Genomic DNA, 55,854 nt, shown 5'->3' on the forward strand with positions numbered 1-55,854 from the left:
CCGAAGGAGCGGTCCAAGGGCGCAGTTATACGTCGCTGACGCGACGTACTGCTTCCCGCCCATGCTGGGCGGGCCGATCCCGACGAACAGCATGTTCGTTCAACCTAGGATAGCGCCGTCCGTGGCCATCACCCACTTCACCGTCCAGATCGTCAGCCGCGGCACCGGCGGCAGCGCGGTGCTGTCGGCGGCCTACCGGCATTGCGCGCGGATGGACTACGAGGCCGAGGCGCGCGTCGTCGACTATTCCAACAAGCGCAACCTGGCGCATGAGGATTTTGTGCTGCCGCCGGACGCGCCGGCCTGGGTTCGCGCCATGATCGCCGACCGATCGGTGTCGGGCGCATCTGAGACCTTCTGGAACTATGTCGAGGCCTTCGAGACACGCTCCGATGCGCAGTTCGCCCGCGAGGCGATCATCGCGCTGCCGGTGGAGCTCACGCGCGAGCAGAACATCGCGCTGATGCGCGCCTTCGTGACGCAGGAGATTCTCCCGCGCGGGCAGGTCGCGGACTGGGTCTATCACAATGAGCCCGGCAATCCTCACGTCCACCTGATGACGACGCTGCGTCCGCTGATCGAGAGCGGCTTCGGTGGAAAGAAGGTCGCTGTCACGGGCGAAGACGGCAAGCCGCTGCGCACCCAGGCGGGCAAGATTCGCTACGCGCTCTGGGCTGGCGATACGCCGGACTTCCTGGCGCAGCGAGCGCGATGGATCGATCTGCAGAACCAGCACCTCGCGCTCGCCGGTCTCGACGTCCGCGTCGAGGGCCGCTCCTACGCCGAGCGTGGCATCGCCATCGTGCCGACCACCCATATCGGCGTCGCGACCAAGGCCATCGACCGTCGCAAGGCGAAGCGGCAGGGCGGCACGCAACGGCTCGATCGTCTCGCGGTCTTCGAAGAAAACCGCGCCGAGAACGCCCGCCGTATTCAGCGCCGACCCGAAATCGTGCTCGAACTCGTCAGCCGCGAGAAAAGCGTCTTCGACGAACGCGACATCGCCAAGGTGCTGCATCGCTATGTCGACGATTCCGGCACCTTCCAGAATCTCCTGACCCGCATCCTGCAATTGCCGGAGGTAATCCGGCTGCAAGCCGAGAGCATCGACTTCGCCACGGGCGGACGAGCGCCGGCGCGCTACACGGTGCGCGAGCTGATCCGGTGTGAGGCTGAGATGGCGCGTCGCGCGATCCATCTCTCGGGGAGCACGACCTTTCCGGTCAAAGCGTCCGTCATTGCGGGCGTGTCCGCGCGTCACGCCAACCTCTCCGCCGAGCAACGCACGGCCATCGAGCATCTGTCGTCCGGAGAAAGGATCGCGGCGGTCGTCGGCCGCGCCGGCGCCGGCAAAACCACGATGATGCGGGCGGCCCGAGAAATGTGGGAAGAGGCCGGATACCGCGTTGTCGGCGGGGCACTGGCGGGCAAGGCGGCCGAGGGGTTGGAGAAGGAAGCAGGCATCGCCGCCCGCACGCTCGCCTCCTGGGAATTGGGCTGGAAGAACGGCCGCGATGATCTCGACGACAAGACCGTGTTCGTCCTGGACGAGGCCGGCATGGTGGCCTCTCGGCAGATGGCGCTGGTTGTCGAAACCGCGTCGAAAGCGGGCGCGAAGATCGTCCTGGTCGGCGATCCCGAGCAGCTCCAGCCGATCGAGGCCGGGGCGGCGTTTCGCTCCATCGTCGAGCGCATCGGCTATGCCGAACTCGAGACGATCTATCGCCAGCGCGAACAATGGATGCGTGACGCCTCGCTCGATCTCGCGCGCGGCCGCACGGCGCAGGCGCTTTCCGCCTATCGCCAGCATGGACGTGTGCTCGGCTCCGAATTGAAGGCGCAGGCGATCGACAGTCTGATCGCCGACTGGAACCGCGATTACGATCCGTCGAAGTCGACCTTGATCCTCGCACATCTGCGCCGCGACGTCCGCGCGCTCAACGATATGGCGCGGGCCAAACTCGTCGAACGCGGTCTCGTCGAAGAGGGACACGTCTTCGGAACGGAAGACGGCGAGCGGCGCTTTGCCGTCGGCGACCAGATCGTCTTCTTGAAGAATGAAGGATCGCTCGGCGTGAAGAACGGCATGATCGGCAAGGTCGTTGACGCCGCGCCTGGCCGCCTGGTCGCGGAGATCGGCGACGGCCAAGGCAGCGTCGAGAACCGCCGCCGTGTTGCGGTCGAGCAGCGCTTCTACCGCAATGTCGACCATGGCTATGCGACGACCGTTCATAAGGCGCAGGGTGCGACCGTCGACCGGGTCAAGGTGCTGGCGACGCTCTCGCTCGACAAGCACCTCACTTACGTGGCGCTGACCCGCCATCGCGAGGAGGTGACGCTCTATTACGGCCGGCGCTCGTTCCAGTTCGCGGGTGGCCTGATCCCAATCCTGTCGCAGCGCCGCGCGAAGGAAACCACGCTCGACTACGAGCGCGGCGCCCTTTATCGCGATGCGCTGCGCTTCGCCGCCAACCGCGGTCTGCACATCGTCAGGGTGGCGCGGACGCTCATCAACGACCGCCGGCGCTGGACGCTTCGCCAGAAGCAGCGGTTGGTGGATGCGGGCCGCCGGTTGCGCGCGCTCGGCGAGAGGCTCGGCCTGGTCGATAGCCACAAACCCGTCATCAGCACCGCGCGGAAGGAGGCGAAGCCCATGGTCGCCGGCGTCACGACATTTCTCAAATCGTTCACCGACACGATCGAGGACAGGATCCTCGCCGACCCTGCCATTAAGAAGCAATGGAAGGAGGTGTCGACACGCTTCCGCCTCGTCTTCGCCGATCCCGAGCGCGCCTTCCGGGCGGTGAACTTCGACGCCATGTTGAAGGACTCCGCCGCCGCGGTGTCGACGATCCAGCAGCTCGCCGCGAACCCGGAATCCTTCGGGGCTTTGCGTGGTAAGACCGGCCTGCTGGCGGGCAAGGCCGACAAGCAGGAGCGGCAGCGTGCCGAGGCCAATGTGCCGGCGCTGAAGAGCGACATCGAGCGCTATCTGCGGCTTCGCGCCGAGGCGGAGCACAAGCATGAAGCCGAGGAGCGTGCGATCCGGCACAGCGTCGCCATCGACATCCCGGCTTTGTCGCGTGATGCGCATCGCGTGCTCGAACGCGTGCGCGACGCGATCGACCGCAACGACCTGCCGAGCGCGCTCGAGTTCGCGCTCGCCGACAGGATGGTGAAAGCCGAGATCGACGGCTTCAACAAGGCGATCGCCGAGCGCTTCGGCGATCGCACCTTCCTGCCGAATGCGGCCAGGGAGGCGAAGGGTCAGGCCTTCGAGAAGGCGGCCGCCGGCATGGACCCGGCGCGCCGCGAGCAGCTGAAGGAAGCCTGGCCTGCGATGCGCACAGCACAGCGGCTCGCGGCAGGGGAGCGCACGGCGCAGGCGCTGAAGCAGGTGGAGTCGCAACGCATGATGCAGCGGCAGGGACAGACCTTGAAATGAGACGCCAGCGCTCTCTTCTGGTCGTAATTGCGACCGGCGCCGGCGCCGTGCTTTGCCTTGCCCTCACTGGCTGGTGCGCCGACCTGCGCATCAACATGACGCCGAGCTATCCGCGCGGCCTGTGGCGGATAGAGGCGCTCGATCGGCCGGCCGACGTCGGCGACCGCATCTTCATCTGTCCGCCCGACACGGCTGTGTTCGAACGCGCGTTCAAGCGCGGATATATCAGACGCGGGCTGTGCGCCGGCGGCTTGAGCCCGCTCATCAAGACCGTTGCCGCAATCGGCGGACAGCAGATCGATGTCGCGGCGCGCGTGTCGATCGACGGCCGCGTGCTCGGTCATTCCAACGTCAGGCGCATGGATGCCGCCGGCAGGCCACTCTTGCCGTTCGCGGGCGGCGTCATTCCCGCCGGCGCACTTTTTCTCCACTCCGATTTTGCAGGCTCCTATGACTCCCGCTACTTCGGCCCGATCCCGGCATCGGGCATCCTTGGCCTCGCCCGGCCCGTTCTCACCTTCGACAGGTAGTCTCTTCCGCGCCACGGCGATGGTGGCCGCCGCGATTGCCGTCGGTGCTGTGGGCTGGAGCGGCCATGTGCTCGCTTTGCCGCTCGCCTGCGCCTTCCCGACGTTGTGGGCCTTCGCGCCCTCGCGCTCGGCCTCGGCGGCGGTGAGCGCGGGCTATTTCCTGGCGGCCTCGCGCGGCCTGCCGCAGGGCGTCGTCAATTTCTACGGCAGCGACTTCTCCGTCGGCATCGCTCTCTGGATCGGCGCTGCCGCCGCCTTCGTCCTGGTCCACACCGTGCTCTGGCAGAGGCAGCCGGGATGGCGAGGGGCGGTTTCGTTCGGGATCGCTACGGTCCTGATGAGCCTGCCGCCGTTCGGCATCGTGGGATGGGCTGAGCCGATCGCGGCGGCCGGTGTGCTGTTTCCCGGTTGGGGATGGTGGGGACTGGCGGCAACCGCCGCCGTCCTCCCCACCATGACGACCGGCAAGTGGCCGATCGCGGCGATCGTGGCGACGGGCTTCTGGGCCTGGTCCGCTGCACACTGGATCGCGCCGTCTCCGCCGCAAGGCTGGACTGGTCTCGACACGCGGCTCGGGAGCGCGCTCGGCCGCCCGCCCGACCTCGAACAAACCCGTGCGCTCTTTGAGCGCGTAAGCGAGGCAAGAGGCGCCGGCGCTCGCGTTGTCGTGCTGCCGGAGAGCGCGGCGGGGTTGTGGACGCCGACCACCAGCGCCTTCTGGATCGATAGCCTCCGCGGCGCGGACGTCACGGTGATCGCCGGCGCCGCGATCGTCGAACCGGATGGCTACGACAACGTCATGGTGGAGGCCGGCGACGGTCGCGCGCGCGTTCTCTACGGCGAGCGCATGCCGGTCCCGGTCTCGATGTGGCAACCCTGGCTGGCTTGGACCGGGCAGGGCGGCGGCGCCCGGGCCAGCTTCTTCGGCAACCCTGTCGTCGAGGTGGCTGGCCGGCGGGTCGCGCCGCTGATCTGCTACGAGGAGCTGCTCGTCTGGCCCGTCCTGCAGTCAATGTGGTACGCGCCCGACGTGGTCGTTGCGATCGGCAACGACTGGTGGACCGCCGGCAGCAGCATCCTCGCCATTCAAAGAGCCAGCTGTGAGGCCTGGGCGCGCCTGTTCGCCCTGCCGCTTGTGCTCGCGTTCAACACCTGAAGGGGATCGTCATGGTCGACGCCGCCGGCATCCATCACTGCGCCGATCCGGTATTGAAGCCCGCGATCGTCGAGAAATTCATCCGTGCGGTCGGATCGCCCGATCCGCTCACCGTCACCATCCGCGCCGGCAACCGCGTCGTTCTCGTGTCGCCGCCGAAAACGCCGGATCAGGCGATGGCGCTCGTTCGGCGCTATGTCGGCCACGCCATGGTCCGCGTCGGCGTGACGCAATATCCGGCTGGGCTCGGCGTCAGCGACGTCTCGGAGCTCAAGCCCGATCTCGTCGACGCCTGCGCCAATATCAGGATGGGCACCACGCTGTTCGGCAAGGTCTATCGCATCGTCGTCAAATGGTATGGCACGCCAGCCGACCAGGCGTTCGGCGATGCGATCGAGGCCTGGAAGACCGGATACTTCGACGGCAAATATGTGTTCGACGAGCCCGATCCCGGCAGTCTCCCGCCACGGAAGGGCGCGCCGGGTGACAGCGACCAGCCTGTCAAAACGGACGATGCGCCGAAACCTGCGACCAGCGCCGACAGCGGCGCGCAGCCAGCCAAGGAGCCGGACGACCCGAACAAGGCCGGCATCCGCATCGATCTGACCGGCATCGGCGTCGGCAAGCCGAAATAGGTCGCCTGAAAGCCGTTGGTTGCGCGAAGTCGTTCTGTGCGAGCAGGTCGTGGAGACAATGGAAGTCTGACCAGATCGAGAATTTCATATCTCGATCGAGAATTCTTGTTGCCGCCCGCGTTTTTTGCCGAATTGGGTGATGCGCTCGTCGTAAGTCACCAACGGGCAGCGAAGGTCGATCGCCGTGGCGATCAAAAGCCGGTCCGCAGGATCACGGTGTTCAAAATGATGAAGCTGGTAGCTGCGGGCGGCGGCGCGATGCGCCAGTGGCACGCCCTCGAGGCCTGGCCGATCAAGAAAACGATCGATCCACGCATCCACGGGAATATCAAGTTCGATCCGCCCCGTATCGACAAGCAGGGCGATTTCCCAGACCGTGACGGAGCTGAGCCAAACTCAGTGTTCGTTGTCTTGAGCGGTGTTGAAGCGGTTACTGTGCTATATATCTTTCTTCAGGCGATTCCGAACGGTCGTTCTCGGAAGAGACCGCCACGCTGCATGATTGCCCAGACGATACGGGCGAGTTTGTTGGCGACTGCGACGGTGACCACGCGCGCCGGCCGCCGGGTGAGCAACGCATTGACCCACCCGGCCAGGTCGGGCTTGTTGCGCTCGTAGCGAACAACGGCCGTGGCGCCGAGCACGAGGAGCCGCCGCAGGTACGGTTCGCCCTTCTTGGAAATGCGGTCCAATGCCATTTTTCCACCGCTGCCTGTAAAACGGCGCCGGGGTCACGTCGCTGGAAGGATGAGCAGTAACGTCCTGAAGAAAATTGAGAAAGCTTCCTCGGAGTGGGGTCGCGATAGGCGCCGGTGTTGACCCCACCCCGGTGCGGATTATGTCAACTGCGACATGGAATTGTGGCCGATAGTTCACGGGGCCAAGTTCGGCACCGATTAGCAATCAGCGCCGATTACCGACATGATCTATGCGGCCACGCCGAGGAAGCAACCGCCGAACCAGCACGTAGACTGCCTGCTGCGGGTGTTTCCGGTGGGGTGGCGGGAGCAACGGGCGACATCTTTCGGCTGAGGCCGATCGTTCGCGCGAGCAGAATCCAACACGCTTGGTTCACGAAGCCTCAAGCACCGTCCGGAGCATTGACCGGCATTCCGCCAAACGCTCGAGCGCTAGCTCGGTACCCCAGTGGGCCTGTATTTCCTGCAGATCACGGATCGCTACGTCGACGGCAGTGCGCAGGTCAATTGCGCGATCTGCGTCAGCTTCGGCTCGCCGGTCGCACAGCCAGATGATTTCAGCACTCAACGCAGCACCCTCCGAATCAGCGGCAGGATGCCAGCGGCGCGCCTAATCAACCGTTAGCAGAAACACTCACGGGTCCATCCTCGGGCACAATCGCCGGCTGGTAACGTCACCATCCAGTGGGTAACTGTCTGCCCCCAGCCAAGCTTCGGATTTTAGATTTTGCCAATTCCCCGAATCAGCATGTTGGATTAAAAGCGGGCCATGCTGTGGCGCCGCGGCGTCATCCGCGCATCGTCGAACGTGGAGGTCACATGGTTTCCGCCGCCGTCGTTCTTCGGGAAGACAACGCCATTGAGAGGCCGGCCGCCCTGTTGAGCCGCGCCGAGGTGCTTACCCGTTACCGCCATTTACGGGAAATCAGCCGCCAGCATCATTCCGCGGTACTGGATTTTTTATCCAAGGATACGATCATATCCCAGGCTCGGCGCTTAGGTCTGGCTCAGGGCAAGACGCTGCTCCTCGACAGCATGGACGATCTTAATTTCGTTTTCGACCTTGCGATCCACACGGCAAAGGACCGCTCCCGGGCGATTGATCGCTATGCCAGAGCGGTACGTCTGGCGCCAGGGTTTGACGAAACACTCATGCTCGAGGCCATGCGACGCGCGCGCTTCGCGATCATCAGTATTGTACGCCGGCACCCTGTTGCGGGCCTGATTGTCAAAGACTTGTTTCGCGGCGTGGAGGTTTGGCTGGTCGATGAGGGCCTTGAGAGTTCGCTCCCGGCCGGGGCAGCGCTGGCCACTCGGCTCTTTACGCCCGAGGGCTTCGCCATGACGGCCGGCGTCCTGGTTCCGCTCGACATAGAACTGATAGAAGATGCGATTGCCGACACGCCGCAGTTGCTCCGCAATCGGCGTGAGGAGTTGATCGATGATCGCCGTTTCGCGGAAGCGATCTACCGAGTTGCCCTTGCGAGCGGGTTGATGGAGCAGGTCGCTTACCAGGACACAATTGCAGAAGCTGGGTGACGTTGGAGCACCGTAGCGATTGCCAACCGCGCATTCCGCTGGCGTGAAATGCCGGAGAACGGCACCCACGCAACCATCGCGGAGATCGCCAAGACCTATGTGGGTCGTGTCCTACGGATGACTCTCCGGACAGTCGAGGCAATTCTGAATGGGCGTCACCCGGCGGGGCTGCTGCTGAACGATCCCGGCTGTCCATCGGCCACTTTCGCCCGAGTGCGTTGGACTCCACGGGAGGAGCGGCAAGTCTGAGCGGGGAAGGGGTCAGTCGGCTGCCGCGTAGCGGCGCAGGCGGCGAACTTTCGGGTGACGATCCTCAGAGCGCTGGTGAGCGACCCCGATGGCTCTGCGCGTTTGGCGGCGGACTTGCTGTTGCCGGTCAGAGACAGGTGGAGAAATCCTGCTGTGGGACCGGTGGGCGGGCACCCGGGACAAGCTATGGTGGTGAAATTAGTTTGTCGCGGGGCCTGCCGTGAGCTTTCAGATTACGATTTTAAAGGTCTTGGCGGGCCATCCGGATGGGCGCGCCTCGGTTGCTGAACTGACGCGCTATGTCAGCATCCTGATGTCGAGCGGATCGGATTGGACCGACGCTGGTTGGCCGCACGCGCACCAAAGCATCGAAATCTTTGCAGATTCATTTGTGCTGCGGGACGAGCGCGGTTGGTGCATCACGGATTCGGGCAGGCAGTTCTTGGCTTCGCTGGAAGCGCCGACTCCCGCCTGGTCGGAAAAGCAGGACCAACCGCCCGGAGCCCGCGTGACGTTCGTTACCGCACCGAGCCAAGTCCAGCCGACGCTTCGACTGATTGTAGACAACACGGGCGCGCAGCCCGGTCTCGATCCGGATGAAACACGGCGGTCTGCGTGGTCTGCGCTGCGCCCAAGGAGCACGATGGGCGGCGAAGGCCGCTCGTGAGCTTGCCGCCCATCCAGAGTAGACTCAGCCGAACGCGCTGGAGCCAACGTCGCCGTTGTCTGGCCCCCCGCGTCTACGGCCTTTCCAGTCGCTCCATCGTCTGCGCCGCTGCCGGCGTTTGAACGCGTAGGTCACCGTGTCCGCGGACTGCCCAGCATCAAGCGACTGCAGCGCATCGATGATGTCGTCATAACTGACGACGCTCCCTGTTGCGGCAGCGCGCAGCGCGGGATTGGACTCGATCGAACATGCGTCTGAAGCCCATGACGCGAGCACGGACCGCTTTTCGGCAACTGTCATGTCGGTATCCCGCACAACGTCCAGCGGGTGGCGGAAGGCCCTCGACGGGTGAAGTAGGGCTTCAATGTCGAACGGTGTCTTCCTGGCTTGAAAGCTCTGCTCCATAATTGTTCTCCCTCAGCACTCGGGCGGTTTCGAAGAGGCTGCGCCAACCGCCCGTCACCATTAATCAACCGGACGACCGCCGATTGAACGCCCGGACGTTGGAAAGTGTCAGTCATTGCGATTGATCGCGATGCGGCGGACATTCTTCGCTTCGACCGATTTCGGCACCGTGACGGTCAGCACGCCATTCTTGAAGGCGGCCGAGGCCTTGTCCTCCTCGATATCCTGCAGTTGTATGCGCCGTTCGAACCGGCCGTAGTACCGCTCGCTGAAACGCCGTGCCTTGTCTTCCGATTCCGATTTTTTCTCGCCGGAGATCGAAAGAACGCCATTTGCGATTTCTAGGCTGACGTCCTTCTCATCGAGCCCGGGCAGTTCGGCTGTGATGCGCACCTCCTTGTCCGTCTCATCGATGTCGATCTGAGGCCAGCCGAGCCCGCTCAGTCGTGGGGGCGATCCGAACGGCGCAAGATCGAACCCGCGGAATACATCGTCGAAGATGCGGTTCATCTCGCGATGCAACGTAAAAAACGGATTCACGTCGGCACCACGATGGATGGTGACTTCGCGTCCGCCGTTATTCCAGGGAATGAGATCTTTGATACCCATAGCGTTATTCTCCTCGATTCAAGCGACTTCCGCCGCGAACCGCTGCGGAAATCTGTTCTTTGCCGATGCGAGCGTTGCTTCGCGGTCAGGCCGCCTTGTCGTCGATCTGCCGGACGTTCGGAGCGGACGAGCCGTCGATCGAAATTCGGCGCGGCTTCATGGCCTCGGGGACCTCGCGCACCAGTTCGATCTGGAGCAAGCCGTTGTCGAACGCGGCTCCCTTGACCTGGACATAATCCGCCAGATTGAACTGCCGCTTGAATGGCCGCGACGAGATGCCCTGGTACAGGAACTCGCGCTGGTACTTTTCCGACTTCCGGCCCTCGACCGTCAGCACGCTTTGTTCTGCGGTAATTGCGATTTCATCGGCCGAGAAGCCCGCCACCGCGAGCGAGATCTGGTAGCGGTCTTCGCCTAGGCGCTCGACGTTGCATGGTGGATAGTTGTCCTCCGCGCCGGCCTGTTGCGCTGCGTCCACGAGGTCGAACAGGCGGTCAAAACCGATGGTCGACCGCCAAAGGGGGGCAAAATCGTAGGTTGTTCTCATAGCCAAATCCTCCGTTGAGCAAGATGGGTACGAGTAGGCACCGGACACCTCCGGAACCCGTCTTCGCCGAGCCCCAGAAGGCGCCCGGACCGCTTATCGCGGCATGTCAAAAACTAGAAAAAGCGATCCCGGTTTCAAGGGGTTTGCTGATTTTTTTCGCGGTAACGCGGGAAGGGCCTCGTACCAAGCTGCGGCACGTCGAACGCGTAGACGAAGCCGTCCGACTCGTAGGTCAAATGCACGTCGCCCTTAAAAGACATTTTCAGTGCGCTGGCCGGGGCCGAGGATGCGCCGGACCGGATCCTTATCGACCATCGGCGTCGGCAAGCCGAAATAGGTCGCCTGAAAGCCGTTGGTTGCACGAAATCGTTCTGTGCGAGCAGGTCGTGGAGACAATGGAAGTCTGACCAGATCGAGAATTTCATATCTCGATCGAGAATTCTTGTTGCCGCCCGCGTTTTTTGCCGAATTGGGTGATGCGCTCATCGTAAGTCACCAACGGGCAGCGAAGGTCGATCGCCGTGGCGATCAGAAGCCGGTCCGCGGGATCACGGTGTTCAAGATGATGAAGCTGGTAGCTGCGAGCGGCGGCGCGATGCGCCAATGGTACGCCCTCGAGGCCCGGCCGATCAAGAAAACGGTCGATCCACGCATCCACGGGAATGTCGAGTTCGATCCGTCCCGTATCGACAAGCAGGGCGATTTCCCAGGCCGTGACGGAGCTGAGGAAAATTGTTCCGCCATTCCGCCAGCAATTGTCGATCAAAGCGCGGGTCGAATGATGCAAACGGTCGTTGCCGCTGTCGAGCCATAAGGCGATGTGCGTGTCGAGCAGGAGAGCCTCAGTCACCGCTCGACCTCCCTGCCAGTCTCCGCGTCGGGCACTACGTCCAGAATTGGTGCGGTCAGGTCCACGCCTTCGGCAATCCGCACGGACTTCTTGTGAGCCCCAAACAACGTTCCCGCGCGTGCGCCTTGCTCCAGCAAGCGCCGCATCGCCAGTGCGACCGCCTCGGTCTTGTTGCCGCCTGTCATTTTCTCTGCAGCCTCCTCGACAAGCGCGACGACGTCTGGACGATTGATGGTGATTACGGTCGCCATGATTTGCTCCAGTCAGCATGTCATTACATGTATAATGATAACGTGCAAAATGCAATGATGTCGTCCGGCGAGATTATGTCGCCTTCGCCTTGAGCCTGCCGAGCGGTGCGATGCACGATATGCGCGGCCTGGTTCGACGCCGCCTGCCCGACCGGCTTCAGGCCGGAACGGCCGCCGGCGCCGAACCGTCTCGGAGTGGCGGATCGATTTTGGGCCGGGCATCGGATCTATCTCGCCTTTGACGGGACGAAACTGATCATCTTGCTCGGTGGTGGAACGAAGTCCCGGCAGCAGGCTGATTTCGCTCAGGTGATCGAACGCCGGGCCGACTACAAGCGCAGCAAGAAAGCGGCAAAGAAGTAAAGCGATGTCCCTGCCGCGCAGCTTTAAGGAGACGGTGAAGGCGCGCGCCGCGCGCGATCCAGCGTTCCGGGCGGCTCTCCTCGGCGAGGCGGTCGAGACTTTCGCGGCCGGCGAGGCCGACACCGGCAAGGCGCTGATCCGCGATTACATTAACGCCACCCTCGGCTTCGATACACTCGGTGCGGCCGTCTCGATCGACCCGAAGAATCTGATGCGCATGTTCGGGCCGCGCGGCAACCCGCGTCTCGGAAATCTGTCGGCCGTGCTGCGCGAACTTAATCGGCGCGAGGCGGTCCATTTGAAAGTCGAGCCGGAACGTTTGGCGGGCTGGCGGCCGAAACCCGATGATCTTGGCACGCCAAACGTTCTCAATACCGCGGGGGACTCGGGTCGATTGCCAGGCCCGCTGCACGCGGCGATGTAAGCTCGGTCGTTATCTTCCAGCGATACTCTCAGCGAGCTTGAACCTCATCCCGCACACTTCATCTCGGCAGATCACTACTAGCCGCTCAGCCTGTACCAATTTCGGCGAGACAGCGCGCCACGTCGCGTCGTCCAACGGCTGAGAATATTTCGAGATGCTTCTCGACGACCTTCTCATGCGTCACGCCTAGCGGCGGAACCCTCTTCGATCTATAACGAGTGGCAGGGCAGTACGCGCTGCCCGGAGGTGTGGAAACCTCTGTCTAGCGGTTGGTGCCGGCCGTAACGGCACCAGGATCCTCTGACCTAACGGCCGGTCTCTAGCCGCGCGGGTGTCAATCTTCTTCTTGTTTCCTACATCGTCTCTGATTTTGTTGGGCTTTCGGTTTGCACGCGAAGCTCTGAAGGCAATAGGCCGTCGTTGCCGGATTGCTCCGACATTTCAAGTTTCAGCGCTGTTGTCCTGCTCGCAAGATCATCAGTCTCTCCGTAGTCACGCTGCCTTCTTCCGATCGCGGCGGCTACATTATGATGTTCAATAAGAACAAACAGGTGGGACCAATAGGGGCCACGGCTTCAGCGTTGATCGAGAAGATCCCGGTCAACCAGCCACCCGACCGAACGTCGCTCACCCATCTGCCGTCTTGCTGCAAGACCCCCGGCTTCAGAACTCACCGGGGTTTTCGTTCAGACGGCCGCCGTGGCGACCCGTCCGGATTTCGAGGCAACAACAATCAGCTCCTGTTTGAGCTTGATGCGTTCCTGAGGGCTCAGATTCTTTGGCCGGAAACGATCGTTGTTCAGCCACATCTTGTGCATGATCATCGCCAGCTTCCGTGCGACGGCGATGCGGGCTTTGGAGAAGCCAATACGTTTCGCCAGACGCACGCCCCAAGCTTTCAGGCTGTTCCATTGTTGTGTGCCTGAGAGCAAGACTGTTGCTGCTATCACGAGAACACGGCGGGTTGCCGGATCGCCGCGGCGGGAGATACCGCCCATGAAGTTCGTCTCCCCTGACTGGAACTGGCGCGGCGTCAGCCCAAAGTAAGCGGCTACGTCCGACGACTTCTGGAAGCGCTGCGGATTATCGACAGCGGCATAGAACGATAAAGCGGTGATCGGCCCTATGCCGGGAATATCCATAAATCGCCGCACCATTTCGATACTATTGGCGATCGCATGAATCTTTTCTGTCAATGGCGCAATCTTCTCCACCGCCTCCATGTAGAGATTGAGCGATGGCAACACATACGGCCTGACATGAACGCCGTTTCGCTCGGCCTCCGCCAGACCCTCAAGGGTCCGCTTGTAGAAGGTTTCCGCCGTCACGTTACCGCGCTCGACGATGACACCGAACGGTTTGAGGACGCCGGCGATATGATTTTCGAGGCCGACCTTCTGGCTGACCAGGTGATCACGCATTGCCAGCAGCACCCTGGTTTCCTGCGAGGCTTGCGAGCGAATGCTGACTACCCTGAGGAAATCCTCACCTCCCATTCGGACGAGCTGTGCTAGACCGCGGGCATCGTTTTTATCGGTCTTGTTGCGATAAGTGGCCAGAAACCGATGAGCCTGGAACGTCTCCATGCAGACGACATCGAAGCCAAATTTCACGAGGCCGCTGTAAAGCCAGCTGCTCATGTTGCCGGCCTCCAGGCCGATCTTCAGCGTCTTATCCTCGGCAACGCGGTTGACCAGCCATCCGCGAATGTCTTCTGGTCGAGAATTACATTTGCCCTCGCAGAATTTCTTGCCATCGGCGTCGATGATGCAGACGGATGTCGTCCTCTGCGAAACATCGAGCCCAACAAAATAATCGTATGACCTATGCATGTTCTCTCTTCCGTTTGATGAACCTACGTGAGAGATGATAAAGCCTTCTCGGCCGGGTGAAGCGGTCAGCGCGGCTACACCATAGGGGCCTGTGACGTATGTCCAGGTGCCTCGGTGCTAAAGGTCGCAGGACTGTCTAGACACAGTTTCCAACCCCCGGCTTGGGATCAAGGGATTGACATCAGCGGGGGCGCACCGCGGACCAAGCCTAGGTGAGAATTGTGGTGTCCAGCAATGATGATGAACCGCCCCGCACCGGGCCCAATAGCGATTTCGAGGATATCTTCGGCGGATTAACTCAACCTGAACTTGAGCGCCTTGCCATCGACGCCATTCGCGAATACCGCGCCAGCGTCGCGCTCGCGGAAACGACTCGATTGGAGCTGGTTGCGGCAGGGGCTGACGCAGGCTGTTGCCCTGAGCGCCGGGCGGAGCACCAACGAATCCACCAGCACGCAGAAGCCGAACATCGGGCGCGTCAGCTTGTCTTGAACAACTTGGTCGATCGGCTCGGCTACGTTCCGAAGGTTTCGGCCGCATAATCTACCAAGTAACGCTTTTTAGACCTCCCGATCCGTCAACTGGAGTCCCGCTCGGGCGCGCCGAAGTCAGTCTGAGTGCTGCTGATGGCGCGCACGCTAAACTAGATCAGCTTCTTCTCCATGGCGATACGGACTGCCTGCTGAAGGTTGCTGGCGCCGAGCTTGTCTCGTGCATTGTCGAGGTAGAACTGGACTGTTCGTGGCTTGATGCCCAGCAGGTCAGCGATCACGTTCATGGACTTGCCATGTGACGACCAACTGAGCGAGGTCGCCTCCTGCGCCGACAGGCTCACCTCTCCTACTTTCAGTGACGACGCGGACGCCAGACTGAGGTGAATATGAATGTATGCAAGTGCCAGCGCCGCCTGCATCGGATCCCAAGGTGGGAGCTCGACCTGCCGTCGATCTGACGCAAGCGTAATCATCGCGGTGCGGCCATAGCTTGTTCGGATCGGAACGGAGACGCCGGAGCGGATGCCGAAGTCGGTTGCCTCCGAATAGAATTGCTTGATCTCGCGCGAGCCCCTCCACACGGTGGGATCCTCCGCCGACCAGGCAAACATCTTCATGGTGCGCTTGGCGGTCGTAACGACGGGATCGATGACTGTATAACGTTTCTCGAGATAGATATTCTGCCACTCCACGGGATAATCTGTGAAACCAACTCCATCACCGGCATGGACATGAATGTAGGCGTAGCGATCGAAGCCGGACGCGACAGTAAAATTCTTGATCGCATTGTGTATAGAACGCTCGTCCTGTGCCACATCGACGGCGTCAATCAACCCTTGTAGCTGCCCACCCAATGTAAGTGCCTCCCAGTTTTTATCCTTCGATTGCCTTTCGATCGCGATAGCGCTAGTCGGATGAGATATCGATGTCTTCTAGGCCGATGGCCCGCTGCGTATGCTCGAAGTAATTTCACCGCGTTTCATCTGTCTGCAGCTATTCCAGCCATTCTAATCGGGGTTTGGGCCGCCTCTTCAAGCCGAACCTCAACTTCCGTCATATACTGCCGCAGCTATCGACACAAGCGGCGTTGTCAGTTCAATGCTGAAGCCCCTGGCCGGATCGAAGCCCCTCGCGCCGCGGAATTTCGCGCGCGTACTGCACCGGCGTCCTCGCCCTTCGCGGCGGGCGATAATTGCGAGAACGAGAAGCAATCGTCATTCAGCCAACTGGATCGTTTATTTCGCGCACAAAGCGGCATCTCACAGAGAGTCTATCGTAATCATAGCGCGGACTTCATCCACGGTAAGCGCCTAGAAACACCATGTCCTGGTCGACGAGCACGTTGAATACGTAGCCCGGCCGAATCTCCAGCGTCGGCTGGACGTTGAGATTCTTGCTGATGGTCTGTTCGGCGACGCGGCCGAAGGTCTCGGCAAAGCTGTTTCGCGCCGCGTCCGTTGGCGTTTGCCGATAGCCATAGGGAGAGCTCGCCGGCACCGACATATCGATGCCCGCGCCGATCGCAGCGATCAGGATCGCTGAGCCGAACACCTTGAAATAGTGGTTGTCGACCTGATCGTTGAAACCGCCATAGCCTTCAGAATCCGTGCCCGCCATGCCGCCGATCTGCAACGTCGCGCCGTTCGGGAAGATGATGTCCGTCCAGATGACCAGCACACGGCTTTGGCCGAACGATATCTTGGAATCGTAGCGCCCCAACAATTTCGTGCCTTGCGGGATCAACAGGTCATGCCCCGTGGCGCTGTCGTAGACGTTCTGGCTGACCTGGGCGGTGATGCGACCGGGAAGATCGGAGTTGATGCCGGTGATCAACGTCGCCGGAATGACCGAGCCGCGTTTGAGTTCATAGGCCGAGGTCGGCGCGACCACCTTGTTGGGAAGGTAGCCGAGCTTCTTCAGGTCGGCGTTGAAGAAGTCCTCCTTCGCCCCCTGCCCGTTCGGATCGATGTTCTGCGTGCCGAAACCCGCGCGCAGCGCCGCCGCGTAGAGATCGTTCGCGCCGCCGGCAAAGCCCGGTGTCGACGTTGCCTTCGACGGTGCTCCGCCGCTCGTCGGCGCGGTCGACGTCTGAAGCTTGCCGAGATTGAGGGCAAGTGGAGAATCATAGGCGGCATCGTTGGCCTGGACGCGCGCCATGCGCTCGCGCTGCCGTTCGCGCAGATATTGCTCATGCGCCTCCCGCTCGAGGCGCGCCCGCCAGACTGCCTCCCGCTCGAGCGTTGATGCCGACGCTTCGGCTTGTTGTCGGCCGGCGAGCGGATTGCTCGGGGGTTTCGGCGCTTCGGACTGCGGCGCCGGCTGAAAGGCTTGCGCCTCCGACTGGTCGCCGATAATGCCGTTGGAGATTCCCTTCTTCAGCTGATCGGCGAAGGTGGTGGCTGGACTGGACGAAGCCGTGTCGATCCCGGCCGCTCGATGGACATAAAGCCCGCGCGAGGTGAGGCCGTAGAAGATCACGGCGAAGAACACGATCACCAGCACGATGGCGACGATGATCGGCAGCTGGTTGAGGCGTCGGATGCCTCTCGCCTCCTCGCCCTCCGGTGTGCCGCCGAGCTTCAGGGATTGCGCCATGAGCCGTCCCCTATCCACGCCGCATGACGGAGAGCGGACTGGCCGGCGACGCGCCGGCGGTTGTTGCGGCATAGGTGCGTCCGAGCTCGACGTGTGCGGTCGATAGCCGCGCCAGGATTTGGCCGTTGTAGGACGCGATGACATAGGCGAGCGGAATAGTCTTTTCGCCGCCGGTCTTCTGATCGGTCGCGACCGCGTAACCCCAACTCTTCAGCGACGTCTCGAGCGCCTGGCCGAACGGCGAGCCGTCGCGCTTCAGGATGATCGTCCCCGATCCGGGTCCGACCTGCTCCGCGAACTTCGTAACCAGATCGCCGGCGATCGCGGAGGCGGCGGGGCCAGACAGATCGGGCGGTGCCGAGCTTGCCACCAGGCCGCCGGTTCCGAATGACGCGCAGCCCGCGAGCGACAGGGCGACGATGCAAAGAAGGATGGCTCGGCGGGTCAAAGAGTCCACGCGCATGGTCAGCCTCCCCTCCGGATCGTCACCTTCTCCTGATGCCAAAAGCTCACGCCGGAGACCAGAATGGCGGTGTCGATCTGATAATCGACCACCATCATGTCACCCTTCAGCCGATAGTTGACGATCCGGTCCTTGCCGCCCGATTCGACGAAAAGCACCGGCGCATCCTGTCCGGCGAGCGACGACGGAAACTGGATGTAGGTCTTGAGGCCGTCGCTGTAGACGCGGGTCGGCCGCCAGGAGGCGCTGCCACTGACGCTATAGGCGAAGTTCAGCTGCTCGGCCGGGACGCCGGCGCCGGGGATCGTCTCAGTGCCAAGACGCGCGTTAATGTTGGCCAACTTGCTGCTGACGTCCTCGGGATATTCGAAGCCGACGCGCGCCATGTATTGTATTGCGTTCGACTTGAGCTGGATGTGGTAGGTCCGTCGCGAGGTGGTCACCACCATCGAGGTGACGAGCCCGGGCTCCGACGGCTTGACGATCAGGTGGATAGCTTGGCCGCCGACCGCGCCCGACGTCGCCGGCTCGACCTTCCAGCGCACCGTGTCGCCGACCAGCACATCGCGCACGACCTCACCCGCCTGGAGTTCGATATCGCAGACCTCAAGTGGCGAGCAGACCACGGAAGGCTGCACCTCTCCGAAGAGGAAAATCACCTTGCCGTCGGCTCCGCGCGTCACGAGCCCGGTCGATCCGCGCCACTGGCTCGAGATGTGGGTGCCTTTCCGCTCCTTGGCATTCATCACCTGCGCGTGGGCGCTGACATCGGCGAGCAGCAAGCCGAAGGCAGCGGCAGCGATGAAAAGCCCTGTCTTGAGTCTGATGGTGTATGGGTGCATCAGTGTCCCCGCCCCTTTCATAGTTGCGCCGTCCAGTCGAAATCACGCAGGTAGAGGCCGATCGGATTGAGCCGGATGGTTTGCTCGTCCTGGGGTGGAGTCAGCGTCACAGTGGCGATGCCGCGAAAGCGGTGCTCGCCGGTTTGCTTTCCTTTCCGGTCGCGCTCGAATTCGGTCCAGTCGATCTGATAAGTCTGGCTGGACAGAGCCACGATGTTGTTGACCTCGATGGCGACCGTTGTCGTCCTCGCCTTCTCGAACGGCGAGTTGCTGCGAAACCAGTCATTGATCTTCTGCGTGGCCGGATCCGAGGTTCGCAACAACGCGTAGGTCCGATCGATATATTGCTTCTGCACCACCGCATCGGGCGTCACCGAGCGGAAGTTCGAGACGAAGCTTCCGAGTGTCGCGCGCACCACGCGTGGATCGGCATATTCGATCTGCTGCGGGAAGCCCGCGTTCACCGCCGTGCCGAGCTTGTCAACCTCGACGATGTAGGGGACGAGCTTGACCTGCGTGCTCTCGAACAACGCGTAGGCGAAGCCGATCACCGCCATCAGCATGGCGACGATGCCGACGACGCGCCATGTGGCGGCCGCCTTGACATAGGAGCCGTAGCGCTCGTTCCATTCCTGGCGCGCGGCGAGATAGGGATTGTCGGGCGGATTACGCGCGGCCATGCGAGAGAGGGTCTCCGTTCGTCATCGGTCGTTTCGTTTCGCTCAGGCCTTTCGGGTTGCGCTCTTTTGCGCGCGCTGCCGGTCGAGCTTGGCGTTGGCGAGGCCGAGCGTGGTCGAGCCAAAGGATGCGCCGACCGCGCGGTCACGTGCCGCGGAGGCGAGCGCACCGCCGGCCGTTCCGATACCCTCTGTCATGCCCTTGAGGGCGGCCGCGCCGAAGGACGCGCCATCGGCACGCGCGGCGCTGTATCCGGCGGCACCCGCTCGCGCGCCTCCCATGGCAAGCGCGGCGCTGCCGGCCGCGAAGCTCGCGGACTGTGTCCCGTGGCGCACCACCTCCATGCCGCTGCCGACGGAGACGCCCTGGACGACGCCTTGCATGATGTTAGGCACGTAGATCGAGATGATGAAGACGACGACCGAGATGCCGGCGATCGCAAGCGTGGTGACGAAGGCGTCCTTGCCAGCGCCGGTCTGGTCGGCGAGACTCAGCAAGCTGTCGGACCCGATCTTGGCGATCATCACCAGCGCCATCAGCTTCATACCGATGGAGAAGGCGTAGACGAGGTAGCGGATGGCGAAGTCCTTGGTGAAGGACGAGCCGCCGAGGCCGAGCATGATCATGCCGGCAAGGAGGCCGACATACATCTCGACCATCACCGCGACGAAGATCGCCGCGACGAGCGAGAACGAGATCACCACGATCACCATGGCGAACACGGATGCGATCGCAAGCGCGTTATCCTGGAACAGGCCAAACTGCGCGTTCTGCGACATCGAGGACGCGACCTTGAGACCGGCATTGAAGACATCCGCCGGAGACGCCGAGCCGCCGCCGGCGCCGATCTGATAGAGGCTGTCGACGACGGCCTTGGCGAAAGTCGGTCCCTGGTCGAGAACGAAGGCGAAGAAGCCGATGAACATGATCCGCCGCACCAGTTCGGCGAACCACGCGTCGATCGAGGCAGCCTGAATGGCGAGCCAGATGGCGGCGAGACCGACCTCAATGCCGGCGAGCATCCAGAACAGCGACTTCGCCGCCTGCATGACGGTCGACTGCCAGCCCTTGGTGGCCGTCGCGACTGAGTTCTCCACGGTTGTCAGAACGCTGCCGTCCTGTTGCGCCAACGCAGGATGCGCAATGATGACGATGCCGATCGCAATGATCAGGACGAGCCCCGGTTTGATCCCCCGCACCCCTGCCCCTCCCTACCAACGCGGTTTCATTTTTTGGCCGCCGGTCGTCTTGTAGTCCTTCGGAGCTTTGAAGAAGTCGTGGGCGCGCGACGTGGCGTCCGATGTCGGCGCAGGCGCCCGCGGCGCAAGCAACCACCAGGCGCCCGCGGCGCCGGCGCCGATCGCGATGATGACGATGATGATCGTCGACGGTTTCACCAGCGCGGTTCCATGGTCTGGCCGCCGGAGGTCACCGGTGCGGTCGCGTTGAAGAACTGCTCGCGGCGCGCCTGCGACAGGTCCTTGCCTGCCTGCGAGGACTGGAACCAGGTCGCCATCATCGTGGTCTGCTGCGCGATCAGTCCCCGCAACTTCTGCATCTGCGCGACTTCCTGGGCGGCGATCTCATGGCCAACCTGCAGGGCCTTCATCTGGCCGTCGGCGCTCTCCGAGGCGGTCTTGAGTTGCGCCATCGTGGCGTTCTCGGTCGAAAATTGCTGCGAGGTGAGACCCGCGGCCTGGAGCGTGCCGGCGATCGTGTCGCGGTTCGTGGACGACCAGGTCTGATAGGTCGACGCGAAGTTCGCGCCGTTCGGCAGGCTGGTCTTGAACTGCGCGTAGCTTTGGAAGCGCTGCTTGAGCACGTCGTCGATATTGCCCATCGAAAACGCGATGCCCTGCCCCTGGTTGACGACGCTTTGCAGCTGTTTGAGATCACCCTCGGCCTGGCCCCAGACATGCGAGGGCAACTGCGCGGTGTTCTGCAGCATGTTCTGGTAGATCTTCAGCTGGTTCTGAATCTGCTGGGCAAGCTGCGAGATCTGCTGAATCTGGTTGTTGATCTGCGTCGTCGACTGCCCGACGAGGCTGACCAACTCGCCGTTGTTGAGAATCTGCGTGAACTCGGTGGCGCCGCCGGCCGCAGCGCCGGCGAAGGCCGGACCTGACGTCGGCAATCCGATGATGAAGGCGACAATGAGCGCCCTATGAATCGGCGAGAAGCGTCTCGGCATGGCCGATCCCCCTTTCCTTGAGCCAGTAAACGGGCCAATCGGTGCTGTCCTTCTTCAGCGCCAAAATGCGCTTCAAGTCGTCCTTGCCGGATGCGCCGACGAAGGACAGCGCGACTGGGCCGAGCGCCATGTTGAAGAGACGGCGGCCCTCGGGCGAAGCCACGTAGTATTCGCGCTTGGGCACTGCGGTCGCGACAATCTCGATCTGTCTATCGTTGAAGCCGATGCGCTCGTAGAACTTGCGCGTCCCGGGCTCCCGGGCGGCGCCGTTCGGCAGGCAAATTTTTGTCGGGCAACTTTCTTTCAGCACGTCGATGATGCCGGAGCGCTCGGCGTCGGAGATCGACTGCGTCGCGAGCAGCACGGCGCAATTGGCTTTGCGCAGCACCTTCAGCCATTCCCGAATCTTGTCGCGGAAGACCGGATGGCCGAGCATCAGCCAGGCCTCATCGAGAATGATCAGGCTCGGCGCGCCCGTCAGCCGCTTTTCGATGCGGCGGAATAGGTATGTGAGAACCGGGACGAGGTTGCGCTCGCCCATGTTCATCAACTGCTCGATCTCGAAGGTCTGGAATGATCCGAGCTCCAGCCCGTCCGATTCCGCATCGAGCAATTGGCCCATGGGGCCGTCGACCGTGTAATGATGCAGCGCATCCTTGATCTCGCGCATCTGCACGCCCGAGACAAAATCCGACAGCGATCGCCCGCGCGCCTCGGCCATCAGCCCGATCTGTCGCGAGATGGCATTGCGGTGATCGGGCGTGATCGTCACGCCCTGCACGGCGACGAGCGTCTCGATCCATTCTGAGGCCCAGGCGCGATCGGTGTCCGTCGACAAATCGGAGAGGGGACAAAAGGCGAGTGCGGCTGAGCCGTCCGCATCGTCGCCGCCAATCTCGTAATGGTCGCCGCCGGCGGCGAGCGTCAGCGGCATCATCGAGCGGCCCTTGTCGAAAGCGAAGATCTGCGCGCCGGCGTAACGGCGAAACTGCGCCGCGATCAGCGCCAGCAAGGTTGACTTACCGGAGCCGGTCGGGCCGAACACCAGCGTATGCCCGACATCGTCGACATGAAGGTTCATCCGGAAGGGTGTCGAGCCGGACGCGACCTGCATCAAGGGCGGCGAGTTTGGCGGATAAAATGGGCACGGCGCGGTCGGACTGCCCGACCACACCGCGTTGAGGGGGATGAGGTCCGCGAGGTTGCGCGTGTTGATGAGTGGCTCGCGGATATTGGCGTACCAATTACCCGGCAGGCTGCCGAGGAAGGCTTCGGTCGCGTTCAGCGTCTCGATGCGCGCGCCAAAACCTTCCGCCTGGATCAGGCGGCGCACGGCTTCCGTCTTCTCCTGCAGGCGCGTGCTGTTGTCGTCGAACAGCACGATGACCGGCGTGTAATAGCCATAGGCGACGAGCTGCGAGGAGGCTTCGGCGATGGCATCCTCCGTCTCCGCCACCATCGCGGCCGCATCCTGGTCGATCGATCGGCTTTGGGTCTGGAACAGTTGGTCAATGAAGGGCCGTACCTTCTGCTGCCACTTCTTGCGGGTGCGCTCGAGCTTCTGGCGGGCATCCTGATCGTCGAGGAACATGAAACGCGACGACCAGCGATAGGTGAGCGGCATCAGATCGAGCGAGTTGAGAATCCCCGGCCAGCTCTCGGCCGGAAAGCCGTCGATCGCCACCACGCCGAGAAAGCGGTTCTCGACCATGGGCGACAGGCCGTGCTGAAGTTCGGCGGTCGCGAGCCAGTCGAGATACATCGGGATATCCGGCAAGCGGACCGGATGGTTCTCGCCGGTGATACAGAAGCGGATGAACTGAAAGAGCTCGTCATAGCGCGCGACGCGCGTGCCATCCCGCTCGTCGACCTCGCGCGTTTCCATGCGCTGGATCGACAGAACGCTGGCGAGATATTGCTCGATCTCACGGATCGCGTTCTGAAAGGTCTCGATCGCCGTGTCGGCATAGGAGGCCGAGCGGCTTTCGACATCGGAGTAGATGTAGCGCGCGAGACCAGCGCGCCGCCGCTCCGGCGGCCGCCAGGTCAGGATGATCGCGTGCCGACTCTCGAAATGTCCCCTCTCCGCCTCAAAACGGGCGCGGCGTTCGTCGTCGATCGCGCGCGTTACTGGATCTGGGAAATGGCAATCCTGCCGTGCCGGATAATCCGTGGTCGGCACGCGCACCGCCTCGACCTGGATCATCCAGCCGGATCCGAGACGCGAAAGAATAGTGTTGATCTGGCGCGAGACCTCGTTGCGCTCGGCGTCGGTCGAGCTCTCCGAGTCCGGCCCCGCGAAATACCAGCCGGCCATCAGCGAGCCGTCCTTCAACAGGACGATGCCGTTGGCGACCAGACCCGCGTGAGGCACGAGATCGGCGAAGGACGGCGAGGGGTGTCGGAAGGAGCGCAGCGCGACCATCGGCGGATCTCAGTAACGCCGCCAGGGCGTCGACGTCGCCCGGTAGTTCGGCCGGTAGGAGATGTGCCGGGCATAGACGCGCCGCATCATCGGGTCGGCTTTGGCCATCATCCGCAGCGCCGCCACGACGACGATCCAGATCGCGGCGCCGAGGATCGCCGCATACCAGGTGAGCACGACGAAGATCAGGATCACGGCGGCGAGGCCCGTGAGCAGGACGAGCTCGCGATCCGCGCCGAACAGCAGGTTCGGCCGCGACAGCGCGCGATGAATGCGGTTGCGTCGGAGTTCGGCCCCGGCCTCAGCCATGACCGAAGTCCCCTGCCCTGTCCGCGATCGGCGCGACGTTACCGATCGAGGCGCCGCTCGCGCCGAACAGCGCGACAATCTGCGTCGCGCCGAGCAGGATGCCGGCGACGAGCACGACATACATCAGCCGTCGTGCGAAATCGTTGAGCTCGCCGCCGAAGATCAGCATGCCGCCGGCGACCGCCACGGCCGCGAGCGCGATAAACCCGGCTACGGGGCCGGTGATCGATTGCTGGATCTGTTGGAGCGGGCTTTCCCAAGGGAGATTGCCGCCGCCAGTGGTCGAGGCGAAAGCAGGCTCGATGAGCAAGAGCGCGAACACCATGCCGGCGACGCCGATGATCATCATGCGGTCACGCGACATGGCGCTGCTCCTTCCGGGCGCAGGATTCGGTCTGGTACTGGCCTGCCGAGTAGCTCTCGACATGCAGCACGTCGCGGACTTGGCGGCCGCGATCCGTGCGTTCGATCGAGACGATCAGATCGACCGCCTCGCCGATGACCTCGCGCATGGCCTGTTGGCTGGCTTCGGCCGTCAGCTGCTCGAGACGACGCAGCGCGGAATGGGCGCTGTTGGCGTGGATGGTCGTGATGCCGCCGGGATGGCCGGTGTTCCAGGCCTTGAGCAGCGTCAGCGCGGCGCCATCGCGCACTTCTCCGACGATGATGCGATCCGGCCGAAGCCGCATCGTGCTCTTGAGCAGACGCGCCATGTCGACCGTGTCGCTTGTGTGAAGCGAGACGGCGTTCTCGGCCGCGCACTGGATCTCGGCCGTATCTTCGAGGATGACGAGACGCTGTTCCGGCGCATGCGCAACGATCGCGGCGATCACGGCATTGGCGAGCGTGGTCTTGCCCGAGCCGGTGCCCCCGGACACCACGATGTTCAGGCGCGAGACAATGGCATTGCGGACAACCGCGACCTGGTCGGCGGTCATGACGCCTTGCGTCACGTAATCATCGAGATCAAACAGGCGCGACGCCCGCTTGCGGATTGTAAAGGCGGGCCCACCAACGACGGGCGGCAGCAGGCCCTCGAAGCGATGGCCGCCGATCGGCAGTTCCCCGGAAATGATCGGGCGCTCGTCGTCCGCCTCCGATCGCAGCGCGTGCGCGACGCTGCCGATGATGATCTCGGCGGTCGCAGCCGCCATCGTGCCGGCCGACGCCATCCCCTGCCCGAGCCGTTCGATGAACAGCCGGCCGTCCGGATTGAGCATCACTTCGACGACGCTCGTGTCGTCGAGCGCGGCGCAGATCTGGTCGCCCAATGCGTCGTGGAGCTTGCGGACAAGCCGCGGATGGGAACGAAGTTCGGCCATGACCAGGGCGCCGGCGGTCATGCTGCGGCGCGCTTAAGGCGGCGCAGGTCGGAGCAATAGCCCGGCGGATAGACCTGTTCGAAGCTCGTCCGATCGGCTGGCAGGATGCCGGCGACGCTCATAGTCTCGCCGATCAGTTCGACGCCGCCGAGGCGCGTCATCGGCCAGCCCGCCCGCTGCAGGATGCGCTCGAAAAGCACATCCGTTGCCGTGACGATCTCGTCGTAGCCGTTGGACATCGACCACTCGATGACGCCTGCGAACATCGTCAATATCGCCTCGTGCAGGCACCGGCCTCCCCTCCCCTCGCGTTGGCTGTCGACGCAAAAACGTGAGCTCTCGATCCTGGTGGGCTTAGCCCGTAGCCGACCGCTCGCGAGTAACTGCGGAAAGGTCTGCGACAGCATGTTCGGGTCGATGGTCGGAAGCAGGCGCGCGCAGCCGGCGACATCGCCATGATCCGTCAGGGCCAGGATGTAGGTCGGACCGAGGGCGTCGTATTCGTCCCGCTCGTGTCCCTGTTCGATTCTCACCTGCCAGCCGAGCCAGCCGGGGAACACCCGAGCACGCAACTGATGCATCCCGTCGAGCAGAGAACGCATTCCACTGTCTTCGTTCGCATCGATTGCTATGGCCCGCATCCGCTGATTCCTCCGTCGTGTTCAGGTGAGCGGAGGCAAATCAGCATGAAGCGGCGGGACGGACCCTCTGTAGAATTAACGGGGTCTCGGCGAGCTCGGAGTCGCGGGTGAGTCGCGAGTGCGGGACCGAACGAGGCTCATTTGCCGTCGAAATCGGCCGTCAAACGCTGCCTCTCGGATGTAGGATTAACGGGGTGCTGAACTGCCATCGTGACGTTGTTGTCGCGCGCAATAACCCCGCGAAATGATTGCGCGATTCTGAACGAATCATCGCGTTCCACTGCGCGGCTGAGAACCGTCGTTAAGTATCTGTTAACCTTAAAGGACTGGACGAACGCCGAGAATCGTGACCTAGTTTTGGCGGGCAAAGGGCGATAAATCGCCTATTGGCCGACAATGAAGGAATGAATCGGCAATGCCTGCGCAGGCCCTAAACAGTGACCCCACCGAGGACCCCGCGGACAAGATCATCCGGCACGCGGGAATGCTTTCCGAACATTTGCAGGCACGTCGCCAGCAGATGTATCCCCCGGACGCTCAGAAGAGCCTTCGGCATTTCATGACCCATGAGGTCTCGAAGCTGACGTCGATCCCGGAATCAACACTGAAGTTGATGTCGAATGAAGGGAAAGGTCCCCTCCCTGCGCGGCTCGAAAATAATCATCGAGCCTATACGCTTGCCCAAATCAACGAACTTCGGCAGCTCTTTGCCGCCCAACGTCCGGCAGATGCCCTCAGGTTTTTGCCCCACCGTCGAGCCGACGAGCATCTGCAGGTTCTCGCGGTTGCTAACTTCAAGGGCGGCAGCGCCAAGACAACAACGAGTGCGCATCTTGCTCACTTCCTAGCCCTCCATGGCTATCGCGTCTTAGCGATCGACCTCGATCCGCAAGCGTCGTTGTCGGCGATGTTCGGTGCGCAGCCCGAAATCGATGTCCGGCAGAACGAGACTATCTACGCCGCCCTGCGCTATGACGATGAACGCCGACCCATCGTTGACATCATCCGGCCGACCTACTTCACGGGCATCGACCTCATTCCCGGAAATATCGAGGTGATGGAGTACGAGCATGAGACGCCTCGTTACCTGTCGAGGCGGCAGCCGGGCTCGGAGAGCATCTTTTTCGAGCGGTTGCGTCTCGCATTGGCGGACGTTGAAGACGCTTACGACGTCGTCATCTTGGACACGCCGCCGTCACTCGGCTTCTTGACATTGGGCGCCATCTACGCGGCGACTGGGCTTCTCGTGACGGTCCATCCCGCAATGCTCGATGTCATGTCGATGAGCCAGTTCTTGCTGATGATGGGTGATCTCATATCCGTTATCCGCGATGCCGGCGCGACCATGAAGCAGGACTTTCTTCGATATGTCGTCACCCGCCATGATCCGTTTGACCAATCGCAGGTCCGGGTCGTGACGATGCTGCGGCATCTGTTCGCTGAAGATGTGCTGACTGCGACTGCGATCGCGAGCACCGCGATTGAGACGGCAGGGTTGGCTAAGCGAACCCTCTACGAGTTGGAGCCAGGCAACATTTCGGCAGCAACCGCGAAGCGGGCGAGAGAATCAATCGACGCGGTCAACGAGCAGATCCTGGCATTGGTTACCCACGCTTGGGGGCGAACATGACGAGTAAAAGTCGTTCGGGACGATCGATACTTGCCAACTTTGGATCGTTCTCGGAGTCTGAGACGACCTCGGACCCCTCCCCTTCAAGTCCCGCCCGTGTGGATGCGCCGGCGCAACCGCCGGCCCGAGTCGGAGCTGGGGTTATTGGAGCAACGCAGCGATCATTAGCGGAACTGCGCGAAGAGCGGGACAAGCTTCAGGCGCTCGTTGACGCTGCCGGCGGTTCAGAGCTTGATCCGGGCTCTATCGATCCCTCCCCTTTCCCGGACCGGCTGCCTGATGACAGTCAGGTCGATTTCGAAGCACTCAAAAAACTTATTGCCGAAGAAGGTCAGAAGGTGCCGATCCAGGTCCGGCGGCATCCGAAGGTCAGCCGTCGATACCAGGTCGTTTACGGGCATCGCCGCTGGCGAGCGGCCTTGGATCTCGGCATCAAGGTCAAAGCCACGGTTGTCGCGCTGTCGGACAGCGAGCTCGTCGTCGCACAAGGTATCGAGAACGCGGCGCGTCAAGATCTGAGCTGGATCGAGCGCGCGCTTTTCGCGTGGCGAATGGATCAGGCCGGCATCAAAGCCCGCGATATCCGCGTCGCTCTTTCGATCGATGATCCAGAGCTAGCCCGCCTTCGGGCAGTGTGCCGAGCCGTCCCGGTCGATGTGATCGAGGCGATCGGCCGGGCGCCGAAGGCGGGTCGGCCCCGTTGGGTCGCGATGGCGGCTTCCATCGGAGAGGACCCGGCTGCGCTGGATCGGGTGCGAAAAACCTTGTCAGGTGACAAGGTTTCCATCCTGACCTCCGACGATCGATTCAAGCTCGCCCTTGCCGCTGTAAAGGCACCATCGGCGCGCTCGCGAAGCGAGATCGAACTTCGGGGCCCAGCGGGCAGGGTCCTCGGGAAGGCTACCTTCGCAAAAGGGGACATCAAGCTCACGGTCGCCGAGGAGCACGCATCCGGATTTGGCGCCTTCCTGGAGGAAGAGCTGCCGGGGTTGGTGGAAAGATTTTTTGCCCGAGAGGGCACTGAGTGATTTTCGGCGTGCGGTCCGACCTTGTCACCTGACAAGGTTTGGCTGGACGGCGGGAAGGGCAGAGGCCTCGGCCGAAGCCGGACGATAGTGCGACAAACACAGAGGTAGCATGCGGTAAAAAGAAAGGCCCCGAAACAGTGTCCCGGAAGCCTCTCTCGTAATGTCTGGCGACATCGAGAATCTCACTTCCGCGAATCACAGTCAAGAGCCTCTTTGAGGCGTTGGACACCATTTTGGTGAGCGCTTTCGCTTTGCCTAAAAGCTGAGGGCACGACCATGACGGAACACCTAGCAACGACGCCCTTTGGGCGGCGACCGATGACGCTTGGCATGATTTCAAGCCAGCTGGCCGCGAAGAAAGAGAAGTCGGAGACGGTCATTGTTCACAAGTGGCACGTCTTTCAGCACATCAAGGAGGCGCGCCAGGTGCTCGGCGCGACCGATCGCGCCCTGGCAATCCTGCATGCGCTTTTGTCATTCCATCCGGAGACGGCTCTACAGGGCGATAGCGAGTTGATCGTCTGGCCGTCCAACGAGCAACTGATGGCACGGGCCAACGGGATGCCGCCCACGACGCTGCGCCGGCATCTGGCCATCCTTGTCGATTGCGGTTTGATCATCCGCAGGGACAGCCCGAACGGGAAGCGCTTTGCCCGCAAAGGGCGGGGCGGAGAGATCGAGCAGGCCTACGGCTTCGACCTGGCGCCGATCGTGGCAAGGGCTGAGGAATACAAATCCCTGGCCGAGGCGGTACAGGCCGAGAAGAAGGCTTTCCGGGTCGCCAAGGAGCGGCTCACCATCCTGCGCAGGGACATCGTGAAGATGGTCGAGGCGGGGATTGATGAGGGCGTGCCAGCGGACTGGAGGCGGTTTCAGCAGACTTACCAGGACATAGCGGTGCGGATTCCCCGGACCGCCCCCCGCCAAATCCTGGAAAGTATCGGCGGCGAGATGGAAAAGCTCTGGCGTGATATCCGAGAGCTGTTGGAATCGTTTACGAAAACACAGAATATGGACGCCAATGAGTCCCATTCCGGGCGCCACATACAGAATTCAAATCCAGACTCTCATTCTGAATCTGAAGAGGGTCCGCCAAAAAAGATTGAAGCGGGCGGCAAGGTCGCGGCTACCGACAACCTGCGGAGCTTGCCGAAGCGTGAGTTGCCGTTGGGAATTGTACTGGACGCCTGCCCGGAGATGCGCTGGCTGATGAAAGACGGCGAAATCCGCCACTGGAGGGATTTTCTGGCCGCGGCGGAGCTCGCCCGGCCGATGTTGGGGATCAGCCCGAGCGCGTGGTGCGAGGCGAGGGAAGTTCTGGGCGAACAACAGGCTGCGATCACGCTTGCTGCGATCTATCAGAAATCCGACCAGATCAGCAGCGCCGGCGGCTATTTGCGCAGTTTGACCGAGCGCGCCAAGGACGGCAAATTCTCGGTCTGGCCGATGGTCATGGCGTTGTTGCGCGCAAAACTCGACGCCTCGAAGCCGCCGGCGACCCAGAGTGGGCGGGATTCCGCCGAGCCGCAAAAAACGGCCCAGGGCGGCGGTTTGCAGCCGAGCGACCAATTGCGGACCCCTCTGTCTAGGTGGCAAAAGTGATCCGAGCTGGCGAGCCAGCAGGTGCCATCTTGCTGGCAGATCACTTATGGCTATATGCTTAAGGCCAAGGAGGCAAAGGATATGGCTGAACCGCAACTTTCTGTTCGAAGTGCGAAGGCTCGCGATCTTGCCCATCGTCTGGCGCGTCGGGAGAACCGCTCGATCGCTGACGTGGTCGAGCGCGCGTTGGAGGCCTACGAGGAGCGGGCGGCCGGACGGGAGCCGCCGACGGCGTTCTACGCCCGTCTGAAGGCGAGCGCCGATGCCGACATTGATCTCGAAGCAGTCATCCGCGAGGGGCGGCACCCACACACGGGGCCAGAGCTTTGATCTTTCTCGACACTAACGTCATCTCCGAGACCCTGAGAAAAGCCCCCGATGACGGCGTGCTTGCCTGGCTGGTTCGCCATGATGCCGAGCTTGCGCTTCCCACGGTCACGATCGCCGAGATCGCATTCGGTATTCAGAAGATCAGACCCGATCAGCGCGCTGAGCGCCTGGAACGGGGGCTGTTGGATTGGCGGCGACGCTTCGCCGATCGAATCTTTGGCCTGACCGAAGAGGCCGCGCTGGCCTATGGCGAGATCATGGGGGAGGCGACACGCCGCGGCCAGCCGATCTCCGCGCCCGACGGAATGATCGCGGCCATCGCCCGCGTCAACGGCGGTCGCTTGGCCACGCGGAATCGGAGTGATTTTGCTTCGACAGGGCTCGAGCTGATGTCGCCGTGGGACTTCTGACGGGTCAAAGTCCGGCCGCTTTGGTCAAATTGACCCGAAACCGGTCGCGGCGGCGCTGATAGCGGCGGGTCATTTCGGCGCTGGCGTGGCCGAGCTGCTTTTGGACATAGCGCTCGTCGACCTCGGCCGAGGAGGCGAGGCCGGCGCGCAGCGAATGGCCGGCGAATTTCTCCTCGCGTTCGCCTTCGGGGAGATCGCCCCGGACACCGGCCGCCAACGCCGCGCATTTCACCAGACGAGCGACCTGCCGATCGGTCAGGCGATCTGGCCCGACGTCCTTGCCCTGGCCGATGACGCGGCGGAACAGCGGCCCATGGCCGATCTTGGCCAGTTTCAGCCAGGTCTGCAGCGCGATAACGGGGCAGGTGGCGTCGGAGGAGCCACGGCCGATTTCGACCTCGCGCCAGCCGGTTTTGCCGCGCAGGGTGACGATCATGCCCTTGTCGAGGATCTCGACCCAGCCACGGCCGTCCTCGGTGTCGTCGCGATCAACATCGAGGCCGACGATTTCCGAGCGGCGCAGGGCTCCTGCGAAGCCGATCAGCAGCATGGCGCGGTCGCGTAATCCCCGCAGGGTGCCGCGATCGAGCGTTTCCAGCATGGCGATGACGTCTTCCGGGAGAACCGCTTCCTTCTGCCGGGGCGGGGCGGCGTGGGTGTTGCGGATGCCGGCGAGCACGGTCGCGATGTGCCGATCCGCGCGATCGAGCGGCGTGCCGCGCTGGGCATAGGTCCAGGTCAGGGCCGAGAGCCGGCGTTCGATCGTCGCGACCGAATTCGGCTGGTGATCGGCGGTCGCCGTGCCCGAGGCGCAGGCGGTAATGTAGAGCCCGACCGTCTGGGCCGAGGGCGGCAAGACCTCGAGGCCCTGGCGCCGGCACCAGGCCGAAAAATGCTTCCAGTCGGAGGCGTAGGCGCGGCGGGTGTTGGCCGAGCTCGCGGCCTCGACATAGCCGCGGGCGCGATCGGCGAGCTGCTCGAGGTGGGCGGGTAGAGGAGGGGAGGGAGCGTCGCCCGGCTCTCGCACGGCCTGCGAAGGGACGAGAAGGCTGTCGCTGCCGGGAGAGAGATTGTTCATCGTCAGGCCGCCTTGATGTCGGTCTGCGAAAAGTCGTTGCCCTTGTACAGCAGGGGTTCACCGCTGAGGGCGGCCAGGGCATAGGAAAAGCAGTCGCCGAAATTCAATCCGGCCGGGTGGCGGCCTTTGCCGTAGCGACGCCAGGCGCGCCGGGCCTGGTCGGCGTGCTCCGCAGTCACGGGAACGATCTCGACGTCCGCCTTATGCAGCCAGAGATCGAGTTCTGTCCCTCCCGCCTCGCCCAAACGGGCCTCGATGACCATGGCCGCTTCGAGGACGGTTGCCGCCGAGATCAGGCGGACCGGATCGTCGGCGATGCGCTCACGAAAGCGCGCAGCGTCCGGCTCATTGAAGAAGATCGCGACAATCGGGGACGTATCGATCACCATCAGTTTGGAACGCCATTTTCGTCGTAGCCGATGATGTCGTCGGGGCTGCGGGGATCGAGAATCGGAAGCGCATTCAGTCGACGCTGCATCGCCTCCATATCCTCCAGAAGGGCGGCCTTGCGCGCCTGCGATTCCGTTCGCTTCAGCCGCTCCTCGATCGCGCGGCGGGTTGCGACGGTGATGGTCTCCCCGGTGCGCTGGGCCAGTGCGCGCGCGAGCTTTTCGGTCTCGGGATCCTTGATGCTTAGCGCCATTGCAGGGTTCCTTGGTTCCTACTCTTCAATATTCTACCTATATAAGGCGTCTCGACCCAAGCGCCCAGCACATTTTTGACGGCGGGCGAGGTTCCTTCGCCGGCGCTCAGGCGGCGCGGAGCCGTCCTGGGCATCGAATTCGGGGCTGTGCGGGGCGTCAGGGCTTGTCGTTCGCGTTTCATTGGCGGACAGCAAGTCATTGATCTGGCACGAATCGTGTTTTAGGTTCATGAGCGGATTCTAGCCGAATCAACGGATTTTTCGTAGTATTTGAGCGGACAAACTTCGCAGCGAGGTCGCTGTGGTTCATGGGCCTGACAAGAACTCGGTCGATGAGAGTACCTGGAGCGAGGCGGTTTCGAGGGAGGCCGTGATCCGACGACTGGTGTCGCTTGACCGTCCCGGCCGGTCGGATTTCCTCCGCGCTTGCCATGAACTCGGCGTCAAACGAACCCGCCTCTATGAGCTGATCGGGGCCTATCGCGAGCATCCCGTCGCGAGTTCACTGTTGCCGCGCCCGGCAGGCACGCGACAAGGCAGTCGCCGATTGCCGGACGAGACCGAAGCGGTGATCGCCGAGGCGTTGCAGGACTTCTACAAGACACGCCAGAAGCCGAGCATCAATCGGCTGCACAAGGAAATCCGCCGGCTCTGCCGTGTGCGCGGCCTGCGGGCGCCATCCTGGCATGCTGTCAGAGCGCGGATCGCTGCGCTTGATCCTGCCGAACTCGCCATGGCGCGGGAGGGTCCGAAGGCCGCGCGGGACCGTTTCCGGCCCGTTCCGGGGCAATACGAAGCGGGGCATGCCTTTGCGGTTGTTCAGATCGATCATACGCTGGTCGACGTGATCGTCGTTGATCGCCAGCACCGACGGCCGCTGCAAAGACCGTGGTTGACGCTCGCCATCGATGTTGCGAGCCGCATGGTCGCGGGCTTCTATCTGACGCTCGAGGCGCCGTCGGCGGTTTCGGTTGCGCTCGCAATCCAGCACCTCGTGCAGCCGAAAGAGCCATGGCTTGCCGGACTGGGGATCGATGCGGATTGGCCGACCTGCGGATTCCCCGAGGCGATCCATGTCGATAACGCCAGGGAATTTCGGTCGCGCGCCCTGCGACGTGGCGCGGAGGAATATGGCGTCGAACTGATCCACCGGCCGGTCGCGACGCCCCATTACGGAGGCCATATCGAACGGCTGATCGGCACGATGATGGGCGCGGTCCATCTTCTGCCGGGCACAACCTTCAGCGATATTGACGAGCGCGGCGATTATGATTCAGCCGCCAATGCGATGATGACGCTGGATGAACTTGAACAGTGGATGGCGCTTGAGATCACGCGTTACCATGCTGATCGGCATGGAGCCTTGGGAATCCCGCCGCTGGCGGCCTGGCATGAAGCCTTGGCCCGCCGTGTCAGGCCCGTGTGTCAGCCCCATGATCTCGCCGGTTTCATGATCGATTTCCTGCCTTCCGTTGACCGGCAGGTCCGACGCGACGGCATTCACCTGTTCGGCCTGCGTTACTGGGATGACATCCTGAGCATCTGGGCCGGCCGGCTCGATCGGCCTTTGCGTGTGGCTTACGACCCACGCGATCTTTCCAAGATCTACGTCAGGGCTCCGGATGGCACGCGCTGGCCGATCCGCTTTGCCGATTTGCGGCGACCGCCGATTACGCTGGGCGAGCATCGCCGCGCCCGGACCGCCCTGCGGGAGCGCGGTCTGGCGCTTGTCGACGAGCAATTGATCTTCGAGACCATCGAAGCCCAGCGCATGCTGGTCGATGAGGCCACCCGGCGCACCAAAGCGGCGCGTCAGCTGGCCGAAAAGCGCGACCGCGCGCTCGGCGCCGCCACGGCGCACAGCTCCTCGGCGCCGGCCGAGCCGAGGCAAGCCGAGGACGATCGACCGATCGACTGGAGCAAGGTGCCCATCTTTCCCGTCGAGGAATGGTCGTGAGAGGGGAGGGGGCCTACGAGCACCTCGACGCTCGCTACCGCCGCTATGCCGCACTCCCGGACGAAGAGCGCATCGCCTGGATCAAAGCGGACCGCTGGGTTGGCTTCGACCAGGCCGCCGCAGTGCTGGCCCGCCTGGAGGCATTGCTGGTCTATCCGCCGCGTGACCGCATGCCGTGCCTGCTGATCTACGGCGACACCGGCATGGGCAAGACCAAGATCATTCGCAAGTTCGAGCGCACCCACCCGGCGACCTTGTGTCAGTCGACCGGCGTCACCAACCGGCCGGTTGTCGTGGCGCAGGTACCCTCGGAGCCGGTCGAGCGGGATCTCTACCGCGAATTGCTGGCCAGCCTGCAGGCTCCCGCGCTCGTGGGCGGGGCGCTTGCCCGGGAAAAGGACATCTGCCGCTCGCTGTTGCGCACGGTCGGCGCCAAGCTGATCGTGCTCGATGAGGTCAACGGCATGCTGGCGGGGACCTATCGGCAGCAGCGGATTTTTCTGAATGCATTGCGGTTTCTCGCAAACGATTTGAGAGTGCCGCTGGTCTGCGCCGGCACGGATCTGGCGCGTCAGGCCTTGCTCACCGACGCCCAGCTCGCCGAGCGCTTCGAGGCGTTTCATCTCAAGCCCTGGAAGAACGACCACGCCTATGCGCGGCTCCTGAAGAGCCTGGCCGGCATTCTGCCGCTGCGAGCACCGTCCGATCTCGACAGCGACGCGGTTCGGGAACGGATCCATATGCTCACCAGTGGCGTCACGGCCCGGATTTTTCGGTTGATCGAGACGGCGGCCGAAGAGGCCGTCCGCTCGGGACGGGAACGGCTCGACCTCATGAGCTTCGGCGATGACCTCGTCTTGCCGCTGGTGTCGATGACGCAATCGGCACGCCGGCGGGCGCCGCAGGCGGCGGCACGGTGAAGCCGACAAGCCGTTTGCCGGTTGCGCCACGACCCTATCGCGACGAATTGCTGTCATCGTGGCTGGCGCGGGTGGCATGCCGCTATGGCCTCACAGCGCAGGAATTAGCCGGCTATTTCCCCGCAGGGCAAAGTCCGGCGCCGCCTCGGCCGATCGATGACAGCACGCCGGCGGCAGATCAGACACGGGAGTGGGCTGCGGCCTGCGGTGTCGATCCCGAGCGCCTGCGGCGTCTGTCCCTGAGCCGGCGCTATCCGCGACGCCCGCGATCCTGGTACGCAACCCGGGGGCCAGAATGGGCGCTGTCGATCGGGTCACCGCCGGTCTGTGCCGCCTGCTTTGACGACGATCATGCTGCCGGCCGCGACGCCTATCTGCGAGCCCATTGGGAGCTCGCTGAGCTTTGCGTTTGTCCTCGACATGGCCGGCAGCTTCATGATCGCTGCGGGCGGTGCCACCGGCCTCTTTCCCTGGGCTTCCGCATGCGCGGGGGATGCGCGCGGCCCGTCTGCAACCATTGCGAAGGGGTTTTCACCAATCGGGGAGGGGAGGGGGCCCAGCCTCACGATCCAGCCCTTGCCGGTTCGGTGCTCGCCGTGCAGGCGTGGATAACGGCAGGTATCGACCGCGCCGATTCCGAGCGGGAGCGGTTCGAAAGGGCGCTCGCGACGCTCTGGGCGCCGCTCGACCATCCGGCTGCCGCACGGCCCGTGCTGGCCCTGTGGTTCAATGAAGCCGGCTGGCGCTGTCCCTACGACGTCCGGCACGCCGTCGGCGTCAATGCTCCGCTGGGGCGATTGCCTGTGCGCTGGCGCTTCCTGACGCTGCTCGCTCTCAATGATACCTTTGGCGGTGATCTGCGTGGGGACGGAGGAATGCCGCCTCCGGCTGCCCATCTGATGCGGCGGGCCGCGCCACGTCGGGAACGCCTCTCAAGGCCAAGCCGAGACGGCCGCATGTCCAGCCACAAAAGCGCTCCTCAGCCGAATACGAGCGCCTGGCGCGTCAAATTCTGGCTGATCCGCGCTGGATTGCAGCCAAAAGCTGCCCCAGCGACAGCGGGAGCGCGTTCGGGCACTATGCTCGGGGAATCGCACAACGATGCGCGAGATTTCGTCCGGGCGGCGATTTGCGTGGATTGCGGCACTCTGCTCGACAAGAGAGGCCATTCCCGGCTGACGTCCGGGAATGGGCCGCAAACCCGGTCCGCTCAATGACCGCAAATTCCGACGCCTCCAGGCGCCGATTGGGGGCTGTCCGGCGGTGAAATGCGAGCGACACATCTCATTTTGTCTATAAAGAGCAAAACGACCGATAAGGCAACATTATCGGTCGTTGGTATGCCCCGACAGGCGCGGCGGTTTGTCCGAATTCTATGGCGAAAAGCGCCGCGCCATATTACCGTTCCGGATGCCCTCGCGCGCCCGAATCACGTTCGAACCGCCGCCGAGCTTCGCCCCGGCACCAAGCTGGCTGCGCCGCCGCGCGCCGCCGGAGATGGTCACAGAAGCCTTATTCTATGCGGGCGCGGCGCTGGCGGCGCTGCATCCGATCGCCCGCGACGACCACCGGCTCGGCCGCCTGTGGCGGCAGCGCCTCGCCCTGGCCAGCGCGACCGCGCTGGCGCGGCAAAGTGGGCGCACCGAGGACGAAGCGGCGCTGCGCGACGCCTGGTATCTGCGCCGCGACAGCGACGATCCGGGTCCGGCGGGCCGCATCCTCAACGCCTGGCGCCAGCTCGGCGAATGCGACAGCGGCGATGTCGAGGCCTGGATCGTCGCGCTCGCGACTTCACTCGGCCATCCGCTCAACGCGCTGCCGGACCAGGTCGTCGAACTCGCCGGCCGCCACGCCAAGCGCGAGCACACCATGCCGGTGCTCGCCGCTGCGGAGATTGCTGCGGCCAGTCGGCGTGTTCTGCCCAACGAAGACCTGGTGCCACTGTGGCTCGCCGACGCGGTCCTCGCGCACCAACTGCGCTGGCCGGCGCCGGTGCCGCTGCTCGCGGCCCAGCTGTCGCGCGGCGCGCTGCGCAAGGCGCCGCAGCATCTCGACGGCGAGACCGTGTTCATGACCGCGCTCTGCACCGCCTACACCACGGCCGCGGTGGCGGCGATCGACCGCTACAACGAGCTCGCCCGCCGGGCGGCGCGCCTGCTCGCGGTCGCGCCGACGCTGCGCAGCAGGGACGCCGACCATACCGTGTCGGTGCTGCTGATCGAGGATGCGCAGCCGGCCGCGCAGGGCAAGTCGGCCAGCGACCGCTCGAGCCGGCGTCTGTTCGAGCGGCTGGTGGCGCTCGGCGCGGTGCGCGAGCTGACCGGCCGGCCCGCCTTCCGGCTCTACGGGCTCTGACATGTTGGGAGATTGATGTGGGCCGGCGCGCGCGACAAACAGACAATCTCGATACCGAACTGACCGACCTGCCGCCAAAACTGCGCTGGCGCGAATGGATGGGCCGGGTCGAGGCGGTGATCTTCGCCGCGCCCGAGCCGGTGCCGCGCGAGGTTCTGGCCCGCGTCGTCGGCCGCGCCTGCAATCTCGACCTCATCGTCGACGACATCCGCGACGAGCTGCGCGGCCGCCCCTATGAACTCGTGTCTGTCGCCGGCGGCTGGCAGCACCGCACCCGGAAAGGGTTCGCCGAAGCAATCCGCGCCGCGACCGGGTTGGGCGACCAGGTCCGCCCGCTCTCGCAAGCCGAGAGCCTGATCCTGCTATGCATCGCCTACTACCAGCCGATCACCCGCGGCGAACTCGGCCGGTTTTTCGGCCAGGAGGTCAGCCGCGACCTGATCGGCTATCTGCGCCGCCTTGGCTTCATCGCGTCGGGGCCGCGGGCGCCGCAGCCCGGCGCGCCCTACACCTACGTCACCACCAACGGCTTCCTGTCGCACTTCGGCTTCGCCACGCTGCGCGACCTGCCGGATATGGAGATGCTCGAGGATGCCGGCCTGCTCAGCAAGGACAAGCTATTGGCGGGGGACTTTCCTGCCGGTTTTGGCGCCGGCACGACCGCTGGCGATGGTGACGACGAGGGTCCGGAGCGTGACGAGCTGCTTTCAGACTGACGATCGGTCGGACGGGGCTTGGACGACGCTCTGGACCGAGGTCATGTCGCACGCTTTAGAGTGTCGGCGCGCCGCACCGCGGCGGATGCGTGCCTAAGCGCTGTGAGATCGAAGCTGTCGGTTTTAACATCGGCTGGATACGTTTTGCGGCAACCCTCGCGCGGCATCGCAAGCCCGCGACACAATAATTCGCACACGGATTCGAGAGTGCCGGCAATGCCAGCGGCGCGAACGGATCCAATCGCGCCAGAACGCGATGGTCGCGCCGTCGTCATGGCGCAGCGGAGTCAAGCCGCGGTCGTGGCGATCGATGCAGCCATCCGGGCCGCCACCGATAATTGCGTCAGTGCGTGAGCAACCCCAGGAGAGATGGCATGCCGCAGATAGATCAGCCGCCGCGTCAACGAACTTCTGGCGGCAAACCTGCGGGCCGCCTCGACGCGACAGAGATCGTCGATCACCTGAGCCTTGCACCGGGTCGCGGCGAGACCTCTGACCCGCGCGGCGATCCGCAAATCATGGCCGCAGTGCCTGCAAACATGCTGCGCGATCAAATCGCGCTGGGCGAAGGCCGCGATGCCCTGCCGACAACCGACTGGCCGATGTCTTCGCCGCCGTTGACGCGGCGATCGCCAAGGCCGACCGCACGCTGGCCGGCGAGATCGCCGGTCAAGCGAGGCATCCGCCCGAGCGCGACCCGCTGGTCTACGACCTCGACTGGGACGAGGAGGAACACCTCGAGGAGTGGCGCGCCATAGTCGTCCGAACCCATCATCACCGAAATGCGCACCCGGACGCTGCCGCGGCGACGGCCCCCCGCCTCACCGTGCAGCTCGAGGCGATCGCCGCCGCGGCCGAAGCCGGCCTGAAGGATCACGATCGCTGGCAGACAGCCCGAACGTTGCTCGCGCGCAAGCTCGACGGCCGCCGCTCGACCTCCCGGTTGCCGGCGCTGCTCGATTACGTGCTGACCCGCCTGATCGTCTCCGCCGGCATGATCGCCGGGAATTTCAGGTTACGCCCCGCGCGGCCCAGGCCCTGGTCGGCGAGCTGGGGGCTGCGCGAAGCCACAGGCCGGGGACGGTATCGGGCCTGGGGGATTCTCGAGCGGAGGCGCCAGATACGAAGACGGTCCGTGCGGTCGGCCTGCGGAGATCCCTAAAAATACCCTGAGCTTTACATCGTCTTTACATCGCGCTATATTATGCTCAGGAGGCACCATGGCCCAGGCACGCAAGAAGGACACCAAATCCCGTTCGCTGATCAACCTGCGGGTCTCCCCGGAGGATCGGCGATTGATCGACCGCGCCGCCACGGCGACCGGCAAGAACAGGTCGGAATTCATGCTCAATGCCGCGCGGTTTGCGGCCGAGGAGGCGCTGCTCGACAAGGTGTTATTTCGGGTCGACGCCAAAACCTATGATGGACTGATTGCCTACCTCGACGAGCCGCCGTCCGCGGATGCAAACCTTCGCAAGCTGATGCAGACCACGCCGCCGTGGCGGGGCTGACGAAGGCCGCGCCGCTCAGCCTTCCGGAGGTATTGCGGGAGGATCACGCAACCGAAAGCTTCGACAGCGGCGAGCCGACACTCGATACTTGGCTTGTTCGACGCGCCAGGGCAAACCAGATCAGCGGAGCCTCGCGCACTTACGTCGTCTGCCGGGAACGAAAGGTCGTCGGATATTACGCGCTCGCCAGCGGCGGGATCGATCTGGACGCGGCGCCAGGCCGGCTCCGGCGTAACATGCCCGATCCGCTTCCCGTCGTGGTCTTGGGCCGCCTTGCCATCGCGCGCGGCGAACAAGGTCAGGGGCTTGGCCAGGCGATGCTTCGCGACGCCTCCCTGAGAGTGTTGCAGGCGGCCGAGCGCGTTGGCGTGGCCTTGCTCGTGGTCCACGCGCTCTCTGAACGTGCAAAGCAATTCTACCTCAGTTGCGGATTCAAGGAATCGCCGCTTGATCCCATGACGCTCATGACCAGGGTCAAAGATCTTGGTGATGCGCGTGTGTGACCAATTATTTTGGTGGGACGCGCAGGGCCGCCGCGACATGGTCTCGACAGCTCCACGCCGCCACGACAAAACCGCTCGACATCTGCAGGCCGGTTGCGGAGCTCGAAGTCAAAGACAGTGTCTGCCTGCCGGCCGGGGACGAGAGTCTCTCTCAACCTGGACGGCGTCGGCGCGGGCGAAGAAGCAATGTCGTTACAATCCTAAGCCTCGAATGCACGGAATATTTCTCATACCGCACGAGACGCGCCCACTACAGTGTGGAGGCGCCCAATGATAACGCAATCGAAAGAGCTCGGCTGTATTGAAGCTGCATGCGTCTTGCGACAATCACCAACTGGGCTTACGGAGCGACTCTTCTGCTGACATTCGCGTCGGGCGCGACGATGCTGCTCGCTTCGAACGTCCAGGACGGGGAACGAGCCGCGGTTGCGCAGCGCGAGCTCCTGGACCAGGCAAGCGCCAAGATCGCGACCGAAGTCACATCGCTCAGCGACAAAGCGCGCGAATACGTCATTACGGGCGACCCCGTGCATCTCGACATCTACCAACGCGACGTAACAGCGCTGCGATCGGTCGAGGAGAGGGTCCGGAAAATCGAGGATCTCGGCGCAAGTCCTGACGAGGTCAACGCGCTGACTGACGCAATGCGCCTGGCCGATGCTCTTCAGGATGAGCAGCAGGACGCGGTCAAGATTCGCCAGCAGGGCGATGCGGACCGGGCGCGCAGCATCCTGTTCGGCATCGAGTATGATCGCCAGCTGGATCGGGTCGCCGCAGACGTGGAGCGATTTCAATATCGCCTCGATCAACGGACAGACAGCGAAGTCGCCGCAGCCGTCAACGTCTCGAAACTCTGGAAGACCTTTTCGGAGGTCGTCCTCGGCGTCACCGGCCTATTGTTTCTCTGCGTCCTTTACTTCGTCTTCAAGCGGCGTGTGTTGCGTCCTGTCGTCAAGCTGAGCGACGTGGTCAACCGTCTGGCGGCCCAAGACTATGCCGTCGAGCCTCCGGACTACGGCGAGATCGATGAGATCGGCGACATGGCGCAGGCCATTCGCGTCTTCCGCGAAAACGGCCTTGAACGCCAGCGGCTGGAAGAGGAGCGGAATGCGGATTTCGCAAAGCGCGCGCTCTTGTCCCGGATGACACAGCGCATGCAGGAATGCGAGACGATGGCTCAGCTTGAGCGGGTGATCGGGGGCTTTGTCCCGGAGATTGCGCCTGGCCTCGCAGGTCGCCTTTATCTCTTGGATGAAAGCCGCAATCTTTTGGTTGAGGCCTGCTCGTGGCTTGGAGCGGTCCGTTCGCCTCGCGAGTTTCCCCCTATTGCGTGCTGGGCGCTGCAACGAGGCGAGTTGCATCGCCCTAAGGGGTGTGCCGCCGATGTCGTCTGTGATCACCTCGGCGACGAACAGCCGATCGACTCAATTTGCCTGCCGTTGAACGCGCAGCGGACCACGGTCGGGCTTCTCTACCTTGAGCCGCGCAGTGACCTCTGCCAGCCCGACCCGAACGTGCCGGAAATCTATCTCAAGATACTCGCGGAAAACGTCGGTCTCGCAGTCGGCAATCTGCGCCTGCGAGACAGGTTGCGCGCCATGGCCATGCTCGATCCGCTGACCGGCCTTGCGAACAGGCGCCAGCTTGAGACTGTCCTCGAATCCAGATTGTTGGAGGCGAACAGGGCCAACCAGCCCATCAGCTGCATCATGCTGGACGTCGATCATTTCAAGCGTTTCAATGACGATTACGGACATGATGCCGGCGACGTCGTCCTTCGTGCGGTCGGCGATCTGCTAAAGCGATCGACGCGCGACACTGACGCTTTTCGGTATGGCGGGGAGGAGTTCCTGTTGCTCATGCCCGACATGGGGGCGGAGCACGCACTTCTGCGCGCCGAGGAGACTCGGTGCAAGATCAAAGACCTGCAGGTCGAGCACGGCGGACGCGAACTCGGGACAATCACCGCCTCTCTTGGCACGGCGACTGCGCCGGATCACTGCATGTTCAGCCAGCTTGTTCGAACGGCAGATGCCGCCCTACTGCGCGCCAAAGAGTCGGGGCGCAATTGCGTGGTCCAAGCCGAGCAAAGGGGGATCGCGCCGGAGGAAGCTGCGCAAACATCGAGGTCGGTCTCGGCCGACAGCGAGTAGGTCTCATCCGCATCGCCATCAATCAGACACCCGCGATCCAAAGCTCGGCTCCAGGAACGTTTGCCGGCAATTCTGGCACTCGGCCACCATTGAGCTGTACAGCCGCCATTCTCGACGGAGTGGTGTCTCATTTAACGGTCGTAACCCGCGCCACGGCCTTGCGGGTCAGCGTCGCGAGCTCGTGACGCCGCGTTCGGGACGTGGTCCGGCCTTCGTCGTTGTTCGATTACCTGACGGGCGCCACCGTCCAATCCGGCGCTCGGCGACCGATCTTGCGACCGCGCCATCGGAAGATGAAGGCGCATCGAAGTCGTTGGCTTGTATCAGTGTCCGAACGCTGCTCACATTGATGCACCATTTGCACAGCACGGTGGCCTCCCACGTTGAGGAGGTGATTCGCGATGAACATGCCATCGAACCCACACCGCGTAGCGTCTCGGACCCTCACCAAACTTCCAAACCCGGGGATCACGACTCTCCCGAGACTTTGGCTCGATTTGCCGGCGGAGACGCGGCAGCAGATCGCGTGGAGCTTCGCGCTCCTGCTTCTGAGGATGCGGTAAGCCGCTCCTGCCGAGCAAGCGCAAAGTCCGCGCCGTCCGGCATCACCCCGCCCTCCCTTACAAACAGCTCTTGCAATTCATGGCGTCGCTGTGCGCGGATGAGACTGACTCGGCGGTGCTTCTGCGCTTCTGCGGTTCATCGTCCTGACGGTCGCGCGGTACAATGAGGGCGCGTTTGCCGAGTGGAGCGAGATAAACGTTGAGCAAAAGCTTTGGACCATTCCCGGCGCGCGGATGAATGGCGACAGGCAAACAAGCCGCACGTGGTCCCGCTAATCGACGCGGCCTTGAAGGCGCTAGCCCGTCTTATTCGTGAGAGTGCGCCTGAGAGGCTGGCGAGCGTGGTGTAAAGCGCTGATGCGGCGTAGGATTCGGTTGCGAAGCCAACCCCATGACCTTCAATCGCGAACGCCACGCCCGCCATGACCGATGATACGATTCTGCCATTCTCGTTTCCAGCCGTTCACGCCAAGAAAGTCACAGCTGCCTTCGATGGCGGTCGCTTGACATCGAACGGGGGCGTGATGCTTCTGGCGACGGCCGAGCGACGTCTCGGTTTGGCCGACAAGTTGGCCCGGGTGTTCCCGGACCGGCGCGACCCGACGCGGGTCGTGCACAGCCTTGTCGATATGTTTCGCGCTCGCATGTTCGCGATCTGCTGCGGCTACGAGGACGCCGACGACCTCGATCATCTGCGGTCCGATCCGGCATTCAAGCTGGCCTGCGGACGGCTGCCGGACAGCGGTCGCGATCTGTGTTCCCAACCGACGCTGTCGCGCCTGGAGAATGCTCCGCGCCTGCGCGACGTGATCCGGCTGACCTACACTTTGGTCGACGCATGGATGGATAGCTACCCGCGCGAGCCGGCATCCGTCACGCTCGACATCGATGATACCTGCGATGTCGTCCACGGTCATCAGCAGCTCTCGCTGTTCAACGCTCATTATGACGAACGCTGCTTCTTGCCGATCCACGTCTACGACACGGAGAAGAGCCGGCCCGTGGCGGTCGTGCTGCGGCCGGGCAAGACGCCGGGCGGCGTCGAGGTGCGCGCCCATCTGCGCCGCCTGGTACGGCACATCCGCACGCGATGGCACAACACGCGAATTACGGTCCGTGGCGACGGGCACTATGCCCGGCCGGAGGCGATGACGTGGTGCGAGAACAACGGCATCGACTACATCTTCGGCCTGTCCGGCACCAAGCCGCTCGCCAGAAAAGTCGACGAGGTCGCTGACGACATCCGCACCCGACGCGCCATCGAGAACCTGGCTGTTCTGCGCGGCTATACCGAGACGCGCCACAAGGCCAAGTCCTGGGATCGCGAACGGCGCACCGTCGCCCGTATTGAGGCGACGATGCTCGGCCTCGACATCCGCTTCGTCGTCACCAGCCTCGATGCCGGCTCGGCCGAGTGGATCTACGACAGCCTGTATTGCGCGCGCGGCCAGGCCGAGAACCTGATCAAGCTGCATAAGACGCAGCTCGCCTCCGATCGCACCAGTTGCCGTTCGGCGCTCGCCAACCAGGTCCGTCTCGTGCTCCATACCGCCGCTTATTGGCTGATGCTGACCGTGCGCGACGCCATTCCCAAAGCCCGCGAATTGGCCACTGCCGAGTTCGCGACGCTGCGTCTTCGTCTCTTGAAAATCGCAGCCAGGGTCGTCGAGACCGCGAGCCGCATTCGCCTCGCGTTCGCCGCGGCATGTCCCGAAGCCGACCTCTTCCGCAGCTTGCCGGGCTCGCTGCTGCCACACGGTCCTTGACCGCCGGGGCGTGCGCCCCCTTCGCCCAACCCATCCCTCAAACGCGTTGCAAAGTACCGGTCGTCAGGCGGTGAAAAGCCGAAGGCAATCCTATGCGCCTCGTCCGAGGAGATGTGCAGTCACATCAATCGAACCAAAAAACCGCACTCTCACGAATAGGACGGGCTAGAGGTGGCCCGCGAGCGCGCCGGAGGCGAAGGTCTAATCTTCCCCGGCAGGTGACGCGGCAAGCCGATTAGCGACGTGTCGCTCGCGAAGGCGATTGCGCGCCACACTAAAGAGCAGGTGACGACGCATGGCTTCCGTTCGACGTTCCGCGATTGGGCTGGCGACATGACAAACTTCTCGCGCGAGGTGTGCGAGCAAGCATTGGCCCATGCTGTGGCGGACGAAACGGAAGCGGCTTATAGGCGTTCGGATGCGTTGGTGAAGCGGCGGCGGTTAATGGATGAATGGGCAACGTACTGTGCAGGTGGCTGGAGTGTTCGGCACGGCTGACATCTGAAGCCGTTAAGGCATTTCGCGCCTTGGGGCTGATGCCACGCCGCTATATATCGCCGCGTGGACCGCCGCGTCTTTTGCGGCTCTAATTTCGCGTGCGGCTTTGAGCGCCCGGCGCAGAAACGGGTCTTCTGTCTCTTTGGTCAGAGTAATCAGCTTGTTGCAGTTGAGGCAATTAACCTGTGCTCCATCGCGGACGCGGCTGGCATTCTCCCTGAAAATATGAGTGCAGGCTGGGCAGCGGATTTTCACCTTGTCATCCATGGCAATATCCCTTGTGAGAAAGGGCAGTGTTGCGCAATGGGATTACAAAATTCTGAAAAGGATCGATAGCAATGCATATTTCATCAGCAACCGGCCAGAGGATGCACGTCATCCGCCCCCTCTTTAAAGTCCCTTTTCTATGGTCTCGAGTTCGCATCATCCGAACAACCACCCGCACGCTCCACCAAAAACGCCCATCGAGGGCGCAGGCGGGCCTATTCGGAACCTCGAGTATTGTTCCGTCATCTTTCGGTATGTCCAAAGATACTTTGCGCCGCATAAGGCCAAAGTCGAAGTCGCCGTGCAAATTGCCCAGCGCTGGGTCCTGGCGCGTCTGCGCAATCAGCGCTTCTTTTACCTGGCAGAGCTGAACGCCGCCATCCGCGTGCTCGTCGCCGAACTCAATGGTCGCCAGATGCGCGGCTTCGGCTCCAGCCGCGTCGAACTCTTCGTCGAGATCGACAGGCCGAAGCTTGGGAAACTGCCGGACCAGCCATACGCCTTTGCACGCTGGAAGCGCTGCCAACGACGCTTAGCAGATCGTCGCTCCCCGGCAACGACGGAGTCATTTGCGGTAGGAAGTCGTTCAGGGCACAAGCGTCATCCTTGTCGCGAGAATCTTGCCGATGCGTCGCCCGTCCAGATCGACGATCTCGAAACACCAATCTTCATATACGAAAGACTCGCCGATCCCGGGCAGATGACCGAGTTGGGACAGCGCGAATCCGGCAACCGTGTGATAATCGCCGTTCTCTGGGCGCTTCCGGAATGCAAGGCGGTCGAATACGTCGTGTGCCGGCGTCATCCCGTCAAGGAGCAACGATCCATCCTCGCGTTCGATGATATCCGCCGATCCATCCTCGCTGTTCGGCAAATCGCCGGCAATCGCTTCAAGGAGATCGGTCTGCGTGACAATGCCCTGAAGGATTCCATATTCATCGACGACGATCGCAAGCCGCACGGGAGCTTGCTTGAACATGTCCAGCATCCGGAATACCGACATGGATTCAAGAACGAGCAACGGCTCCCGGATCACCTCCAATGGATCGAGGCCCTCTCCACCCAGCACGCGATTAAGCAAATCCTTTTTGAGGAGCATGCCAAGAGGCTCGTCGATGCTGCCCCGCCCAACGAGCAACTGCTCGTGAGGACAGTTTCTGATCGTATCAAGCATGTCGGCGCGATCCGAATCAGCATTGACCCAGTCGATTTCAGGCCGCGCGGTCATGATGTCGCCGACCTGCCGCTCCCCGATGTTGAGAACGCGAAGCACCACCTCTTCCTGTGCGTCTTGCAGGATGCCTGCGTCCTGACTGGCTTGCACCAGCAGCTTCAACTCCTCCGGTGAATGCAGCGAGGATTCGCCCGTTCCGGGCCGCAGGCCGCAAAGCCGGAGAATCAGGTTGCCGAGGCCATTCAGTATAACGATTGCTGGACGCAAGATGAGCAGGAACAGCCCCAACGGGCGCACAATCACAAGCGCGGTACTTTCGCTTCGCTGCAATGCCAAGCTCTTTGGCGCCAATTCGCCCAATACGATATGCAACGTAGTGATGATGCTGAAGGAAACGACAACCGCTACGGCATGCGCGCCGGCGGTCGCAAGGGAATCCGGGAATGCCTTCCACAGCGGCTGGATCAATCCCGCCAAGGCAGGTTCGCCAATCCAACCCAAGGCGAGTGACGAAATCGTGATTCCCAATTGCGTGGCGGCTAGATTGACATCAAGGTGCTGGATGGCTCGTTGAAGGACAAGGGCCCTTCTGCTGCCGCCGGCGACCAATTCGGCAACCCTGCTCGGACGAACCGCCACCAAGGAGAACTCGGCCGCGACGAAAAATCCGTTCGCCGCAACAAGAACAAAGATCAGTACAATACCGATAAGATTGAGGCTACTGCCATCGCCGTCAGGCATAACTCTCCTCTTGGGTTGATTCAAAGCTTCGTATACTCGCTATACGATCCGTCATACCCAGCCTCAACCTTGCCGCTTCCCATAGCTTCTCCCGGCGATCTCCTGCGTTCGCAAACCGTGGCCGACTATCACTCCGGCGCGTGGCCGGATTCTACTCCGCCGTTGACAGCAATGACTATGGCAAGGAGAAACCCGCGATTCCTCCGCATTCCAGCTCACGCCCGTCCAGATCGCTGACGAATGAAATGCGAGGCTAGTCCTGCAGCTGCAACCAAGAAGGGCAGAGCGAGCAGGAAAGCAAAGGGACGATCAAGCGTCGCCAGCCAGAGAGCAAGGTCGGAAAGGAAACTCATCGTTCTATTATAGCACGGACCGCGTCACCGGCCAACGGTTCGACCGTCTCAGTCATACCATCAACTGAGTTTCGCGTCGCTCGATTATGCGGCCAAGAAGAAGCGCACGAAGCGAGATGTGTTTTTGGCTAAGATGGCAGGCGTGGTGCCTTGGGTCGGGCTCGAAGCTTTGATCGAGCCGCATTATCCCAAGGCTGGTCCGAGCGGCGGTCGGCGACCATTTCCATTGGCCGTGATGCTACGGATTTATTGCTTGCAGCAGTGGTATAACCTCTCTGATCCCGGCGCGGAAGAAGTGCTTTACGACATTTGCTCGATGCGAACGTTTGCGGGTCTGGAGCTCGGACGCGCCACTATTCCCGATGAGACGACCATCTTGAACTTCCGGCATCTGCTGGGGCGTCACGAGTTGACGAAGGTGATATTCGTCGCGATTGCGGAGTTTCTGGAGACTCGCGGTGCTCTGCTGCGTGGCGGCACCATCATCGACGTGTGTTTTTGGCCGAGATGGAAGCCGTGGTGCTCAATCATGGCGGTGATCGCTGCATCTCGTTCGGAGGCATGCGCATTGACCGGGATGTCGGCGCCGAGGTCATCGTGCGTTTGTAACCGCTCGGAATCGAGGCCGCGCTCGCAGCACAGGCACTCGCAGTCGCGCAAACGAGGACAAGCGACGACAGATCGCGCTGGCATTGGAGCAGGCTCGCTACGAGGTCGGCCGCGCGCGTCGCCAGTATGATGCCGTCGATCCCGACAATCGCCTGGTCGCCTCGGAGTTGGAGACGCGATGGAATGAGCGGCTGACTATTGCCCGCGATTTGGAGGCGGAGCTTCAGGAACTGACGGCATCACCCGCTGCCGAGCCGGCGCCCGCCGACCGCGAGCGGCTGATGATGCTCGGTGCCGATCTGCAAAGTGCATGGACGAGCGCCGGTGTGACACCAGAGGCAAAGAAACGCATCGTGCGGACGGTGATCGACGAGATCGTCGTCCGCGTCGAGGACAACGCGCTCGATCTCGTTATCCGCTGGCACGGACGCGACCATTCGGCTCTTAAAGTCAAGAAGAACCGCACGGGCCAACACCACTGGAGCGTCGAAGGCGAGACCATCGTCGTGCGCGTGCTGACACGACAGATGCCGGACAAGGCGATCGCCTCGGTGCTCAATCGGGCCGGCAAAACGACGGGACGCGGAAACGGCTGGACGCAATCGCGGGTGTGCAGCCTGCGTAGTCACAATACGATTCCAACCTATCGGGAAGGCGAGCGCCGGGAGCGCGGCGAGGTAACGCTCGACGAGGCTGCGGCAGCTCCATCCGTTAGTCCGTCGACCGTGCGCCGTCTGCTCAAAGATGGTCAACTCTCGGCGAATCAGCTCTGTAAGGGAGCGCCTTGGATCATCCACGCCGCCGACTTGGACCGAAACGACGTGAAGGGCGCGGCCACAGCCCGCCTCTGAGACGTCCGCCGTCCAGTAGCCCGCTGCAAAAAACTCTTGCTTTAACGACATGGACAGGTGAGCATTATGCGCGGGACGTGCTCATTCGACAGCTCTTTCGCACCGGTGATGTCGCTGAAGACTTGGTCGAGCGGCGCCTCTTGGCCGTTGATCAAGCGGAGTTTTAGAGCCCCCTTGCCGGGATCAGCAAACCCCTCGGCCTTTAGGCGACGGGATGCATTAGCATCCGACGATGCAAACGGCGAAGTCTGGCAGTCATACGGTGTGGGACTGCAAATACCACATTGTGTGGGTGACGAAGTATCGGTTCGCAGTTTTGGGTGGGGATGTCGGCTTTCGCGCCCGGGAGTTGTTGCGGGAAATTGCGTTGAGCCATGAGATGGTTATTCATGCCGGGACGATAAACCGGGATCACGTCCATCTGTTGTTGTCGATCCCACCACATCTATCGGTCTCTCGTGCGGTGCAATATCTCAAAGGCAAGAGTTCTCACAAGCTTCTGACGGAGTATCAGTCGCTCAGGAAGCGATACTGGGGCAGCATCTATGGGCAGGGATACTGGGTTGCTTCGAGCGGAAACGTCACCGATGAAGTGTGGAAGAAGTACATAGAAGACCAAAAGCCGCCTGAGCCAGATGACAACTTCAAGGTCGTCTGACAATCGACCCGAAGGGTCGATCAAATCCGGCTTCCAGCCGTAATCCGAAGCCACCGGCTTTAGCCGGTGGAGCGTTCACACCGACGGTCGATTTGGATGGATGGCTTCAAGGGAATAACAACGCCGCGCGGCTGTCATGGTCCGGTGATCGCGAGGTTGCATCTGCGCGTAGATGCGCATTGATCCCAATCGTCTTTCGATGGAAAGATGCGGGTTCGATTCGGTCAATATCCAAATTGCGGAAAGCGAATGGTTTTGGAACCAGGGCGGCTTCGCCCTTACTCAATTCTTCGATCCTTTCTCGACAGTGAGGCCTCCGCTGGGCTGACACTGATGTTCGTCGCCGCATTGGCGTTGCTGCTCGCCAATTCGCCGTTCGCGCCCGTCTACTTCGATGTGCTGCACCGTCAAGTGCTGGGCCTGACGGTGCTGCACTGGATCAACGATGCGTTGATGGCGGTATTCTTCCTGCTCGTCGGGCTCGAGATCAAGCGCGAGTTCTTGGACGGGCAACTCGCGACCTGGTCGCGGCGCGCGTTGCCAGGTATCGCAGCCCTCGGCGGCATGGTCGTACCAGCGGTGATTTTCATCGCAGTTAATGGGGGCGAGCCAGCCAATCTCAGAGGATGGGCCATTCCGTCGGCGACAGACATCGCCTTCGCACTCGGCGTGCTCTCACTGCTTGGCCCCCGCGTCCCTGTGTCTCTTAAGATTTTTCTGACCGCGCTTGCCATCCTGGACGACCTAGGTGCTGTCTTAATCATCGCGCTCTTCTATACCGCCGAGCTTACTCCGCTGATGCTAATTCTCGCAGCCGCGACGTTGTTGGGTCTCGCGGCCCTCAATCGGTTCGGTGTGAAGCCCCTCGCACCCTATCTGGTCCTCGGGGTGGTGCTCTGGTTCTTTGTGCTGCAGTCGGGGATCCACGCAACGCTCGCAGGTGTTGCACTGGCGCTCGCCATCCCCTTGCAAGCTTCCACAGGCGGCGGTCCAACATCACCTCTACATCGGCTCGAGCACGCACTCAATCCGTGGGTGGCGTTCCTCATCGTGCCGGTATTCGGCTTCGCCAATGCCGGCGTCTCATTCGCCGGGCTCGGTCTCTCGGCACTGCTCGATCCGGTGCCACTCGGCGTTGCACTGGGCCTTTTCTTCGGCAAGCAGGTAGGCGTTTTCGGCTTCGCATGGCTGGCGATCTGGCTGAAAATTGCCGACATGCCACGTTACGCCTCTTGGGCACATCTTTATGGAGTGGCAGTGCTCTGCGGGATTGGCTTCACCATGAGCCTCTTCATTGGGCTCCTCGCTTATCCGGAGTCGGCCGTTCTCCAGGACGAGACAAAAATCGGCGTGCTGCTGGGTTCGACGCTCGCCGGCCTCATAGGTTGGCTGATCTTGCGCGTCACCAAGGCAGGCTTCCCCGAGCGAACCTAGTACCTCCTTTTCTTAGAAGGTGAGTCGTGATTCAAGATCGGGATGATCCCCGAAGCAAGAGAAGTTCGCCTTTCGAGGAAAGATCGCAATGTGCTTGAGGCGTGTTGTCGCTCACCGGTGACGTTGCAGCGCGATTTGAAGCGAGCGCGGATAGTTCTGTTGGCGGCGGACGGGCGCAGCACCCGCTCGATCGCCAAAGAAGTCGGGGTCCAGCCGCGGATTGTCAGCCTTTGGCGGCACCGCTATGCCGATCATGGCCTTGAAGGGCTGCAAGACAAGCCGCGACCCGGCAAGCAGCCGATCTATACGAAGGCTACCGACAAGCGGATTCTGAAGCTGCTGGACAAGCCGCCCCCGCAAGGGTTTGCGCGCTGGACCGGCCCTCTGCTGGCCGGGGCGCTGGGCGATGTTGACGTCCAATATGTCTGGCGGTTCCTGCGCAGCCACAAGATTGATCTCGCGGCTCGCAAGTCCTGGTGTGAAAGCAACGACCCGAACTTTACGGCCAAAGCCGCCGATGTTGTTGGCCTTTACGTCGCCCCGCCCGCAAAGGCCATCGTGCTATGCGTGGACGAGAAGCCTTCGATCCAGGCATTGGAGCGAGCGCAGGGTTATCTGAAGTTACCCAATGGCCGCGCCTTGACCGGCCAGAGCCACGATTACAAGCGGCATGGCACTACAACATTGTTTGCGGCCCTCGAAGTTGCCACCGGAAAGATCATCGCGGCTCATTCAAAACGCCGTCGCCGCGTCGAGTTTCTTGACTTCATGAACAGCGTCACCGCGGCCTTTCCGGACCGAAAGATTCACGTCATCCTCGACAACCTCAACACCCACAAGAAAAACGAGCACTGGCTCAAGGCCCACCCCAACGTGCAATTTCATTTTACGCCGACAAGCGCGTCCTGGCTCAATCAGGTCGAGGTATGGTTCTCGATATTACAGGGCCAGTCGCTTAGCGGAGCCTCCTTCACAAGCCTCAAGCAGCTTCAGGAGCACATCGATGCCTACGTCAACGCGTACAACGACAAAGCCGAGCCCTTCCTCTGGACCAAGAAAAAGGTCCGTCAACGTCGCTTCCAAGGCCGCCGTATCACTCAGCTATGATTCCGGGTACTAGTCACCTGGAACTGAAGTTCGTTTCATTATAATCTGCCGCATTCGCAAGAGTGCGGGAGCGCAGTTATGGCCAACGCGGCAGGACGCCCGGTTTCTCCCTTGATCCTCAGCGCGGATGAGCGCGCGTATCTCGAACGGCAGGTTCGTCGTCATCGCGTGGCGCGTTCTTTGTCTGAGCGATGCCGCGTCATCCTGCGATGCGCGGATGGCATACCCAGCAAATCCGTTGCGCACGAACTGGGTGTCCATGAGCATACAGTTGGCAAGTGGCGTCGGCGCTTTCTGAAGGGGCGCATCGAAGGGCTCTTGGATGAAGCCCGCCCTGGCAGGCCTCGCACGATTGATGACGATCAGGTCGCTGCAATTATCGAACGCACGCTCCGCTCCACGCCGAGCGACGCCACGCACTGGTCCATCCGTTCGATGGCGACCGCGACCGGCTTTTCGCACACGACGATCCGAAGGATTTGGAACGCCTTCGGCTTGCAGCCGCACCGTTCGGAGACATTCAAGCTTTCCAGCGACCCATTATTTGTCGACAAGGTCCGCGACATCGTCGGTCTTTATCTGTCGCCGCCCAATCGGGCCCTGGTGCTCAGTGTCGACGAGAAGAGCCAGATACAAGCGCTTGATCGCGAGCAGCCGGTCCTGCCGATGATGCCGGGCATTCCGGAACGCCGGACGCATTCCTATATCCGCCACGGCACAACATCGCTGTTCGCGGCCCTCGATGTTGCTTCCGGATTTGTGATCGGCAAATGCTACAAGCGCCATCGTGCTGCGGAGTTCCTCGACTTCCTGAAGCAAATCGACGCTCACATTCCCGACGGTCTCGATATCCATATCATTATGGACAACTACGCCACTCACAAAACTGCTGTGATCAAATCCTGGCTGGTGCGACGACCGCACTACCATGTGCACTTCACGCCAACATCAGCATCGTGGATCAATCAGGTCGAGCGCTGGTTTGCTGAACTCACCCGCAAGCAGATCCGCCGCGGCGTCCATACTTCGACCAAGCAGTTGGAAAAAGATATCCGCGCCTTCATCGAGCGGCACAATGAAAATCCCAGGCCATATCGATGGACAAAGTCAGCTGACGAAATCCTCGCCTCCGTCAAACGCTTCTGCCAAAAAACTCAGCAGACCTTATGCCACGAATTTTAGATTCACCTGACTAGGTATAAGCCGCACCGTTCCGGTTGGATTCCCAAGGAACGCACATCGAGGCTCGCCGTTAATCGAAGCGATCTCGCGGTGGCGTAGTCTGCAATGTGTGGCGAGCACCTTTATTCCGACGCTCGCCCGTAAGGACGATCCCCTCTTGGAGGAAAAGAACCATCATGGCCAAATCAACTGACGCCAAACACGACGAACCGGCCGCGGGTGAGGAAAGCAATCAACAACGGCTCAATGCAAAAGCCGCTGCGCGCTCTCCTGGTCCTGGCGCTAAGGACCGGCCAGGTTTTGACCTGGGCGGCGCCGTGACCGACGCTACGGCTGGCTCCGGTTTAGGGCCGGGAGATGATGCGTCAGAGAACAGCGGTGATCGCCGGCTACCCGGCCGCCGGCGAAAAAACAAGCTCGGTCTGCCCCGCTTTGGTGGAGCGGTTGTGAACGACAGGTCACTGCGGCCTGATTGAGCTCGACCGGTTTTGCTCAAATTAATAGCGCCGCAGCCCGCCTCATCAGTACACGCTTGCCGCAGCGCGATACGCCGCAGTCCGGCGCGGGAAGCAAGCCGGAGAACGTTGCCCATGGATCAACACACGAACAACGCTCATGCCACGTCCGATTTCCGGCACCTGGCGCATGCACTGAGCTGCTATCGCGAGCCGAATTGCACCCGAAGCGTTTTCGAGATCGTGATCACGGCAGGACCGTTTGCCCTCACGTGGTTTCTGATATGGACGTGTCTCGATGCCGGGTATTGGATGGCTCTGCTGCTCGCTGTGCCCGCCGCAGGCCTCCTCTTGCGTCTCTTCATGATCCAGCACGACTGCGGCCATGGATCATTCTTCCGCCATCGCCTCGCGAACGATTGGGTCGGACGTGTCATCGGCGTTCTGACACTAACGCCGTACGATTTCTGGCGGCGCGCGCATGCTCTACACCATGCCGGTTCAGGCAATCTCGATCGGCGCGGTATCGGCGACATCGATACGCTGACCGTGCGCGAGTTCCTGGCGCTGCCCAAGGGGCGCCGGCTCTTGTATCGCTTGTACCGGAATCCAATCGTGATGTTCGGCGTCGGCCCGGCGTATATGTTCATCTTGCGGCACCGATTGCCGATGGGACTGATACGCAGTGGCTGGCAGCCCTGGCTCAGCGCGATGGCGACGAATGTTGCAATCGCGGTACTGGTCGCGACCATGATCTGGCTGATCGGCGTTGGTCCGTTCCTGCTTGTGCAGTTGCCGATCACGCTTATCGCCGCCTCGATCGGCGTCTGGCTGTTCTATGTCCAGCACCAGTTCGAGGATACGTTCTGGGCCCATGATGAGGGCTGGAATTTCCATGAAGCGGGGTTGCACGGCAGTTCGCATTATGACCTGCCAAGCGTCTTGCGCTGGTTTACCGCCAATATCGGAATACACCATGTCCACCATCTGTGCAGTCGGATTCCTTATTATCGGCTGCCACAGGTGTTACGGGATCACCCGCAGCTCTCTGCCGTCGGACGGCTGACGCTGTTCGAAAGCCTTCGCTGTGTGCGCAAGGTTCTTTGGGATGAGGGCCGGCACAAGCTTGTTTCGTTTCGCGAGATGGAGTCGGTTCCGTCGCCTGCATCGCGCGCTGTTTCCGGAAGCGGCTACCATTGA

At 62.4% G+C, this 55,854-nt stretch carries 59 protein-coding genes and 4 pseudogenes; 34 read left to right on the forward strand and 29 right to left on the reverse strand.

Going from position 1 to position 55,854, the window contains the following annotated elements; translation table 11 throughout:
• Positions 1-121: 121 nt before the first annotated feature.
• Genes traA through NHAM_RS23155 form a run of 4 tightly spaced genes read left to right on the forward strand, consistent with a single transcriptional unit; the run spans position 122 to position 5,766 of the window.
• The gene (gene traA / locus NHAM_RS23140; protein ID WP_011505201.1) at positions 122-3,445 is read left to right on the forward strand and encodes a Ti-type conjugative transfer relaxase TraA; all 3,324 of its coding nucleotides are present in this window, start codon (positions 122-124) and stop codon (positions 3,443-3,445) included.
• Complete coding sequence (traF, locus tag NHAM_RS23145) at positions 3,442-3,975, forward strand: conjugative transfer signal peptidase TraF (protein ID WP_011505202.1); 534 nt, start codon at positions 3,442-3,444, stop codon at positions 3,973-3,975. The genes traA and traF overlap by 4 nt, the downstream gene beginning before the upstream one ends.
• Positions 3,976-3,994: 19 nt before the next feature.
• Positions 3,995-5,131, forward strand: coding sequence for a conjugal transfer protein TraB (locus NHAM_RS23150; RefSeq protein ID WP_011505203.1), 1,137 nt, complete (start codon positions 3,995-3,997; stop codon positions 5,129-5,131).
• Positions 5,132-5,142: 11 nt separating this feature from the next.
• Positions 5,143-5,766, forward strand: a complete 624-nt coding sequence (locus NHAM_RS23155) for a TraH family protein (RefSeq protein WP_011505204.1) — start codon at positions 5,143-5,145, stop codon at positions 5,764-5,766.
• An 84-nt stretch (positions 5,767-5,850) separates the two neighbouring features.
• Here the strand turns inward: NHAM_RS23155 and NHAM_RS23160 are convergent, their stop codons facing one another.
• Positions 5,851-6,132 carry a type II toxin-antitoxin system VapC family toxin gene (locus tag NHAM_RS23160; RefSeq protein ID WP_347336470.1) on the reverse strand — a complete coding sequence of 94 codons (282 nt, stop codon included), beginning with the start codon at positions 6,130-6,132 and terminating at the stop codon, positions 5,851-5,853.
• An 86-nt stretch (positions 6,133-6,218) separates the two neighbouring features.
• Positions 6,219-6,488, reverse strand: a pseudogene (locus NHAM_RS23165) (transposase); the annotation flags it as partial.
• A 795-nt stretch (positions 6,489-7,283) separates the two neighbouring features.
• On the opposite strand from NHAM_RS23165, the gene NHAM_RS23170 reads away from it, so the two are divergent.
• Together NHAM_RS23170 and NHAM_RS24330 are read left to right on the forward strand one after the other, a co-directional pair.
• Positions 7,284-8,003 carry a hypothetical protein gene (locus NHAM_RS23170; protein WP_011505205.1) on the forward strand — a complete coding sequence of 240 codons (720 nt, stop codon included), beginning with the start codon at positions 7,284-7,286 and terminating at the stop codon, positions 8,001-8,003.
• A gap of 469 nt (positions 8,004-8,472) precedes the next feature.
• A complete protein-coding gene (locus tag NHAM_RS24330; RefSeq protein WP_011505206.1) occupies positions 8,473-8,919 on the forward strand; it encodes a hypothetical protein in 447 nt (148 codons plus the stop codon).
• A 24-nt stretch (positions 8,920-8,943) separates the two neighbouring features.
• Here the strand turns inward: NHAM_RS24330 and NHAM_RS24335 are convergent, their stop codons facing one another.
• The 5 genes from NHAM_RS24335 to NHAM_RS27830 form a co-directional block, all read right to left on the reverse strand.
• A complete protein-coding gene (locus NHAM_RS24335) occupies positions 8,944-9,219 on the reverse strand; it encodes a hypothetical protein (protein WP_157043860.1) in 276 nt (91 codons plus the stop codon).
• Positions 9,220-9,432: 213 nt separating this feature from the next.
• Positions 9,433-9,933, reverse strand: coding sequence for an Hsp20/alpha crystallin family protein (locus tag NHAM_RS23190; protein WP_011504831.1), 501 nt, complete (start codon positions 9,931-9,933; stop codon positions 9,433-9,435).
• A gap of 85 nt (positions 9,934-10,018) precedes the next feature.
• Positions 10,019-10,480: a small heat shock protein HspB gene (gene hspB / locus NHAM_RS23195; RefSeq protein WP_011504830.1), complete on the reverse strand. Its 462-nt coding sequence runs from the start codon at positions 10,478-10,480 to the stop codon at positions 10,019-10,021.
• 421 nt (positions 10,481-10,901) lie between these two features.
• Positions 10,902-11,330 carry a type II toxin-antitoxin system VapC family toxin gene (locus NHAM_RS27825; RefSeq protein WP_011504829.1) on the reverse strand — a complete coding sequence of 143 codons (429 nt, stop codon included), beginning with the start codon at positions 11,328-11,330 and terminating at the stop codon, positions 10,902-10,904.
• Entirely contained in the window at positions 11,327-11,581 is a 255-nt protein-coding gene (locus NHAM_RS27830) for a hypothetical protein (RefSeq protein WP_011504828.1), read from the reverse strand. Before NHAM_RS27830 ends, NHAM_RS27825 begins: the two co-directional genes overlap by 4 nt.
• A gap of 195 nt (positions 11,582-11,776) precedes the next feature.
• Here NHAM_RS27830 and NHAM_RS23215 point away from each other — a divergent pair, with 195 nt between their 5' ends.
• Together NHAM_RS23215 and NHAM_RS23220 are read left to right on the forward strand one after the other, a co-directional pair.
• Positions 11,777-11,944: a hypothetical protein gene (locus NHAM_RS23215; RefSeq protein ID WP_157043862.1), complete on the forward strand. Its 168-nt coding sequence runs from the start codon at positions 11,777-11,779 to the stop codon at positions 11,942-11,944.
• A 4-nt stretch (positions 11,945-11,948) separates the two neighbouring features.
• Complete coding sequence (locus NHAM_RS23220) at positions 11,949-12,368, forward strand: DNA-binding protein (protein ID WP_011505210.1); 420 nt, start codon at positions 11,949-11,951, stop codon at positions 12,366-12,368.
• Positions 12,369-13,054: 686 nt separating this feature from the next.
• On the opposite strand, the gene NHAM_RS23225 is transcribed toward NHAM_RS23220, so the two are convergent.
• The gene (locus NHAM_RS23225; protein WP_011505211.1) at positions 13,055-14,200 is read right to left on the reverse strand and encodes an IS110 family transposase; all 1,146 of its coding nucleotides are present in this window, start codon (positions 14,198-14,200) and stop codon (positions 13,055-13,057) included.
• Positions 14,201-14,424: 224 nt separating this feature from the next.
• Between NHAM_RS23225 and NHAM_RS29515 the strand changes: the two genes are divergently transcribed.
• The gene (locus NHAM_RS29515) at positions 14,425-14,742 is read left to right on the forward strand and encodes a transcriptional repressor TraM (RefSeq protein ID WP_198137077.1); all 318 of its coding nucleotides are present in this window, start codon (positions 14,425-14,427) and stop codon (positions 14,740-14,742) included.
• Between the two features lie 101 nt (positions 14,743-14,843).
• On the opposite strand, the gene NHAM_RS23230 is transcribed toward NHAM_RS29515, so the two are convergent.
• The 13 genes from NHAM_RS23230 to NHAM_RS23290 form a co-directional block, all read right to left on the reverse strand.
• Positions 14,844-15,548, reverse strand: coding sequence for an autoinducer binding domain-containing protein (locus NHAM_RS23230; protein WP_011505213.1), 705 nt, complete (start codon positions 15,546-15,548; stop codon positions 14,844-14,846).
• A gap of 439 nt (positions 15,549-15,987) precedes the next feature.
• A complete protein-coding gene (trbI, locus tag NHAM_RS23235) occupies positions 15,988-17,289 on the reverse strand; it encodes an IncP-type conjugal transfer protein TrbI (protein WP_011505214.1) in 1,302 nt (433 codons plus the stop codon).
• A 10-nt stretch (positions 17,290-17,299) separates the two neighbouring features.
• Positions 17,300-17,752 (reverse strand): conjugal transfer protein TrbH, encoded by a 453-nt coding sequence (gene trbH, locus NHAM_RS23240; protein ID WP_011505215.1) that lies wholly within the window; start codon positions 17,750-17,752, stop codon positions 17,300-17,302.
• A 2-nt stretch (positions 17,753-17,754) separates the two neighbouring features.
• Entirely contained in the window at positions 17,755-18,594 is an 840-nt protein-coding gene (gene trbG / locus NHAM_RS23245) for a P-type conjugative transfer protein TrbG (protein WP_011505216.1), read from the reverse strand.
• Between the two features lie 17 nt (positions 18,595-18,611).
• Positions 18,612-19,274 (reverse strand): conjugal transfer protein TrbF, encoded by a 663-nt coding sequence (locus NHAM_RS23250; RefSeq protein WP_011505217.1) that lies wholly within the window; start codon positions 19,272-19,274, stop codon positions 18,612-18,614.
• Positions 19,275-19,316: 42 nt separating this feature from the next.
• A complete protein-coding gene (trbL, locus tag NHAM_RS23255; protein WP_011505218.1) occupies positions 19,317-20,471 on the reverse strand; it encodes a P-type conjugative transfer protein TrbL in 1,155 nt (384 codons plus the stop codon).
• A gap of 12 nt (positions 20,472-20,483) precedes the next feature.
• Positions 20,484-20,669: an entry exclusion protein TrbK gene (trbK, locus tag NHAM_RS27835; RefSeq protein ID WP_011505219.1), complete on the reverse strand. Its 186-nt coding sequence runs from the start codon at positions 20,667-20,669 to the stop codon at positions 20,484-20,486.
• On the reverse strand, positions 20,666-21,463 hold the full coding sequence (trbJ, locus tag NHAM_RS23265; protein ID WP_011505220.1) for a P-type conjugative transfer protein TrbJ: 798 nt from the start codon (positions 21,461-21,463) through the stop codon (positions 20,666-20,668). Before trbJ ends, trbK begins: the two co-directional genes overlap by 4 nt.
• Entirely contained in the window at positions 21,435-23,888 is a 2,454-nt protein-coding gene (locus tag NHAM_RS23270; RefSeq protein ID WP_011505221.1) for a conjugal transfer protein TrbE, read from the reverse strand. Before NHAM_RS23270 ends, trbJ begins: the two co-directional genes overlap by 29 nt.
• A gap of 9 nt (positions 23,889-23,897) precedes the next feature.
• Positions 23,898-24,197 (reverse strand): conjugal transfer protein TrbD, encoded by a 300-nt coding sequence (locus NHAM_RS23275; RefSeq protein WP_011505222.1) that lies wholly within the window; start codon positions 24,195-24,197, stop codon positions 23,898-23,900.
• Positions 24,190-24,561: a TrbC/VirB2 family protein gene (locus tag NHAM_RS23280; RefSeq protein WP_011505223.1), complete on the reverse strand. Its 372-nt coding sequence runs from the start codon at positions 24,559-24,561 to the stop codon at positions 24,190-24,192. The genes NHAM_RS23275 and NHAM_RS23280 overlap by 8 nt, the downstream gene beginning before the upstream one ends.
• Positions 24,551-25,519 carry a P-type conjugative transfer ATPase TrbB gene (gene trbB / locus NHAM_RS23285; protein WP_041359818.1) on the reverse strand — a complete coding sequence of 323 codons (969 nt, stop codon included), beginning with the start codon at positions 25,517-25,519 and terminating at the stop codon, positions 24,551-24,553. The genes NHAM_RS23280 and trbB overlap by 11 nt, the downstream gene beginning before the upstream one ends.
• A gap of 17 nt (positions 25,520-25,536) precedes the next feature.
• On the reverse strand, positions 25,537-26,160 hold the full coding sequence (locus NHAM_RS23290; RefSeq protein WP_011505225.1) for an acyl-homoserine-lactone synthase: 624 nt from the start codon (positions 26,158-26,160) through the stop codon (positions 25,537-25,539).
• A 415-nt stretch (positions 26,161-26,575) separates the two neighbouring features.
• Between NHAM_RS23290 and repA the strand changes: the two genes are divergently transcribed.
• From repA to NHAM_RS23315, 5 genes are all read left to right on the forward strand, one after another.
• Positions 26,576-27,790, forward strand: coding sequence for a plasmid partitioning protein RepA (gene repA, locus NHAM_RS23295; protein WP_011505226.1), 1,215 nt, complete (start codon positions 26,576-26,578; stop codon positions 27,788-27,790).
• On the forward strand, positions 27,787-28,818 hold the full coding sequence (gene repB / locus NHAM_RS23300) for a plasmid partitioning protein RepB (RefSeq protein WP_011505227.1): 1,032 nt from the start codon (positions 27,787-27,789) through the stop codon (positions 28,816-28,818). The genes repA and repB overlap by 4 nt, the downstream gene beginning before the upstream one ends.
• Positions 28,819-29,094: 276 nt before the next feature.
• Entirely contained in the window at positions 29,095-30,420 is a 1,326-nt protein-coding gene (gene repC / locus NHAM_RS23305; protein ID WP_011505228.1) for a plasmid replication protein RepC, read from the forward strand.
• An 81-nt stretch (positions 30,421-30,501) separates the two neighbouring features.
• Entirely contained in the window at positions 30,502-30,750 is a 249-nt protein-coding gene (locus NHAM_RS23310) for a type II toxin-antitoxin system VapB family antitoxin (protein WP_041359822.1), read from the forward strand.
• Positions 30,747-31,160, forward strand: a complete 414-nt coding sequence (locus NHAM_RS23315; protein ID WP_011505230.1) for a type II toxin-antitoxin system VapC family toxin — start codon at positions 30,747-30,749, stop codon at positions 31,158-31,160. The genes NHAM_RS23310 and NHAM_RS23315 overlap by 4 nt, the downstream gene beginning before the upstream one ends.
• A gap of 4 nt (positions 31,161-31,164) precedes the next feature.
• On the opposite strand, the gene NHAM_RS23320 is transcribed toward NHAM_RS23315, so the two are convergent.
• From NHAM_RS23320 to NHAM_RS23330, 3 genes are read right to left on the reverse strand one after another with little or no spacing between them, the layout of a single operon-like run.
• The gene (locus NHAM_RS23320; protein WP_011505231.1) at positions 31,165-32,238 is read right to left on the reverse strand and encodes a tyrosine-type recombinase/integrase; all 1,074 of its coding nucleotides are present in this window, start codon (positions 32,236-32,238) and stop codon (positions 31,165-31,167) included.
• A gap of 2 nt (positions 32,239-32,240) precedes the next feature.
• The gene (locus tag NHAM_RS23325) at positions 32,241-32,627 is read right to left on the reverse strand and encodes a type II toxin-antitoxin system VapC family toxin (RefSeq protein WP_011505232.1); all 387 of its coding nucleotides are present in this window, start codon (positions 32,625-32,627) and stop codon (positions 32,241-32,243) included.
• A complete protein-coding gene (locus NHAM_RS23330; RefSeq protein ID WP_011505233.1) occupies positions 32,627-32,881 on the reverse strand; it encodes a type II toxin-antitoxin system VapB family antitoxin in 255 nt (84 codons plus the stop codon). Before NHAM_RS23330 ends, NHAM_RS23325 begins: the two co-directional genes overlap by 1 nt.
• 301 nt (positions 32,882-33,182) lie before the next feature.
• Here NHAM_RS23330 and NHAM_RS23335 point away from each other — a divergent pair, with 301 nt between their 5' ends.
• From NHAM_RS23335 to scpB, 6 genes and pseudogenes are all read left to right on the forward strand, one after another.
• Positions 33,183-34,838 (forward strand): Mu transposase C-terminal domain-containing protein, encoded by a 1,656-nt coding sequence (locus tag NHAM_RS23335; protein ID WP_011505234.1) that lies wholly within the window; start codon positions 33,183-33,185, stop codon positions 34,836-34,838.
• Positions 34,829-35,758, forward strand: coding sequence for a TniB family NTP-binding protein (locus NHAM_RS23340; RefSeq protein WP_041359759.1), 930 nt, complete (start codon positions 34,829-34,831; stop codon positions 35,756-35,758). The genes NHAM_RS23335 and NHAM_RS23340 overlap by 10 nt, the downstream gene beginning before the upstream one ends.
• Positions 35,755-36,180: pseudogene (locus NHAM_RS29520) on the forward strand (TniQ family protein); the annotation flags it as partial. The gene NHAM_RS23340 and the pseudogene NHAM_RS29520, both read left to right, overlap by 4 nt.
• A 174-nt stretch (positions 36,181-36,354) precedes the next feature.
• Entirely contained in the window at positions 36,355-36,975 is a 621-nt protein-coding gene (locus NHAM_RS28735) for a hypothetical protein (RefSeq protein WP_245270144.1), read from the forward strand.
• A 145-nt stretch (positions 36,976-37,120) separates the two neighbouring features.
• Entirely contained in the window at positions 37,121-38,113 is a 993-nt protein-coding gene (locus NHAM_RS23350; protein WP_245270145.1) for a DUF1403 family protein, read from the forward strand.
• Positions 38,114-38,130: 17 nt separating this feature from the next.
• Positions 38,131-38,829 carry an SMC-Scp complex subunit ScpB gene (scpB, locus tag NHAM_RS23355; RefSeq protein ID WP_011505238.1) on the forward strand — a complete coding sequence of 233 codons (699 nt, stop codon included), beginning with the start codon at positions 38,131-38,133 and terminating at the stop codon, positions 38,827-38,829.
• 287 nt (positions 38,830-39,116) lie between these two features.
• On the opposite strand, the gene NHAM_RS23360 is transcribed toward scpB, so the two are convergent.
• On the reverse strand, positions 39,117-39,290 hold the full coding sequence (locus NHAM_RS23360; protein ID WP_157043864.1) for a hypothetical protein: 174 nt from the start codon (positions 39,288-39,290) through the stop codon (positions 39,117-39,119).
• 89 nt (positions 39,291-39,379) lie between these two features.
• Positions 39,380-39,706, reverse strand: a complete 327-nt coding sequence (locus tag NHAM_RS28740) for a hypothetical protein (RefSeq protein ID WP_041359764.1) — start codon at positions 39,704-39,706, stop codon at positions 39,380-39,382.
• Here NHAM_RS28740 and NHAM_RS28745 point away from each other — a divergent pair.
• The 6 genes from NHAM_RS28745 to NHAM_RS27370 all read left to right on the forward strand — a co-directional run bounded on the left by NHAM_RS28745 (position 39,656) and on the right by NHAM_RS27370 (position 45,823).
• Positions 39,656-39,991, forward strand: coding sequence for a helix-turn-helix domain-containing protein (locus NHAM_RS28745; protein ID WP_245270146.1), 336 nt, complete (start codon positions 39,656-39,658; stop codon positions 39,989-39,991). The two genes, NHAM_RS28740 and NHAM_RS28745, sit on opposite strands and share 51 nt — an antisense overlap.
• Before the next feature lie 58 nt (positions 39,992-40,049).
• Positions 40,050-40,340 (forward strand): DUF1778 domain-containing protein, encoded by a 291-nt coding sequence (locus NHAM_RS23370; RefSeq protein ID WP_011505239.1) that lies wholly within the window; start codon positions 40,050-40,052, stop codon positions 40,338-40,340.
• Positions 40,328-40,843, forward strand: a complete 516-nt coding sequence (locus NHAM_RS23375; RefSeq protein ID WP_011505240.1) for a GNAT family N-acetyltransferase — start codon at positions 40,328-40,330, stop codon at positions 40,841-40,843. Before NHAM_RS23370 ends, NHAM_RS23375 begins: the two co-directional genes overlap by 13 nt.
• A 311-nt stretch (positions 40,844-41,154) precedes the next feature.
• Positions 41,155-42,996 (forward strand): sensor domain-containing diguanylate cyclase, encoded by a 1,842-nt coding sequence (locus tag NHAM_RS23380; RefSeq protein WP_011505241.1) that lies wholly within the window; start codon positions 41,155-41,157, stop codon positions 42,994-42,996.
• Between the two features lie 985 nt (positions 42,997-43,981).
• Complete coding sequence (locus NHAM_RS23390; protein WP_011510130.1) at positions 43,982-45,325, forward strand: IS1380-like element ISNha3 family transposase; 1,344 nt, start codon at positions 43,982-43,984, stop codon at positions 45,323-45,325.
• A gap of 243 nt (positions 45,326-45,568) precedes the next feature.
• Positions 45,569-45,823, forward strand: a complete 255-nt coding sequence (locus NHAM_RS27370) for a hypothetical protein (protein ID WP_157043865.1) — start codon at positions 45,569-45,571, stop codon at positions 45,821-45,823.
• Positions 45,824-45,835: 12 nt separating this feature from the next.
• On the opposite strand, the gene NHAM_RS23395 is transcribed toward NHAM_RS27370, so the two are convergent.
• Entirely contained in the window at positions 45,836-46,090 is a 255-nt protein-coding gene (locus NHAM_RS23395) for a hypothetical protein (protein WP_011505242.1), read from the reverse strand.
• 280 nt (positions 46,091-46,370) lie between these two features.
• On the opposite strand from NHAM_RS23395, the pseudogene NHAM_RS25995 reads away from it, so the two are divergent.
• Positions 46,371-46,616, forward strand: a pseudogene (locus NHAM_RS25995) (IS21 family transposase); the annotation flags it as partial.
• Positions 46,617-46,676: 60 nt separating this feature from the next.
• Here the strand turns inward: NHAM_RS25995 and NHAM_RS23405 are convergent.
• Positions 46,677-48,005, reverse strand: coding sequence for a hemolysin family protein (locus tag NHAM_RS23405; protein ID WP_011505244.1), 1,329 nt, complete (start codon positions 48,003-48,005; stop codon positions 46,677-46,679).
• A gap of 417 nt (positions 48,006-48,422) precedes the next feature.
• Between NHAM_RS23405 and NHAM_RS26000 the strand changes: the two are divergent.
• Positions 48,423-48,848: pseudogene (locus NHAM_RS26000) on the forward strand (transposase); the annotation flags it as partial.
• On the opposite strand, the gene NHAM_RS28750 reads toward NHAM_RS26000, so the two are convergent.
• On the reverse strand, positions 48,761-49,018 hold the full coding sequence (locus NHAM_RS28750; protein WP_245270147.1) for a hypothetical protein: 258 nt from the start codon (positions 49,016-49,018) through the stop codon (positions 48,761-48,763). The pseudogene NHAM_RS26000 and the gene NHAM_RS28750 overlap by 88 nt on opposite strands.
• 32 nt (positions 49,019-49,050) lie before the next feature.
• Here NHAM_RS28750 and NHAM_RS23410 point away from each other — a divergent pair, with 32 nt between their 5' ends.
• The 6 genes from NHAM_RS23410 to NHAM_RS23435 all read left to right on the forward strand — a co-directional run bounded on the left by NHAM_RS23410 (position 49,051) and on the right by NHAM_RS23435 (position 55,854).
• Positions 49,051-49,818: a helix-turn-helix domain-containing protein gene (locus NHAM_RS23410; protein WP_245270148.1), complete on the forward strand. Its 768-nt coding sequence runs from the start codon at positions 49,051-49,053 to the stop codon at positions 49,816-49,818.
• A 232-nt stretch (positions 49,819-50,050) separates the two neighbouring features.
• A complete protein-coding gene (tnpA, locus tag NHAM_RS23415; RefSeq protein WP_011505245.1) occupies positions 50,051-50,476 on the forward strand; it encodes an IS200/IS605 family transposase in 426 nt (141 codons plus the stop codon).
• 249 nt (positions 50,477-50,725) lie between these two features.
• Positions 50,726-51,910: a Na+/H+ antiporter NhaA gene (nhaA, locus tag NHAM_RS23420; RefSeq protein WP_041359768.1), complete on the forward strand. Its 1,185-nt coding sequence runs from the start codon at positions 50,726-50,728 to the stop codon at positions 51,908-51,910.
• 42 nt (positions 51,911-51,952) lie between these two features.
• A complete protein-coding gene (locus NHAM_RS23425) occupies positions 51,953-53,017 on the forward strand; it encodes an IS630 family transposase (RefSeq protein WP_011505247.1) in 1,065 nt (354 codons plus the stop codon).
• 78 nt (positions 53,018-53,095) lie between these two features.
• Positions 53,096-54,199 (forward strand): IS630 family transposase, encoded by a 1,104-nt coding sequence (locus tag NHAM_RS23430; RefSeq protein WP_011505248.1) that lies wholly within the window; start codon positions 53,096-53,098, stop codon positions 54,197-54,199.
• A 590-nt stretch (positions 54,200-54,789) separates the two neighbouring features.
• The gene (locus tag NHAM_RS23435; protein WP_011505249.1) at positions 54,790-55,854 is read left to right on the forward strand and encodes a fatty acid desaturase; all 1,065 of its coding nucleotides are present in this window, start codon (positions 54,790-54,792) and stop codon (positions 55,852-55,854) included.

Origin of the sequence: Nitrobacter hamburgensis X14, from assembly GCF_000013885.1 — a bacterium.
Lineage (GTDB): Bacteria > Pseudomonadota > Alphaproteobacteria > Rhizobiales > Xanthobacteraceae > Nitrobacter > Nitrobacter hamburgensis.

Bases quoted from the DNA above. Each gene is read 5' to 3' on its own strand.
- NHAM_RS23325 (WP_011505232.1), bottom strand. From the start codon at position 32,627: ATGGTGATCGATACGTCCCCGATTGTCGCGATCTTCTTCAATGAGCCG.
- trbH (WP_011505215.1), bottom strand. From the start codon at position 17,752: ATGCGCGTGGACTCTTTGACCCGCCGAGCCATCCTTCTTTGCATCGTC.
- NHAM_RS23320 (WP_011505231.1), bottom strand. From the start codon at position 32,238: ATGAACAATCTCTCTCCCGGCAGCGACAGCCTTCTCGTCCCTTCGCAG.
- NHAM_RS23190 (WP_011504831.1), bottom strand. From the start codon at position 9,933: ATGGGTATCAAAGATCTCATTCCCTGGAATAACGGCGGACGCGAAGTC.
- repB (WP_011505227.1), top strand. From the start codon at position 27,787: ATGACGAGTAAAAGTCGTTCGGGACGATCGATACTTGCCAACTTTGGA.
- NHAM_RS23270 (WP_011505221.1), bottom strand. From the start codon at position 23,888: ATGGTCGCGCTGCGCTCCTTCCGACACCCCTCGCCGTCCTTCGCCGAT.
- NHAM_RS23430 (WP_011505248.1), top strand. From the start codon at position 53,096: ATGGCCAACGCGGCAGGACGCCCGGTTTCTCCCTTGATCCTCAGCGCG.
- nhaA (WP_041359768.1), top strand. From the start codon at position 50,726: ATGGTTTTGGAACCAGGGCGGCTTCGCCCTTACTCAATTCTTCGATCC.
- traF (WP_011505202.1), top strand. From the start codon at position 3,442: ATGAGACGCCAGCGCTCTCTTCTGGTCGTAATTGCGACCGGCGCCGGC.
- trbG (WP_011505216.1), bottom strand. From the start codon at position 18,594: ATGCACCCATACACCATCAGACTCAAGACAGGGCTTTTCATCGCTGCC.
- trbB (WP_041359818.1), bottom strand. From the start codon at position 25,519: ATGGCCGAACTTCGTTCCCATCCGCGGCTTGTCCGCAAGCTCCACGAC.
- tnpA (WP_011505245.1), top strand. From the start codon at position 50,051: ATGCAAACGGCGAAGTCTGGCAGTCATACGGTGTGGGACTGCAAATAC.
- NHAM_RS23395 (WP_011505242.1), bottom strand. From the start codon at position 46,090: ATGGATGACAAGGTGAAAATCCGCTGCCCAGCCTGCACTCATATTTTC.
- NHAM_RS23290 (WP_011505225.1), bottom strand. From the start codon at position 26,160: ATGCGGGCCATAGCAATCGATGCGAACGAAGACAGTGGAATGCGTTCT.
- NHAM_RS27830 (WP_011504828.1), bottom strand. From the start codon at position 11,581: ATGGCGACCGTAATCACCATCAATCGTCCAGACGTCGTCGCGCTTGTC.
- NHAM_RS23225 (WP_011505211.1), bottom strand. From the start codon at position 14,200: ATGCATAGGTCATACGATTATTTTGTTGGGCTCGATGTTTCGCAGAGG.
- repC (WP_011505228.1), top strand. From the start codon at position 29,095: ATGACGGAACACCTAGCAACGACGCCCTTTGGGCGGCGACCGATGACG.
- NHAM_RS23405 (WP_011505244.1), bottom strand. From the start codon at position 48,005: ATGCCTGACGGCGATGGCAGTAGCCTCAATCTTATCGGTATTGTACTG.
- NHAM_RS23380 (WP_011505241.1), top strand. From the start codon at position 41,155: ATGCGTCTTGCGACAATCACCAACTGGGCTTACGGAGCGACTCTTCTG.
- NHAM_RS23170 (WP_011505205.1), top strand. From the start codon at position 7,284: ATGGTTTCCGCCGCCGTCGTTCTTCGGGAAGACAACGCCATTGAGAGG.
- NHAM_RS23390 (WP_011510130.1), top strand. From the start codon at position 43,982: ATGACCGATGATACGATTCTGCCATTCTCGTTTCCAGCCGTTCACGCC.
- NHAM_RS23155 (WP_011505204.1), top strand. From the start codon at position 5,143: ATGGTCGACGCCGCCGGCATCCATCACTGCGCCGATCCGGTATTGAAG.
- NHAM_RS23275 (WP_011505222.1), bottom strand. From the start codon at position 24,197: ATGGCTGAGGCCGGGGCCGAACTCCGACGCAACCGCATTCATCGCGCG.
- NHAM_RS23425 (WP_011505247.1), top strand. From the start codon at position 51,953: ATGATCCCCGAAGCAAGAGAAGTTCGCCTTTCGAGGAAAGATCGCAAT.
- NHAM_RS23250 (WP_011505217.1), bottom strand. From the start codon at position 19,274: ATGGCCGCGCGTAATCCGCCCGACAATCCCTATCTCGCCGCGCGCCAG.
- NHAM_RS23340 (WP_041359759.1), top strand. From the start codon at position 34,829: ATGGTCGTGAGAGGGGAGGGGGCCTACGAGCACCTCGACGCTCGCTAC.
- NHAM_RS23220 (WP_011505210.1), top strand. From the start codon at position 11,949: ATGTCCCTGCCGCGCAGCTTTAAGGAGACGGTGAAGGCGCGCGCCGCG.
- NHAM_RS23310 (WP_041359822.1), top strand. From the start codon at position 30,502: ATGGCTGAACCGCAACTTTCTGTTCGAAGTGCGAAGGCTCGCGATCTT.
- trbJ (WP_011505220.1), bottom strand. From the start codon at position 21,463: ATGCCGAGACGCTTCTCGCCGATTCATAGGGCGCTCATTGTCGCCTTC.
- hspB (WP_011504830.1), bottom strand. From the start codon at position 10,480: ATGAGAACAACCTACGATTTTGCCCCCCTTTGGCGGTCGACCATCGGT.
- NHAM_RS23370 (WP_011505239.1), top strand. From the start codon at position 40,050: ATGGCCCAGGCACGCAAGAAGGACACCAAATCCCGTTCGCTGATCAAC.
- repA (WP_011505226.1), top strand. From the start codon at position 26,576: ATGCCTGCGCAGGCCCTAAACAGTGACCCCACCGAGGACCCCGCGGAC.
- trbI (WP_011505214.1), bottom strand. From the start codon at position 17,289: ATGGCGCAATCCCTGAAGCTCGGCGGCACACCGGAGGGCGAGGAGGCG.
- NHAM_RS24335 (WP_157043860.1), bottom strand. From the start codon at position 9,219: ATGACAGTTGCCGAAAAGCGGTCCGTGCTCGCGTCATGGGCTTCAGAC.
- NHAM_RS23330 (WP_011505233.1), bottom strand. From the start codon at position 32,881: ATGGCGCTAAGCATCAAGGATCCCGAGACCGAAAAGCTCGCGCGCGCA.
- NHAM_RS23435 (WP_011505249.1), top strand. From the start codon at position 54,790: ATGGATCAACACACGAACAACGCTCATGCCACGTCCGATTTCCGGCAC.
- NHAM_RS23280 (WP_011505223.1), bottom strand. From the start codon at position 24,561: ATGTCGCGTGACCGCATGATGATCATCGGCGTCGCCGGCATGGTGTTC.
- NHAM_RS23150 (WP_011505203.1), top strand. From the start codon at position 3,995: ATGGTGGCCGCCGCGATTGCCGTCGGTGCTGTGGGCTGGAGCGGCCAT.